Genomic DNA, 56,459 nt, shown 5'->3' with positions numbered 1-56,459 from the left:
ATTTATTTGTAAGTTTTCAACAATATTTTAAGTTTTCAACAATATTTTAAGTTCTCCCCGCTGCGGATCCACGTTAAGCTAATCAGCAATCTATCAAGGAGGCGACCATGGCCAAAACGCTGACCTGGCACGATGTGCTGGCAGAGGAAAAAGAGAAACCCTATTTCATTGAAACGCTGGCTAAAGTGGCTCAGGCACGCGCATCAGGGAAAACGGTCTATCCACCTCAGAAGGATGTATTCAATGCATTTCGCCTGACGGAACTGAGTGACGTCAAGGTGGTGATTTTGGGGCAGGACCCATATCACGGTCCTCATCAGGCGCATGGGCTGGCCTTTTCTGTGTTGCCTGGCGTAGCGGTACCGCCTTCGCTGGTTAATATGTATAAAGAGCTGGTAACAGATATTCCCGGCTTTCAGCGTCCAACACATGGTTTTCTGGAGAGCTGGGCGCGTCAGGGGGTAATGCTGCTGAACACGGTATTAACCGTTGAAGCAGGCAAAGCGCATTCTCATGCCCAGTTTGGTTGGGAGACCTTTACCGACACGGTGATCTCCGCGATTAATGAACATCGCGAAGGGGTGGTATTTTTACTGTGGGGTTCTCACGCACAGAAGAAAGGCAGCATTATTGACCGCCAACGCCACCATGTGTTGCAGGCACCTCACCCCTCTCCTCTCTCCGCTCACCGGGGGTTCTTTGGTAGCGCTCACTTCTCGCAGGCCAATGAATGGCTGGTAAAGCAGGGAGAGAAGCCGATTGACTGGCAGCCGGTTCTGCCTGAATAACGCCATAAAAAAAAGCACCCGAGGGTGCTTTTTTCATTATTGCAGCCGATCAGGCTTTGGCTTTAGCCACGGCAACCATTGCCGGACGAAGCAGACGACCATTGAGCGTGTAGCCACGCTGCATGACCATCAGAACGTGGTTTGGTGCCACATCCTCGGATTCCATCATAGACATTGCCTGATGCAGTTCCGGGTTGAAAGGCACGTTAACGTCGCCAATCACTTCCACACCGAATTTACGCACCGCGCCCAGCAAAGATTTCAGGGTTAACTCGATCCCTTCCACCATTGAGGTAAGGTCCGGGTTGGCTTTATCAGCCACTTCCAGCGCACGTTCCAGGCTGTCGATCACTGGAAGCAGCTCGTTGGCGAATTTTTCCAGTGCAAATTTATGCGCTTTTTCCACGTCCAGTTCGGCGCGACGACGGATGTTTTCAATCTCCGCCTGAGCACGGATTTGCGCTTCACGCACGCCACCCTGAGACTGCGCCAGCTGGACTTCCAGCTCGGCAATGCGGTCATCACGAGGATCCACCGCTTCAGCTGCCTCTGCGTCCTGGGTTTGCGCCTGCTCCATCTCAATCTCGTCTGAGACTTGCTCGTTTGGGGTGTTCTGTTCTTTACTACTCATGAATTTCTCCGCGTTTTTGCACATTCATCTCGCTGGTTCGCTTATTATGGGGATCAGAACTGCGGTTTCAAGGGAACCGATCACATTGTCTGAGGTAGTTTACCTCATGAGGAACGCCAGCATCATGAACAAACATTTCAATTGCATCGGGATTGTGGGGCATCCGCGTCATCCGACAGCGCTGACGACGCACGAGATGCTTTACCGCTGGCTGACGACAAAAGGCTATGAGGTCATCATTGAGGAACAGATCGCCCGTGAGCTGAATCTGAACGATGTGGAAACCGGTACGCTGGCGGAAATTGGTCAGCGGGCTGACCTGGCGGTAGTAGTTGGCGGAGATGGCAATATGCTGGGCGCAGCGCGCGTGCTTGCCCGTTACGACATCAAAGTTATTGGGATAAACCGCGGTAATCTCGGCTTTCTGACCGATCTGGACCCGGATAATGCCCAGCAGCAGTTAGCTGATGTGCTGGAAGGAAAATATATTACAGAGAGCCGCTTTTTGCTGGAAGCGCAGGTCTGCCGCCAGGGGCGCGAACCGCGGATTGGCACGGCCATTAACGAAGTCGTTCTGCATCCCGGCAAAGTTGCCCATATGATTGAGTTTGAGGTCTATATAGATGAGACTTTCGCTTTCTCGCAGCGCTCTGATGGCCTGATTATCTCTACACCAACCGGTTCGACAGCCTATTCTCTCTCCGCTGGCGGCCCTATTTTAACGCCCTCGCTGGATGCCATTGCTATCGTTCCCATGTTCCCACATACGCTCTCGGCCCGTCCGTTAGTGATCAACAGCAGCAGCACTATTCGTCTGCGCTTTTCCCATATGCGCAGCGACCTGGAAGTGAGCTGTGACAGCCAGATCGCCCTGCCTATTCAGGAAGGTGAAGACGTATTGATCCGGCGTAATGACGATCATCTCAATTTAATCCACCCGCAAAATTACAATTACTTTAATACCTTAAGCTCTAAACTTGCATGGTCGAAAAAATTGTTTTAAAAAGCGGTGCCAGCTACTTTACTGGTTATAATTCCAGTATATACTGTATGAAAAACCATATCTGTGTTTTCATACAGGAACGCCAATTATGCTCGCACAACTGACCATCAGTAACTTTGCGATTGTTCGTGAACTTGAAATCGATTTTCAGCGTGGCATGACCGCAATCACCGGCGAAACCGGTGCCGGGAAATCCATTGCTATTGATGCGCTCGGCTTGTGCCTTGGCGGTCGTGCGGAAGCAGATATGGTGCGTCAGGGTGCAGCCCGCGCGGATATTTGCGCCCGTTTTTCGCTTAAAGATACCCCTTCTGCCTTCGCGTGGCTGGTAGAGAATCAGCTGGACGAAGGGAGTGAATGCCTGTTGCGCCGCGTCATCAGCAGCGATGGACGTTCCCGTGGTTTTATTAACGGCACTGCCGTTCCCCTTTCGCAACTGCGCGATCTCGGCCAGCGTCTTATCCAGATCCATGGTCAGCATGCACACCAGCTTCTGCTTAAGCCTGAGCATCAAAAAACGCTGCTCGACGGTTATGCTGGCGAAACAGAGTTGAAGCAGCAAATGGCAGAGAGCTACCGTCAATGGCATCAAAGCTGCCGCATACTGGCTCAGCATCAGCAGGCTTCTCAGGAGCGTGAGGCGCGTCGTGAGCTGCTGCAATATCAGCTGAAAGAACTCAATGAATTTGCCCCGGTGGCAGGTGAATATGAAGCCATCGATGAAGAATACAAACGTCTGGCTAACAGCGGCCAGCTGCTTTCCACCAGCCAGCAGGCACTGATGCTGCTGGCCGACGGTGAAGAGAAGACCCTGCTGAACCAGCTCTATACCGCGCAACAGTTGCTGAACGAATTGCTCTCTATGGATGATAAGCTGAGCGGCGTGTCCACCATGCTGGATGAAGCCTCAATTCAGATCAGTGAAGCGAGTGACGAGCTGCGTCACTACTGTGAACGTCTGGATCTTGATCCTAACCGGTTGTACGAGTTGGAGCAGCGCCTTTCGCGTCAGATTGCTCTCGCCCGCAAACATCATATCTCACCGGAGGAGCTGCCGCTCTTCCACCAGCAGCTGCTGGAAGAGCAAAACCTGTTGGATCAGCAGGAGAGCGATCAGGAGGAGCTTTCTCAGACCGTTGCGCGCCATCATCGTGCAGCCATGATCTGTGCAGAGCAGCTGCATCAGCGCCGGGTTCATTTTGCTGAAGAGCTGAGCCGGTTAATTGGGGAGAGTATGCATACGCTCTCCATGCCGCACGGGCGACTGGGCATCGAAGTCCAGTTCAATGCCGATCATCTTACCGCTGAAGGCGCTGACCGTATTGATTTCCGCGTCACCACTAACCCAGGTCAGCCGCTGCAACCGCTCTCGAAAGTGGCGTCTGGTGGTGAGCTTTCACGTATTGCTCTGGCCATTCAGGTGATTACCGCCCGTAAGATGGATACACCAGCGCTGATCTTCGATGAGGTGGATGTAGGGATCAGCGGACCAACAGCGGCAGTGGTAGGTAAGATGTTGCGTCAGTTAGGCGAGTCCACGCAGGTGATGTGCGTCACCCATCTGCCGCAGGTAGCCGGCTGTGGCCACCAACATTTTTATGTCAGCAAAGAGACCGATGGCGAGATGACGGAAACCCATATGCAGCCGCTGGACAAGCGCGCCCGTCTGCAGGAACTCGCCCGTCTGCTTGGCGGCAGCGAGGTTACCCGCAACACGCTGGCAAACGCAAAGGAGCTTTTAGCAGCCTGATTGCCGCACTTTTTTGGCCTGTTGTGGTCATATCCTTGCTTCGTAGAGGTTTCAAACTGCGGAAAGGTTTATTATCATCGTCTTCTTACGCTGTCATCGTAGCGAGTGTTCGATGCAGCCAGATTGTTGGCCCGAAAAGGAATAAAGATACTTATGCGCTGTAAAACGCTGACTGCTGCGGCGGTGGTTCTTCTGATGATGACCGCTGGATGTTCCACTCTGGAGCGAGTGGTTTACCGGCCAGACATCAACCAGGGCAACTACCTGGTTGCGAATGATGTTTCTAAAATTCATACCGGCATGACGCAACAGCAGGTGGCATACACCCTGGGCACGCCGATGATGCGCGATCCGTTTGGTAGCAACGTCTGGTATTACGTTTTCCGCCAGGAGCCAGGCCATGAGCCGGTGACCCAACAGACGCTAACGCTGACCTTTGACGGCAAGGGTACGCTGACTAACATTGATAACAAGCCAACGCTGACCGGCAAGAAATAGCGGTTTAAGAGGTTTGATGAATTCGTAAGGCGCTGAGGCGCCTTATTTTTTTGCTGCGCGTTCGGCACGCAGGCGGCGAAGCTCTTTTGGGTCAGCCAGCAGCGGCCGGTAAATTTCAATCCGGTCACCACTCTGCACTTCATCCCCCAGCTTTACCGGACGACTAAATATCCCAACCTTGTTTTTAGCGAGATCGATATCGCTACGGAGTTCAAGTAAACCTGAAGCCTTAATCGCCTCTTCAACGGTAGAGCCTTCCTCAACATTCACCGTATAGAGATACTGTTTTTCAGGCAGTGCATAAACCACTTCAACAGCGATATCAGGCACTGTAGACCTCTTTCGCGCGTTTGGTAAACGCCTGCACCATACTGCTTGCCAGCTCTTTAAAGATGCGTCCGAACGCCATCTCAACCAGCATATTGGTAAACTCGAACTCCAGGTTCAGCTCTACTTTGCAGGCATCTTCGCTTAATGGCGTGAACTGCCAGCCCCCCGTCAGCTTACGAAACGGACCATCGACCAGTTGCATATGAATGCTCTGATTATCGGTCAGCGTGTTGCGCGTGACGAAAGTTTTGCTGATTCCGGCTTTTGATACATCAACCGATGCCGTCATCTGTTGATCTGTTGCATCCAGAACACGGCTACCGGTACACCCTGGGAGAAACTCCGGATAGGCATCGACATCGTTTACCAACCGGAACATTTGCTCAGCGCTATAGGGCACCAGCGCAGAACGACTAATCTGAGACATAACGTTTCCTGTTAATCTTCAATTTACCAATAATACCATCGGCGCCAGGTAAACAAAAATCCTCAGCCGCCAGCGTTCTGCTAAAATAGCGCTTTTCCCCGTCTCGTTTGTTACAGGGGATGCCTTCAATCACTGCTTCATGTAAACTAAGTGGCACTATGACTAAGAAAAAAGCACATAAACCCGGTTCCGCTACCATTGCCATGAACAAACGGGCTCGCCATGAATACTTCGTTGAAGAAGAGTTCGAAGCGGGACTGTCGCTCCAGGGATGGGAAGTCAAATCACTCCGCGCCGGCAAGGCCAACATCAGCGAAAGCTATATTATGCTGCGTGATGGCGAAGCTTTCCTGTTCGGAGCTACCTTCCAGCCGCTGATTGGCGCCTCTTCCCATGTAGTCTGCGACCCTACCCGCACCCGCAAGCTGTTGCTGAAGGAGCGTGAGCTGGCGTCGCTGTTTGGCAAAGCTAACCGCGACGGTTACACCATTGTTCCCCTGTCGATGTACTGGAAAAATGCCTGGGCTAAGCTGAAAATCGGCGTGGCTAAAGGTAAGAAAGAGCACGACAAGCGCGATAACATTAAAGATCGCGAGTGGCAGACAGACAAAGCACGTATTATGAAACATGCCAATCGCTAAGCCTTTGGCGTAGACGACATTTTCTGTTATACTGCTTCACAGTACCTGGGGCTGATTCTGGATTCGACAGGATTTGCGAAGCCCAAGGAGCATGCCGAGGGGCGGTTTGCCTCGTTAAAAGCCGCAAAAAAATAGTTGCAAACGACGAAAACTACGCACTAGCAGCTTAATAACCTGCTCAGAGCCCTCTCTCCCTAGCCTCCGCTCTTAGGACGGGGATCAAGAGAGGTCAAACACAAAAGAGATCGTGTGGATGTCCTGCCTGGGGCTGAAGCATTAAATCTAATCAGGCTAGTTTGTCAGTAGCGTGTCCGTTCGCAGCTGACCGGCGAATGTAAAGACTGGACTAAGCATGTAGTGCCGACGGTGTAGTAATTCTGGACGCGGGTTCAACTCCCGCCAGCTCCACCACATTATGTACCGGATACGTCCGGGAAAGTCCTGAAAGCCCGCCTGGAACCAGCCTCGCGGGCTTTTTTACGTCTGTAGTAGTCCGTAGAGATCCAGCCAAATCCGGTGATAATTGGTATACGTATTGGTATACGGTAAGATGTATGCCAATAACGTATACCAATTCACGCAGGAAAGCCCCGTATGGCAAGGACTACGCGCCCCCTCACCAACACAGAAGTTCTTCGATCCAAAGCCATTGATAAAGATTTGACGCTGCATGATGGCGACGGACTTTTTATGGTGGTAAAAACCACCGGAAAGAAGCTCTGGCGCTTTCGCTATCAGCGGCCAGCAACAAAGCAGCGCACTATGATGGGCTTGGGTGCCTTCCCGGCCCTGTCGTTGGCAGATGCCAGACGCGTGCGTGCTGATTACCTCTCCTTACTCGCTAATGGCATTGACCCACAGACGCAGGCCGAACAGCTCACAGAACAGCAGCAGATCGCGTTAGATAGCATTTTCTCAACCGTGGCCGCTAACTGGTTTACTTTGAAGCAAGCCAGCGTTACGCCGGATTACGCTAAGGATATCTGGCGTTCTCTTGAGAAAGATGTTTTCCCTGCCATTGGCGAGATTCCCGTGCAGGAAATTAAAGCCCGTAAGCTGGTTGAAGCCTTGGAGCCGATTAAGGCTAGAGGCGCTCTTGAAACCGTTCGCCGTCTGGTACAGCGCATTAACGAGATTATGATCTATGCGATTAATACCGGGCTGATTGATGCTAATCCTGCTTCTGGGATTGGGATGGCTTTTGAAAAGCCTAAAAAACAGAATATGCCGACGCTACGACCAGAGGAATTGCCGAAGCTCATGCGTTCGCTGGTGATGTCGAATTTATCTGTTCCGACCCGCTGTCTGATTGAATGGCAACTCCTGACTCTTGTGCGTCCTTCTGAAGCATCCGGTGCTCGATGGGCGGAGATCGATCTTGATGCCAAGCTTTGGGCGATTCCAGCCGAACGGATGAAGGCAAAACGAGAGCACACAGTACCTTTATCTCCCCAAGCAATGGAGATTCTAGATGTGATGAAGCCAATCAGCGCTCACCGTGAACATGTTTTTCCCAGCAGAAATAACCCTAAACAGCCAATGAATAGCCAAACTGCTAATGCAGCTTTAAAGCGTATTGGTTTTGGCGGAAAACTAGTTGCTCATGGCCTCCGCTCTATTGCGAGTACAGCTATGAACGAAGCTGGCCTTAATGCCGATGTTATCGAAGCAGCTTTAGCTCATTGCGATAAAAACGAAGTAAGACGTGCCTACAATCGTTCTACCTACTTACTCAAAAGAAAAGAATTAATGGATTGGTGGGGAGATAATATTCATGAGTGCAGTATCGGTAAAAAATCACGGTAATCATTAATCATGCAAACTATAATCAATGACATCGAGTTAGCATTACAGGACGGAATACTTGGCTTCCATAATATTATTGAAGTTACAGAAGTGTTCTCAATATCCCCTAATAAAAAACTTAGTAATATTTTAACATTAATGGTTGCTGAGAATATCAACAAACCAATCATCACAGGAGAATCATTTTTAACAAACAAACCAATCTCCATCAACCATTTTAAGAACTGGAGTTTTGGCATTAAAAGATATTATATTGAAATTGACGAACTCATTCTTAAGCTAGGGAGATTAAACAATGATGGCGTATGGGATAAAAATCAAATTCACATTAACAACTTAAAAAGAGTAGATAAGTATTTTGTCTCTCCTGATTCATATGAATCAGTACCAATAAATAACATACTAAAAAACAACTTTCACAATGGAAGTTATGTTTTTGAATGGTTTGATTTCGATAAAGAAAATCATCAAGAATTGTTATCATCTCCTCAAGGCTTACAAAAGTTATCTGATAAAATATATGAAGCCCTACCTTTATATATTTCAAGTGTTTCAGATAGAATAGGCAATTTCTTACTGCAAATACCTAGTAGCATTTTAATGGCAAACTTTGGGCTAGAAAAAGAAAATGAGACGCACTTTTTAAATTGTAATATAGCCTGGCATGAACACGCTTGTAAAAGGGACTTAATAATAAACTGTCACTTAAGTGAAAATGATAACATCTGCGAAGGTTACTATACAAAAATCCTAAAAAATGGCGAGTCTAAAACTTCATTACCAATAGCAAACAAACGCTCTCACATTGGTACCATTTGGGATCCTGAAAATAATTTCATTCTAGCAAGAACCAGACCATCTGCCTTCATATCACCTGATGCAAGAATTACAACTACAGTTTCCACACTTAATGAAAGGGTGTTAACGTATAATGGACTGTCAAAAGTAGTTAGTGTATTAAAACCAGACAATAACATAGCAAATCCACACAACGCAAAACCGATTATTAATTGGACAAAAAAAAGAATTTATGAAAATAACAGTACAAAATTAAGACAAAGCCGTAATTTTGTTCAATACAATGCAAAAGGCATTAATAAAAAGCAATCAAAAATCAAAGCTCTTGAGGATTTAGTTTACTTAATCAATCAATATGGAGAACATGCTGTCTGGTTATGGGATCCTTATTTAAGTTTTCAAGATTTATTCGACACATTATTGATGAACAAATACTCAAAATCAGTTATGAGAGCCATAGGTTCATTAGAGTTACCACCAGACTCAAATGAAACCCCATCACGCGACATTCATGAATCAAAAGCACTACATACCATAAGAAAATACAAGGAAAGCTTTAATGCTTTACCTTTAGAGACTATTAAGACTTTAAATTTAGAGTTTAGATGTAAAACAGGAAATAATGGATGGGATTTTCATGACAGATTTATTATTTTCCCCTCAACTGATTATCAATCGAATACTTTAGCATGGTCTTTAGGTACATCAATTAACTCATTTGGCACAAGTCATCATATACTACAAAAAGTACAGGACGCACAATTGGTTGCTGATGCTTTTTTAGACCTATGGGACTCTTTATCAGGTAGTGATTGTTTAGTGTGGAGGCATAGCAATGTTTAATAATTGGAACCAATTACTTGATTCAATAAAAAATACTCTTGCTATTATTGACTCCATGAGTCATGAATCCGGATATCGTGATTTCAAAGAAGTGGTAGAAAACTCAGGACTCTATTACTTATTTGAATATCCGAGCAATGATCCCCGTTTACATAGCCACAATCATTATGCCATTGATGCGTTAAAAGAAGTTTTTGAAAAAAAAGAAAACTGGTCATCAATTCTGATTTTAATCAGCCATCTTAAAAATCCTGAATTCATAATATCCAAGATCGTTAATAAAAAATCCCCTTGTGCTGATGTATTGAATCATGCTCGAATTTGCATAATTAACTATCATATACCTAGGGAATTTAGCGAACAATATTTTGAACGTTTCAAAATTACAGAGCTAGATATGTTTAAATTTCATTCCTCTGATTCCCCTGAAATTATTGGTCGACACTTAAGTTACTACAACGAACTGCTACCAGCCATAATACCTAACGATGTCAAAATTTCATTATACATTTTAGCTGAATATGACTGCGAGACGCTTTACAATGTTTTATCCAGTTCAACAAGCATAATCAAAACATACTGCCTTTCATCTTGCATTAGCTTAGAAAAAGCAATCGAATTAATCATTACATCCAGTACCGAACATGTTTCAAAAACCTTAGCATTCTATATTATAAATAACACAAACATCAATAAAAACAATGTAAAAATCAGCAGCAATTATTTACTTGAATTATTTCAAGCTCTTTACAGAAAAGGGGATTTCGACTATTGGATGAAGTATATAAATTCATACCCCTGTAGATTCCCTCGCATACAACCCGATTTAGGCAAAGCTTTAGCCCTCATTAATACTCCAGAGGTTCTAGATTCATACCTTAACTCAATTATCCTCCATAACAATAGTTTAGACTATTCCTACACTAACTCCAGAGAGCCAGTTGCACAATGTTTGACAGTGTTCAAACAATATTCTACTTTGGCTTTACAGTCACTATGCTGGGAAAAAGCATTTACGGCGTGGTGTAAATGGGATTTTGGCTCCAGTAATAATGATTTATTATTTTCTGTTTCCTCATCAGAATTAGATTACCCTGTAACACAATATTTTTTAAACAACATCACTGAAAAAGAAAGGGAACAATTCATTAATAAAACATGGGAGAAATTGTCATCCATAGATATCATATGGCATGCTTCAAAATCAGAGCAAGTTAGTTACTATTACAGATGCGCATCTACTCTACAATTACCTTTCCATGCAAATTTAGCATATGAAAAGAACGATTCAAGAATGGATCTGTCGTTACGATTTAACCTTGAGATTTCAAAATATCACCAGATGCTTTTTGGGGCTTAAAGCTTTTGCGCGCAATGCTACCCCCGCCTCGCCTGCCCGCTTTGTGCATCGTTTTTTATGCAGCTGCATGAACCGGGTAAAGCCGTGCCAGGCACGGGCTGAAGGGGCATCTTTAAGGCCACATTCTGCATGCAAATCCATGCACCCTGTGCATGCTTCGCTCTTTACAAACCGGGCTGGCCAGAAAAAAGGCGTTGAACAGACTAAAAGCGGACACAAAAAAGCCGCTGTTTTCAGCGGCCGTTGTGGTCAATGAAGGGTGCGGAAGGCTGAGCCATAGCGCCCGAGCATCTGGCGTTCTTTTACCGGTTCCGGAGTAATAGCGGGGGCCGGTTCTGGCTGCGGCGGCGCAGTAATCACCTTAGTGATGCTCTCACTGGTTTTGAACGAGCAGGAGCAGTCGAGGTTAGTACACTGGTGATAGCGCTCCTTCACCTGTTCAGACATATAGCGGCTCGATTTGGCATGCGCCGGGCTTTTGCAGTACGGGCAGTGCATCATTTCCTTTTACCTTCCTTTATCCACGGGCGGTGTACATGGATGGCGTCCCACAGCTTGTTGCGCTTCCCCGGACTGGCATACAGCGCCATATCCACCCCGGTGAGTGCCGGGCGCCACAGGCCGATATTCTCCAGCACCGGCGCTTCCGTCAGCGCTTTCTCAGGCAGCGCTGCGGCCGCACGGGTCAGCGCATTACCAATCAGCTCCGCCACGACCTGTACGTCGCTGCGCTCGTCGTCGTCACGGGGATTGACCTTTTCACGCTGAAGGCGCAGGCGGATGGCCCACAACAGGGACGGGCTGACGTTACGCAGCGCCGATTGCCAGGTCGCATCGGCAAACTCGTTAAAAGCCAGCTTGTGCGCATATACATAGTCCTTACCCGTGCCGCATGCATTCAGCATGGAGACCTGCTTATCCATCTCCAGCTCTTCAATCAGGCCGGTGAACTCGTCGGCCAGTTCACGACTGGCAATGCGCTGGCTGTGTTCCGCCTTCAGCTCGTCGGTCAGGTTGCCGCGCAGGCTGCGAAAGCGGGTGCGCCAGTTCGTTTCGGCTTCCTTCCCTGCCTCAATGGCCGCTTCACGCTCTTTCGTACAGCGGGCGATATCGGCACTGATGGCGTTGTACTCTTTCATCTTCTCAAGGTGTGCAGTACGGGCCTGCTCAAAGGCTGCCAGGGTGCCACTTTTTTCCGGGGTGCTCATTGCTTTTCTCTCTGTCTGTAAAGTATGTCGCTATTCTGTCGTTCACCACCGGACAAATCATTCCATTGCTGTCTGCCTGTCGCTCAGCAAACACGGTTACATTCTGACCTGACAACCCCTGCTGAGCTTTTAGTTTTATATAAAACTGTTCACTACTCTTCACCCCAATAAAAAAGATAATAAATACAGCAAGTAAAGTGGTGAACACTTGAGAATGAACTGTTCACCAAGTGTTCACCACTGTTCACCTGCTTTTTAAACAGCCTTTTTCTGGCAAGCTTTTTTGAATGTTATTTCCGGTTAATGCACCGTAATCAATCGTCATTGCAGGTTAACCTTCTCGCTCCGGGGCTTTGCTGCCCCATATTGACCTATATTGCCCGATATTGACCTGATGGCTGATTTACAGGCGCTTTTTGCTCATTCACCACACGACTGGGGCTTGTTTACACGGGCAAAAATATTCTCACAATAGGGGGTTACCAGCACAACACGACCGGAACCGGCCAGCGCCACCCGGATACAAAATGAGGTAACACCATGCTCTCCACCGTCCAACGATCAACCCCGACTACGCCGTCCGTGAACGACCTGCAATACCCTCGCGATCGCTTTATGCGTCTGCCGGAAGTTATCAGTATCTGCGGCCTGTCTCGCTCTACCATTTACGACCTCATTTGCCGTGAGCAGTTTCCGTCACAGATTTCTCTCGGCGGTAAGAACGTTGCCTGGCTGGCGTCAGAGATTGACGGCTGGATGCAGGCCCGTATCGCCCAGCGCGCCGGAGGTGCGGCATGATTAAGCTCAACTTTGGCACCCGCAGCTACCCGCTTAGCCAGGAAGAGGCCGTATACTTGGCCGAAAGCCTGCTTTCCGCCGTCGGTGGCAAAGCCAACACGCTGCCCGCGTTTACCAGTGGCCGTCACGGTCATATTTCCGTGCTCACTGAGCAGCCGAAGCCTGCAAAGGGAAGCAAGAGTGCGCAAAGCGTGAACTTCCGATCAAATCCGCCGCAATCCGATCACGTCCTGACCGATTGCTGAGGAAAAAGGCCCGATGCGTAAAAAAAGCCTTTTTTCTGGCGAGCCGCCGGTATACAGTTTCCCCGCTGCCGCAAAATCGGCAGCCGGGCGTAGGAACCCGAGCAAAACAAAGGCGACACGACACGCGCCATGCGTGTTTTTTTACGTCGTAGCCTCAGTGCACCCATTTATCGGGCAGCGGTTCTTATGCTGTTGTGCCGTCAGAAAAATGGTGGCCCGGGCGGGGCAGCCTTCGGGCTGGCCGGTTTCCTTTGTTGCCGGTATTCCTACCCCCGTCCGGGCTGCCACCCATGAGTGTAGGAACTCCGGTGGTAGCTTTTACAAGCTAACAAAGGAGTCTGCCACTATGGCCGCAACCCTCATTTCTGCACGCATGCAGTTCACCTTTCTTTTTGCTGCCGTGCGCCGTGCCGATACCGCCGCCCGTCCCTGCATGCTGCGCACCACCGCCGAAACCGAATCCGCCGCCCGCCGCCTGCTGGCACGCGATTACGTACTGTCCTTTGCCGGTCGTCTGCCGCTCTGTGAGGTGGCCGCATGAATACCCTTTCCGCCCGACATAACCAACATGCAAGCTATCCCATTCCCCACGCCGATTTTCTGCGCCTTCAGCATGCCCACAGCGTCGGTGTGACCGTGCTCGATATGCTTGAAATTATCGAATGCTCCGGCAACCGCCACGGCGGCCCCGATGGCAATGCGCTGGCGTCCGTGGTGGCGCTGCTCACCGACCAGCTGGGTAAAGTGGTCAACACCTGTGAATCCGTCATGCTCACCGATATGGAGGTCTCCGCCCGTGACAACTAATCATTCCTGCCTGCCCGTTGAGGTTCGCACCGCCGTTTACCGCCGCGCCGTTGCCCAGGGATACCTGAGCGCTTGTGAGCAGTACGGCCTCAACGTTTCCGCCTCGCTTGACGAGGTGCAGATGACCATCGCGCTGGAGCTGGAAGGCTATTACGTGCGTAAGTACGGCCCGGAAAACGGCATGGATATGGCCTGCACCATGCTCAGCGAAATGGTGCAGCCCGACGTGCTGGTCGCTGCGCCACGACTGACGCGCATGGGTGAAACCATGATGGATGAACTGCTGTGTGGCCGCCTGGCCGCGTCCAAAGCCACGCTGCATTAAGGAGGCCGCATGAAACATATCGTCACCGACACCGTGCGCGCTGCTGCCGGTCACTGGCCTCAGCTGCTGCCCGCGCTGGGCATCAGCATTAACGCCGCCGGTCAGCACTCGCCGTGCCCCGTCTGCGGCGGCAAAGACCGCTTTCGCTTTGATAATCAGGCCGGGCGCGGGACGTGGGTCTGCAACCGGTGTGGCGCGGGCGACGGTCTGGCGCTGGTTGAAAAGGCGCTGGACGTCAACACAAAGGAAGCCGCCTGCCGGGTGGCTGACCTGGTTGGCACGCTGCCGGTTAAGCTGGTTCAGACATCCACAGAGAAAACCGACGAAGAAAAGGCGCGTGCGCGCCTTAACGCCGCAAAAGAGGCTGCACGGCTTATTGCCGGTGCGAAAGCACACACAGGTAATGCCTACCTGACAGATAAAGGGCTGGCTGACGTTTCTGTCCTGACGCTGACAACTTCAAAGCATATCAGCGACACCACGTATCAGCCCGGTGACCTGCTGGTGCCGCTGACCGGCATTTCCGGCGAAACGGTTAACGCCCAGCTGATTAACGCTGACGGCACCAAACGCACGCTGGCGGGCGGACAGGTAAAAGAGGCCTTCCACCGCCTGGGCGAGCCGGGAGACGTCCTCTGGATGACCGAAGGGTACGCCACCGGCCTGACGGTGCACCAGCTTACCGGCCAGGCGGTTTACGTCGCCTTAAGTGCCAATAACCTGCCCGCGCTGGCTGAGCGCCTGCATGCCGAATACCCGGAGGCGCTGATAATGATTGCCGCCGACAATGACGAGAATGGCACCGGCCAGCTGCGTGCCGAAGCGGCCGCGAAGCGCTGTAACGGCAAACCGGCCCTGCCGCCCGTGACCGGCGACTGGAACGATATCTATCAGGCACAAGGTGAAATCACCACTCAGGCGATGCTGACCGCTTTCGCCCAGCCGAAAGCGCTCAGCCCGTTTGAGTCGGTGAGCGAGGCCGACCTGAAGGCGATGAGCGCCAGCCAGAAGGCCGAGCTGCTGGCCGCGCACTACCTTAACACGCTGGCCGTGCCGGTTGTGGGTGAAGACCTGTGCCGCTACGAGGGCGGCGCGTGGCAGGTGCTGCCGTACCGCGTGCTGAGCCGGGAAATCGCCGCGCTGTTTCAGAAGGTGCGCGCGCCGTTCTCCGCCACCGGTATCGGCGGCATTGTGGATACGCTCAAGCTGATGGTGCCGCAGATGGGCGCACCGGCCCGGCGGCTGATTGGTTTCCGTAACGGGGTATTCGATACCGCAACCGGCACTTTTGGCCCACACCGTAAGGAGAACTGGCTCCGCACCATTAACAGCGTCGATTACACTACGCCAAAAGCGGGCGAAAATCTGGCCGACGATGCGCCGCACTTCTGGCAGTGGCTGACGCGGGCGGCCGGACGTAATGAGGCAAAGCAGGAGCGTATCCTCGCGGCGCTATTTATGGTGCTGGCAAACCGCTATGACTGGCAGCTGTTCCTTGAGGTGACCGGCCCCGGCGGCAGCGGGAAAAGCGTGATGGCCTCGATTGCCCGCCTGCTGGCAGGCGAAGACAACACCACGGCGGCCACCATCGACACGCTGGAGTCGTCACGGGAACGTGCCAGCGTGGTAGGCTACTCGCTGATTATCCTGCCGGACCAGGAGAAGTGGAGCGGCGACGGCGCGGGCATCAAAGCGATTACCGGCGGTGACGCCGTGGCGATTGACCCGAAGTACCGCGACGCCTATTCAACCCACATCCCGGCGGTAATTCTGGCGGTGAATAACAATCCGATGCGCTTCAGCGACCGCAGCGGCGGCGTGTCGCGTCGGCGGGTTATCCTGCCGTTCCCGGACGTGATACCGGCAAACGAACGTGACCCGCAGCTGCTGGAGAAGATTGCCGGTGAGCTGGCGGTTATCGTGCGCCACCTGATGCAGCGCTTCACACGCCCTGACGATGCCCGCGAACTGTTGCAGGCGCAGCAGTCGTCAGAGGAAGCGCTGGAAATCAAGCGCAGCGCCGACCCGCTGGTCGACTTCTGCGGCTACCTGACGCCGCTCAGCACGCCGACCGGGCTGTTTATCGGCAACGCCAATATCCGGCCGATGAACCCGCGCCGCTACCTCTACCATGCCTATTTATCGTTTATGGAGGCCAGAGGCCATCAGCATCCCATGAGCCTGACGGCGTTCGGCCAGGCGGTGCCGCAGACGCTCAAGGAGTACGAAATAGAGCTGCTGAAGCGCAAGACAAAGAACGGTATCCAGACCAGCCTGGAGCTGAGCGAAGACTGCGAAGCGGACTGGCTGCCGCGCTGCGATGCATAAGCCACATGATAGACAACAAACCGGCTCCGGCCGGTTTGTGCCAAAAGCGGACATTACAAAAACTCTGATTGGTAATCAATGGGGAACGTAGGGAAGAGAGCAAGTAATAATACTTGGAACATCTTATCTTTAGGAATATTGGGACTCCATGAATGGTTGGTTGGTTGGTTTCTTGGAGCATGCTATTTCAACCCAATAATATTATATTTTAACAGTAATTGCGATTGATGAATTATCATTTATTATTAAAAGAGAAAAACTCCCATCGACTTCCATTAAATATAGCTGTGGAAAGCTTTTCTCCATCATAGTTGTAATGCCTAGCTTTAGATATAGGACTGGTTCCTTCGGCATGGTAATAATAATTAACTAAACCTGACCTTGCGGTTGTATCCCAAAAGGAGCCCGTGATGCTGTTTGCCCATGAGAACGTATAAAAAATAAGGCAGACGAAAATAGGTGATGAAAAAACTCTAAAAAACAGAACCCTAGAGTTTAGTAAAACCAGTTCGGATGAAGTAAGCTTTTCAATTCGCTTTCCTGTTCTCATCCTCACTGATAAGTTCGCTAGCTTTTTGAATTTATTTCTTAGGAAATTCTCCTTAATGGGGGTGAATAAAGCCATCAAAGCTATTCCAATGAATTCAGGAATGACGATCACCAATGAAAAAATCCCAACGAGAATTAGATACGCAAGTGGAGTGAAGAAAATGCTAACTACATTAGTAAAGTCACTGAAGAATTTAGGATCGAGATCTGTAGTGATATAGATCCAACGTCGAGATAAATAATTGGTGATGACAAATGACAGTGCTGCTAACAATGTGATTATGGTCTTCCCTAATAATCCTGACCATATTTTCTTAAAGATATAAACAGAGCGATTATATATATCAATTGCAAAAGAAGCACTCATTACTACAAAAGCTAATCCTGTTAGGAAGAAAGAATCGCCACCGAATAAAAATTGGCTGAGGCAAGAAACCATAAATGCCATAGATCCAACATATAAAACAAATCTATTAATTGGCGTGAGGTTATAGTATCTCCTTATTTCCACTACCAAACGCCAACTTTTCATCTTAAAATGTTTGCAAGCCCTTGGATATAAAATTGCAACAGATATTGCTAACGGAACTGACACCCACATAACAGCTAATGTTATGAATACTGGTTGTATTGCGGCCATAAACTTAATGCTTTTAAATGAAATCATGTTTATGAATGTCAGGACCAAACAAAGCAAAATCAATTTAAGGAATATTCTGCTAAGTAGTTTGTTTAGTTTATAAGGCACGGTCGAATTCTCACTTTATCAAAAATTGTCATTAAGATAGCTAATAAAAGGTGATGAAAAAAAGCATAACGAACAACAGGTTGAACTAATATGTCCGATTCCACTCATAACAGACCTGACTGTCGTTTCTGTTCACTATCTGCAAGGAGCGGACATAAATAGCACTGATATACCTTAAGTCGCTTTATAATAAAACCCTTAAAGAGGAGATTAGGCTGTAAAAAAACATAACTGCAAATAATACAATAATGATGAACATCAGCCAGACAGCACACATTACTAAGCTCTGAATTCCGCGTGTCGCTCCCCACGGTTTAGACAATTTGACTACAACCCAGATGAATCCGGCTACCAAACAGCAACCTACAGCTAGTCCAGTAAGAGATAAAATTGTCGCTCCAAAAAAATTTTCTACATTCAACTTGCCAGTCCCAGCGACCAAGGTTAAAACCCCAGCAGTGACCGTTGCTACTGATACGCCCGCAAGGGTTGCTATATCGGCGATAACAGCCAGCCTATCTTTGGCGTTCCCTTTTGCCAGTACTGTTAATATTGTTTTCATCAAATCGAAAAACCTATTATGTATTAATTAAAAATATAACCTACTGTTTATGTTATCTAACTTTACTTCTCTTTTAACTATCATCTTGTCCGCTATTCGCTCATAACTGCCCCAAGTGCCTTTCTGATGGTATTTTAGCGCAGGAACACAAGTAATAATGCTGCATGCTTAACCAGCTTGGGGATCGGTGAGTTGACCACCACAGCTTTAGTGAAGCGCTGTAGCGCGCTAATGAACGGGTGAGCAATATGTTCACATTGATCTGCTTAGCCATTCACTCAACGTGAAAGAATACAGCTGACTGGGTGGTTCATCTTTAACGTCATGAATCTCTCTGATGTATTTCAAACCCGTTTTTTCGAGAACTTTTTGCGATGCCAGGTGGTCTCCTCTAACGACGGCAGAAATCTCCGTCAGTTTGATCTCATCGAACCCATATCTCACTGCGCATACAGAAAATTCTGTCGCCAGGCCTTTTCCCCATGTTTCTGCGGCGAAGCGGTACCCAAGGTTGTTAATAGTGATATCGGCATAGCTGAGAATGCTCAGTCCACCAAAACCGATGATTATTTCAGGGTCAGCGAGAAGCGATATTGCCCAGTTTCCAAATCCATTGTTCTCCCAATGATCAATCCAGCGATCCAGAACCGTTTTTGCATGGTAAATGTCTGGATACGGTCCTGCCGGATTAAAGATGTTGGTGGCCGGATCACCATAGATTTTGAAAAGGTCAGCTGCATCGGAAGCTATTACGGGACGAAGATGAATGCGCTTCGTTTCAACTCGCAAACTTACCTCCAGAGTAGTGATAACGGTTGATCTGCTTTCCATGGGTGGACGCACACTGATTTAAGCACACTTCCGTTTTGGCGTAATTGCTTTTGATAAATTTAGGGGCGACAGTCCGCTTTTCGCTGTGAGTTCAACCGATGGATGCAACACACAGCCAGAAACGGACGCTACGCTCATCAATGGGTAGCAAATCAAAACCTCGTATTTGTCCCGGGCAAACTAGCCAGAGGTGAGCACATTAACCTGCGCTGCCTTCGGGCCCGCAGTGATAGCGCATCCCGGTCGGGTCGTCCCGCGCTGGCGCCACATCCCATTCTGGAAAGTGGCTAGCGTCGACGTCCTCAAACTGCAGGCGCTGGGTCCCTATGGCGCGCACGAAACGGGCTATCTTTCCAGCCTCCGTCTCGCTGGTTGGCAGGGTAACACGGATGCTGTCCGGATCAATCTCCGAGACTTCGGCATCCTCGTCCAGCCACGAAACTGTCTCAAAGATATAGCGGGCGTAAACCAGGCCGTCTGCGGCGGTGACGTTCTCATCGCGCGTGCGCAATCGACCGTTGCGCACGGACAACACCGTTTTGCGCACATAATTTCTGAGCGTCATGCGGTGTATCCCGGCCTGCAGCGAGCCTTCGCCCCGGCAGATCGATACTGTGCCCGGCGGCTGGGCCGTCTCGAACCGTTCCACTTCTTCCGGCGTGGCTGCTCCAACACCGACGGCGTATATCATCAGGGCTGGCAGCAGCCAGCCGGCTTTTCCGTACGTCATCTTACGTTCCTAGCTATTAGGAGTTTTCGATCTGTTATCGGCAAGAGACCGATCAATCGTGAGAACAAATGTGAACTTCCGCTTCTCGCTCAAAGCCGACTTGCAACGTAGGCGATAGGTTCTTTTCAGCCAAGCAGTGAAACCGGCCATCTTCCGGAATGGACGAAAATCCAAACATTGCCATCATACTTTTAGGTCTGAAGGTGAATGGTGTTCACCTCGGGTGAAGAGTGGTGAAGAGTACCAATCTAAGTGATCACCAAGTAACTTTATGATTATTAACAATAAAAATCAAAGGTGAACAGGGTGAACACTTTTTCATAAAAATTTTTTTTTTGAAGATAACCTGAGCATTTAGTTTCATGCAGTCTTAACTTATCAGCTGTCGAAAAGTACAGACAAAACGGTAATGGTATACGCTTAGGTATACCAACCAAAGTTGAATTAGAAAAAATTGAATAAAAACATAAATTTGATGAAAAAATTCAGATTCCGCCAGCCCAAATTCTTGGTCGATGGTTACCAGAGCCACTCGATGAAGTCCTGAAAGCCCACACGGTGAAAGCCTTGAGGGCTTTTTTGTGTCTGTGATCTTCAGAAGTGCTACTGCTTAAGCCGATGATTATTGGTATACATCTGTCATTAAGGCGTTTAGTCCTTCTTCCATGCAGGCATTCAGCGCCATACTCAGCGTATACACCCCTTTACACGCCAATACAGCAATCTACCACTCCAGCATCCGTAACGGCATACCTGACGTTCATACCGTGACGCTCAGCCCAAACTGTAAGAACTACTTTCCTCAAAAGACTTTTTTAAAACAGCACAATTCATTTTGCGATGTAAACGCGACACAAACAATTTTGCTGTTTACACAACGAGCAAATAACCTTACCTTAATTATGGATAAACGTTTTGCTCTACATGGGCAATCATTATCCGGAATGCATTACAGGTGGTTGACCTTCCTCTAAGCTTAAGGATTGAGCATCATGACCATAAACGGAAAATTTATTATCGGTGACGCCGACTACGCCCCCCTCTATATGTATGGCATCGGTACATTCCTCGCCTATTCTGGCAAAGACCATTACCGGAACCGTGCTGGATGTATTGGCGTACCCAGTCTGGGGCCGATCCCGGATGGACGTTATCATATAGTTAAGCGCCCGACTGGCGGTTGGAAAGGCGTAATACGCACCGATCTTCACGATTTTTATTCGTGGCCAACTAAGCAGCCTGTTATCAAATATGAATGGTTTGCCCTTTATCGCGATGACGGAAGAATTGACGATCACACCTGGATCAATGGTGTGGAGCGGGGGAATTTCAGGTTACATCCCCCTGGTCCGCTTGGTATATCGTTAGGTTGCATTACGCTACAGCATCGCACCGACTTCTTATCGATCCGGCAGGCTTTGCTAGCCACTCAGCAGGTAAAACTGGCTAATGGCCTTCTGTCTTACGGTGTGATTGAGGTAATTTTGAATGGAAGCGAGACGTGTTCCGGCGGGCGTTAAACTAACGTCGTGGATTGGTTTGTATATCCTCATATATTTTTTATCTATTCCATCAGTCCCTGTATCTGAGGAAAGCTACGATTTTTGGAACAGAACTGCCGCTTTGTTCGGTGAAAGTGATGTGGAAGGATTTATAGGAATAGCGCTATTATTCAGCAGTGCTATCATTACATCAATAATTCACTTAATGATTATAAATCTGATTGAAAGGAAAATTTTTAACAAAAATAATTAATGCCGGGCTAAACCCGGCTTTTTATCAAACTCTTTCTTCCCAGCTATCTTTAAAAATAATGTTCCCGTCACAATATTTCCATGTAATCTTTTCATACATTAGCGATACAGATTCCATATGGTTAATATGTGACATGCCAGCCATTTTAGCATTAGGCATTCCTGGATTTACTGATACCACTTTTACACCCTCAAGAAGCATATTAAAGTATTCTTCTTCCTGACCTGCATAATTAATACGATACCATTTAAATTCAGCGCTTTTAAGCGTCTGGCCTTTTGATACTGCTTTATAAAGATATGGACTGGATGAATCAAATTTTTTTTCAAAAGAAACAGGGGCATGGGTACGTTTCCCTGTTATTTTCCCTGTGGCAGCGTCTACTGGTAAGTTTACACCATGAGAAAAGGCAATAACTTCTATGCTTCCTTCTCTGTTTTGTACGTCAACGGCGCCATGAATATCAGCGCCCCCATCATCTTTCAGCCATAAATAAGCCGGTATTGGCATAATAAAAACTCCTTTTCCATTAAGTACCAATACTTACTATACCCACATAAGCAGACATTTCATACTTACAATGTAGTCCAGGAACATTGTGACGCAAAAAGCCCGGCATATGCTGGGCACCTTGTGCTAGTCAAACCAAGCTGGAATAGCCATAACTGTAAGAATTATAATTATTATTTTATATACCAGAGTCATCATTAGCCTATGCCATTACGAGACAACATTCGCCCATCCTGACATTCCCCTCTGAAACCATTGATAATGATTTGTTATCAGATGATGGAGACGCTTGCCCTAAACGGATCTTAACCCGGGCAATAACATCGATAAGGATAAAGAGCACCTTGATGAGCCATTCACGTGCACAGAAAGTAAATCAGACTATCTTAATCACGTAGCGACCGCGTTGCGGGCTCGAAAAATTGATATGACCCATCACCTCGTGCTTTCGACTGGTACATCGCTTTATCAGCATTATCAAATAACATTTTGGCCGATGTCATTCCGAATCGCGCGAGACTGATGCCAATGGACGCCCTGATCCTTAATTCCATATCATTAATAGTAAAGGGCTTTTTCAGGCTATCTATAAGGCGCTGGGCGATGGCTGACGCCGCCTCGCGATTGCTGCACTTTGCTGCAACCACAAACTCGTCTCCACCCAGGCGTGCTACCGATTCGCCCGGGCGCATGCAGCGTTGTAAGCGTTTGCTTACATGCTGTAGCAAGAGATCCCCTGCCGCGTGCCCCATTGAATCATTGATCGCCTTGAACCCATTCAGATCGATAAACAGGACGGTCGTGTAGGCAAGCTCTTCGTCCTGCGCGAGCATGCAGCCAATCTGTTCGTTGATCCATGCCCGATTAGGCAATCCGGTCAACGTGTCGTGAGTTGCCAGTTTTTCAAGCTGCCGGATCTTTTCCTTGTCGCGGGTAATGTCTCGCGAAATTAACACTGCTCCGATGTTGTTACCCGTGGAAGGATCGCGGACCCCGCATGCTTTGGTACCAAGCATAATATAATGGCCGTCGCGATGTAGCTTCCGCACCTCAACAACCTCTGGCTGTACGCCACCATTAAAGAGATTTATAAGTGCATCCGTGGCCAATGCGCGGTCGTCGCAATGCAGGAAATCTACCACACGCTGGCCTATCACCTCATCGGCTGACCAACCTATCATCTTGCTATAAGAAGGCGAGATCGAAACATACCTGCCGTCTGCATCGCAATGAGCGATCAGGTCAGTACTGTTTTCAATCAACAGACGATATTCCGCCGCCGTGCGCAGCGCATCCTCAAGAGCTTTACGCTGCCCGGTGATATCAAGAATGAAGCCGCTGTACCGCAAACGAGAAGGATCAGGTGGATAGTCCGGCAGACCTGAAACAAGCACACGCCGCGTCGTTCCGTCCAGACAATGAATCGGCACTTCAATGTGAAAAGGTGTCACAAATTTCAGTGCCGCAGTGAGTTGCAGCGCGATCTTCGCATCGTCATCCGCCTGCGCAAGCCTTAGCCATGCACTCAGCGTGACGCCTTTCAGTGCAGGTATCAGACCAGCAGGGCTTTCCTGGCTGGCAATGCAGATGCCCTGGGCGTCAGTAAACCAAACGGCGGAAAGAGTTGATTCAGTTACAGTGTTCATGATGGTCGGATCCGTTGTTTGCTGACGCTACTGAACAAGCTCGATACCAGGCGTTACAGACCCCATGACCGCCGTCATTACCGTCCCCAAACCTGAGAAGCGGTAAGAGGTGCTTAGTTACGTGAGTGTCGGTCATGAGCGGTGACTGACATTGCGCCATGTTCAGCCACCGTTTCTATGGTGCCATTTTGCCCGCAAAAGTGAGCGAAATATGAGCAATGCTGGGATTCAAGATTAGCAGTATTTGCCTGACTTTATCGGCTGATTAGCCCACAATCTTTAATGAAACCTGCGAACACAGAGGCTGTTTAATCTGTCTTTGCCGCGCGATTACCCGCTGTTGGTATCCTCATAGATTCGCTTATTCAGGAAGGTGCCCTCTGGCGATCCCCTATCCAAAGCTGGTATTACTCTTTCACAGTCTGTAAGAGGCTCGGAACATCAGAGCGCTCATTTTCCTGTAACTGCTCCCTCTCATATTTTACAGGCGAAATACCGCTATAGCGGCTAAACGCAACGCTGAAGGCACTGGCGGAGCGATAGCCAACGCGCTCAGCCACTTCAGCCACCGCCATGCTTTTGCTGAGTAAGAGATTTTTAGCCAACGCCATCCGCCAGGTTAGCAGATAAGCCATCGGCGCTACGCCAACGGTTTCCCGAAAGCGCACAAAGAATGCGGAACGCGAAAGAGCAGCGGCTTTCGCCAGTTCAGCCACCGTCCAGTTATGCGCTGGTCTGGCGTGAATGGCACGGATCGCCGCCGTCAGCCGTTCATCGGCCAATCCTCCCATCACGCCCGGGCATGCATTGCAAATCGTGATCGAGCGGAACGCTTCGATTAATAACAGCTCCAGCAATCGCTCTATTACTACGTGGCGCGCCGGACGCTGAGCACGGCATTCGTCCATCACCAGTTGCACCAACATGGACAGACGCAACTCACCTTGTACATGAATAAACTGCGGCAGTAACGAGACTATTAATCCGGCATCGGGCGCGCCGAACTGGCAATAACCAATCAAAGTTTGCACTTCGGCGGGTTGTTCAGGATCGCCTATCCAGAATTCACCAGGCGCGAGCATTTGCGGTGTAGTTTTCGGTATATCGGTTGCCTGAGGTCCAACGCTGGCCATGTAAAACTCCCACGCCGCAGGGATAAGCACAAAGTCGCCCTGCTCCAGCGTAATCGGTGGGTGCCCTTTCATCTTCAGTTGACTACGCCCTTCCAGTACCAGGCAGTAGAACGGCTGGCCGGTTTCACCGCGCTCTACGCGCCAGCGGCCATTAGCACATACGCGCTTTATGTAGGCTGCTTGCGGTTGCAGCAACGACATTATTTCTGCCAGGGGATCGATCATTTGGACTCCTGCGAATGAATGCTGGACTGAGCATGACAGTCAGTCCAACAGAATCACTATATAGTGTTCGCTTACCTCTCTACAAGGCAGGAGCGAGATATGAAAACGATTCTAATCACCGGTTGTTCTACAGGCTTTGGTCATGAAACTGCACTGTACTTTCTTGAGCGCGGCTGGAAAGTCATTGCTACCATGCGCCATCCAGTTGCCGAACTGTTTCCAGATTCAGAAAATCTGCGTCTGCTGCCGCTGGATGTCACTGATACCGACAGCATCAGGCAGGCTGTCGCTGAAGCAGGAGAGATTGATGTGCTGGTGAATAACGCCGGAATTGGTGTGCTGGCATCGCTTGAAGGTACGCTTATGTCGACGGTACGAGACGTGTTTGAAACTAACACGCTGGGCACTATCGCACTGACGCAGGCTGTACTGCCGCAGTTCCGCGCCAAACAAAGCGGCACGGTAATCAATGTCACTTCTACGGTGACGCTAAAATCTCTGCCATTGCTGGCTGTATATACGGCAAGCAAAGCGGCTGTGAATGCTTTTACGGAATCGCTGGCGCTGGAACTGGAGCCGTTCAACATCAACGTGCGTCTGGTTCTGCCGGGGCTGGCACCGACCACTGATTTCGGCAAAAACGCCCTGCCGCGCATGGAAAACACCCAGCTTGAGGCTTATCAACCGCTGTTGGATAACGTGTTTACAAATATGCAGCAACCGCAACCCACCACCAAAGCCATCGATGTGGCGGAAGCAGTATGGCGTGCCGCCACCGATCCCAATGCGCCAATGCGTATTCCTGCGGGAGAAGATGCGGTGGCGTTAGCGAACGAGGACTATTAACTCTGGAGCCCGGCGGCTGCTCTGGTAAATATCAGCGACACTTTGCCAGAGGGTCGTTTCATCTGGGTGCTCGTGTTAATAATGCTGATATTAGTCACCCCCTGCGTCCGTTACTGACATGAAGCAAACCCACCACAGGCGGCATTAGAGGTACCAGCCCCATTCAACGAAATCCTGAAAGCCCACAAGGTGAAAGCCTTGTGGGCTTTTCTGTGTCTGGTATCCTCTATCTCACTCCCTCCGGCTATGTTATTGATACGAAAAAAGGATGAAATAAGGTATAAAGCCGTATGAAAATCCCAAACAGAATCCAACCTCTGGTCGATGATGGCTTAGTCGACGATGTGCTTCAACGGCTGAAAAGCGGTAAAGAAGCAGATGTTTACACCGTTTTATGCGGCGACAAGATCCAGTGTGCCAAAGTGTACAAAGATGCCGCTCAGCGCAGCTTCAAGCAGGCCGTGCAGTACCAGGAAGGCCGCAAAGTCCGTAATTCCCGTAATACCCGCGCCATGCAAAAAGGGTCGAAATTCGGCCGCAAGCAGCAGGAAGAGTCCTGGCATAATGCTGAGGTGGACGCTCTGTTCCGCCTGGCTAACGCCGGGGTGCGCGTGCCACAACCTTACATCTGCATAGATGGTGTGTTGCTGATGGAGCTGGTTACCGATGCAGAGGGTGCCGTTGCTCCACGCCTCAGCGATGTGAGCCTGTCGGAAGAAGAAGCGCTTACCGATTTCAATACCATGATCCGCAACATCGTGCGTATGCTCTGTGCCGGCATTGTGCATGGCGATTTGTCGGAGTTTAACGTGTTGCTGGATGCGGAAGGGCCGGTCATTATCGACCTTCCCCAGGCTGTAGACGCCGCCGCAAACAATCATGCCGAATCGATGTTTGAGCGTGATGTAAATAATATTACCGGTTACTACGGGCAGTTCGCCCCGCAGCTTTTGAAAACGCGTTATGCGAAGGAAATCTGGCTGCTGTACGAAGACGGCAAACTCACGCCAGAAACGCCGCTGACAGGACTCTTTGTAGAAGAAGAGCATGAAGTGGATATGGACTCGCTGATGGATGAAATCATCACGGCTGAAGATGAGTATTATGAACGTCAGCGCGCAAACAGAGAGCGTGATGAGGATTAAGGCTGGCGTGCCTTTTTCAGCTTCTTCTCTGTTATGAAGCGGAAAGGTATTTACCCGGTTTGACGCAGGCTGAACCTGTTCTTTCAACGAGCTGCTAAAATTGTTTTTTCAGCTGAAGGAGCCTGTATGAAAATTTTTCCACTACTTATCGTCACAATGGCCGTAACAGCCTGCTCGTCCAGGCAACCCGCTAAGCCTGAAACGGGTATGGCCAATCCCGCTTCCGTCTACTGTCAGAAACAGGGTGGCAAACTGGACAGCGTGCAAACTAAAGTGGGTACCAGCAGCTACTGCACGTTGCCGAATGGCGAGCGGATAGAGGAATGGGCGTTGTACCGCAAGGCAGTTAAATAACCTCTCCCGGCAGTACTTCCCTGCCGGGCAGGCAATCCTTTTCATTCAATGCCCCCCTGCCTGCTCAAAGCGTAGTAATTCGCTCTTCTGAATGTCGTTTTCAGCCGTTTATTCATAAGATTTACTTATTGCTGAATAGCTTTAAATTATCCTCTCTGCCCGCAGAATTTTGCCATCCTGGCTCCCGCCCCATCCATTTATGACAAGCAAACGTTTTCCTGACAGTGAAAAGCCCTGCTGCTACCCTTTCGCTCTGTGCAGCCATACGGCTAAAGATTTTGTGATTCATATCACACTTTAATTAAAGTGAAATGAAACAAGGTTTGACAAGTGTGAGCTAACTCTATTTCCTTAAGCGCGGATAGCGGCACACTGCCGCAGCATTCGGCGTGGGTGTTTTATGCTGTGTAAACAGTCACCCTTCTCTCTCCTGTTGACGACTTAACAAGACCATCGCAGTGGCTGCAGAAAATGGTCATTAAGCATGTGGTAATATAATGAAATATAAAATTCTGATGGCTGGCGCCCTGGCTGCGCTCTCTTATAGTGCCTCTTCAACTGCCGCGACCGCATCGCCGGAATACGTTTCCGACTGGTGGCATCAGAGCGTCAACGTGGTGGGAAGCTATCACACCCGCTTCGGACCGCAGTTCAATAACGACGTTTATCTGGAATATGAAGCCTTTGCCAAAAAGGACTGGTTCGACTTTTACGGCTACGTAGATGCCACCAACTTTTTTGGCGTGGGCAACTCCAATGCTAACGGTATTTTCGACCACGGCTCCCCGCTGTTTATGGAGATTGAACCGCGCTTCTCCATTGATAAGCTGACGAATACCGATCTGAGCTTCGGGCCGTTTAAAGAGTGGTATTTTGCTAACAACTATATCTACGATATGGGCCGTAACAGCGATAACCGCCAGAACACCTGGTATATGGGCCTTGGCACGGATATCGATACTCATTCCGATATCGGCCTGTCGCTGAACGTTTATGCCAAGTACCAGTGGGAAAACTACGGTGCAGCAAACGAGAACAGCTGGGACGGCTACCGCTTTAAGGTGAAATATTTCGTTCCAATCACCCAGCTCTGGGGCGGTAACCTGGGCTATGTCGGCTTCACTAACTTCGACTGGGGTTCCGATCTGCGTGATGAAGGCGGCTCTTCCCGTACCAGCAACTCTATTGCTTCCAGCCATATTCTCTCGCTGGGTTACGACCACTGGCACTACTCGCTGGTGGCACGTTACTTCCACAACGGTGGACAGTGGGCTGACGGCCAGGAGCTGAACTTCGGCAACGGTCAGTTTGAAGTGAAATCTACCGGCTGGGGTTACTATCTGGTGGTGGGATACAACTTCTGACAGGTTAAACGCTTCATCAACGCCAGCGGCTTTTACGCGCTGGCGTTGTGCTTTCTCCCTTTCCATCGTGCCATTCCCTCTCCTGCAAAGTATAATTCCCGTGGCGATCCTGCCCTGCCAAAGGAATTTTTATGTCTGCAATGCCAGCCGGAGACGGCCTGAAACTTCGTCCACTTGAACGCGAAGATTTACGTTTTGTCCACCAGCTTGATAATAATGCCAGCGTGATGCGCTACTGGTTTGAAGAACCGTACGAAGCCTTTGTCGAGCTTTCAGATCTGTATGACAAGCATATTCACGATCAGAGTGAACGCCGGTTTGTGGTGGAGCATGAGGGAGCCAATGCGGGTCTGGTGGAACTGGTTGAGATCAACCATATTCACCGGCGAGCGGAATTTCAGATTATCATCGCCCCCAGCCATCAGGGTAAAGGGCTGGCAAGCAAGGCGGCGAAGCTGGCGATGGAATATGGCTTCTCGGTGCTCAATCTCTACAAGCTCTATCTGATTGTCGATAAAGAAAATGCGAAGGCGATCCACATTTACACCAAACTGGGATTCGACATTGAAGGGGAGCTGATCCACGAGTTCTTTATCAATGGCGAATACCGCAACACCATCCGCATGTGTATTTTCCAGCATCAATTCCTGGCCATGAACAAACCGGCCCATACGATGGTGAAACCTACCGCACAATAGCTTGCTGTAACAATACCAGCCGCCAGAAGCAAAAGAATGAATACAAAAGGCGAACTCGTGAAGAGAGAACCACAGCCGTCCTGTAAAGGGAATGCAACTGTAGTCTGGTGAAGGGAAAATACAGCAGCCGACCAGGGTGCAAAACTACAGCGGAGAAACATCCTCTTTCTCCGCTTTAAGTGGCCTGGATACAGTGAACCACGCTCTCACTCTTTGCCACAGGCTGACCTTTTTGCATCTTCAGAATGCGCTTGCCCGTCAAGGCCAGCATGACAACCTTTAGCCGGTCTGTTCTGGAGCGAAGCGTCTCGCTTGCCTGCCTGAAATCTGCTTCTGCAATAGCGTCGTTTTCACCCTTATGCAGTGAAACTGGCTCTTTCCGTACCGTCGGGAGCACTCGTTTCCGCCAGCAGGATTAACCGCGCGCGCCGACCGGGTTCATAATAGTCTGCACTTTTTCCGGATGGATGTTGTACATGCCGCCGTTAAACGGATCGACAATCAGCCAGCCGGGAATTCCCCCCAGCGGAATATTGCCGAGGATATACCAGAGGTTGGCTCTCTCTTCCAGGGGGATGGTCTGAGGGACATAACCAGCGCGTTCCAGCTGCAATGTGTACTTCTTTTTACCCAGATAAGTGCCGTCAGACTTCAACAGCGAAACCGTTTTTGGCGTAAAACCTTCCGCCACGGCTCGTCCCGTCTCATCCTGAACCACAAACCTGACACCCTGAGGCCAGGTCTGAATCGAGATATCCTGCGACTGATCGCCTACGATTGTCGCGCAACCACTCAATAACCACGCTGAAGCCAGCGCCAGTAACAGCTTTTTCATTAGCCTTCCTGCTTCATCAAATATTCAGAATAGTCTAAGCGGAGTGTGACGGGTTTTCATCTGTTACGCCCGAAAAATACGGGCGTAATAAGACAAATTGTCAGCAGGTTATTGTGAATGGCAGCGTTGCGCGATGGCAGCTATATCCGCAGGCGTTGTCCGGCAGCAGCCGCCTATCAGTTTTGCACCGGCAGCCTGCCAGGCAGCGAGATTATCGCTCAGCTTGCAGGTGGAGGCGTCGCTATGCCAGCTCTTGCTGACCGCATCATACTGCTCACCAGAATTAGGATAAACCACCAGCGGTTTAGCGGTCAGCCGTGAAAGCGTTTGCAGAGAAGCAGTGACCTGGTCCAGTGCGATGCAGTTCAACCCCAGCGCCACTGCCTGCGGGCAACTCTCCAGCAGGGCGACGACTTCTTGTAAAGGGGTGCCGTCGCTGAGGTGTTCACTGTCACGCAGCGTGAAGGAGAACCAGGCTGGCGTTTCAGGGAACTCAGCCAGCAGGGCCACCAGCGCCTGAATCTCCTGGAAAGAAGGCAGCGTCTCGCAGGCAAGGATATCCGCTCCGGCGTCAATAAGAGTGCGAACGCGCGGGCGGTGGAAATCGATCATCTCCGCCTGCGGTAACGAGTAGTCGCCGCGGTATTCAGAACCGTCGGCAAGGAAGGCGCCATAAGGCCCTACCGAGCCTGCAACCAGCAGATTGCCTGGCTGCGGCGCAACAGAGAGATAGTCACTCCTTGCGCGGCTTGCCAGCTCTACGCTTCTGGCAATCAGCGCCAGCGACTCTGCTTCTGTCAGCCCACGTTTTGCAAAGCCCTGCGGCGTGGCCTGATAGCTGGCGGTGATAGCTACCTGCGCCCCGGCGTTGTAGTAGTCATAGTGCACCTGATAAATAAGCTCAGGATTTTCAATCAGTACTTTTGCCGACCAGAGTGAATCGGTCAGATCGCAGCCGCGCGCTTCCAGTTCGGTTGCCATGGCACCATCCAGGACCAGACCCGCAGCCACCAGCTGCTTTACGGTGTGATTATTCAGGGGCATGTACGCTCTCCTTTGCCAGCTCACGTTTTTTCACGTTCTGAGTCAGATAATAGGCCGCGTAGCATAAGGCTACAAAAGGCAGGCCGCAGTATAACGCAATGCGCTGCTCTGCATCGAAAGCCAGGCCGACGCAGGCCAACAGGCAGAGCAGGAAGCCCAGTACCGGCGTTACCGGATACCAGGGAGCGCGATATTTCAGGTCAGACAGCGCTCTTCCCGCCTTCAGGTGAGCACGACGGAAAAAGAAGTGGGAAGCACAGATGCTCAGCCAGACAGCCACTACCGCAAAACCGGAGATGGCAGAGAGCGCCACAAAAACGGTATCAGGCGCGATTACACTGGAAAACAACGCCAGCAGGCCACCCAGCATACTCACTGAAATTGCCGTTAACGGGATGCCTCGCGGCGTTAATCTGGCAAAACAGCGGGGCAGAGTCTGCTCATTGGACAACGACCAGAGCATCCTTCCTGAGGCATAGAGGCCGGAATTGGCCGCTGAAAGGATCGCCGTAAGGATTACGAAATTGAAAATGTCCGCAGCGTAAGGAATACCGATCTTCTCAAAAACCAGCACAAACGGGCTTTTGACGATCCCGGCCTGATCCATCGGGATCAGACAGGCCAGGATCAGCACGGTGCCGATAAAGAAGATGATCAGCCGGGCAACGGTGGTGCGGATCGCCAGCGGCAGAACTTTATGGGGATTTTCTGTTTCCCCCGCTGCGATGCCAATCAGCTCGGTGCCGGAAAAGGCAAAGTTGACCGCAACCATGGTCATCAGGATCGGCAGACCACCGTGCGGTAACCAGCCGGATGCGGTCAGGTTATGAAAGAACGGCGCGCTGCTGCCATCTTTCAGGGGAATAAATCCGAAGACCGCGCCGCCGCCCAGGATAATAAAGGCCAGGATGGTGACCACTTTGATCACCGAAAACCAAAACTCCCCCTCCGCAAAGAAGCGCGATGAAACCACGTTCAGCATAAAGATCAGCGCGCAGAACAGCAGGCACCAGAGCCAGACGGGCGAGTCCGGGAACCAGTACTGCATACAAAATCCTGCCGCCGTCAGGCTGGAGCCGAGCGCCACGGTCCAGGTCAGCCAGTAAAGCCAGGCTACGGTATAACCGGTAGCCGGACTGAGATAACGTGCAGCATAGACGTGGAAGGCACCTGTTTCAGGCATGGCCACCGACAGTTCGCCAAGGCTTAGCATCACCAGATAAACCACCAGCGCGCCAATCAGATAGGCCAGCAGCGTCCCCGCCGCACCGGTGGTAGAGATGATATAGCCGGTATTGAAAAACAGGCCGGTGCCAATCACGCCGCCTAATGAAAGCATCACCAGATGGCGGGCCTTCATGCTGCGCTTAAACTGCTGCTTTGTATCGGAGGTCTCTTGCTGCATCGCTGATTTATCCGTATAGACGTCTAAACTTCCACATGGGGTCAGCGTTATACCGATTCTGCAGGACGAAAGCAACGGTACTCTGTGTGGGGAGAATGCGTGGGGATGCGTTTTTTCAGCGCGGCCTGCGCTGAAAATTCATCAAACATGCGGGATCAGTCAAACATATGCTCAATATAACGCTCAAGCGCGACGCGGGAACTGAAGCCATGGGGAATACCATAGTGATCCTGACTCTCTCCTGCCAGGTACATAGGGAACTGTACGTAATGCTCGCAGGTTTTCATGTCAGACGCCGGATGCGCGTAAGTGTGGCTTTTCTCTTTCAGCGTGGGATGGATAATTAGCGCCGTGCGTCCCATTCGCGCTTCGCGGTTAACGTAAACATAGTTCTCGCCGCGGCGGTAGCCATAGGCCTTGGGCGTGACCGCATCCATCTCAAATCCCGCTCTCTCCAGTACGCGAGCGACCTCATCAGGGCGTAAATACATGCTAATTCCTCTAAAACGTGACAACCCTGCAACCTTACAACAGCGTGAATGCAGAGCGCTTTCGGATTAATCCATAAACGCCCCGCTTTTCGGTCCGGGTCACTTAAAAAGTTACAGATAGTCTATAGTTAATAGTACGTTTCATTTCTTAGGGAGAGAAAAATGTTTAACAGAACCAAAAAAAATGACGATATCGACATTAACCAGGATGTCTCTCAGTTGGCCGATACTTTAGACGATCTGCTGAAATCTTACGGTAGCAAAACCAAAGATGAAGTGGACGGTGCACGCTCCCGTGCCGAGGCCTTGCTAAAAGAAACGCGCGCAAAACTTAATGGTGGTCAGAGTCGGGTCACCCAGGTTGCTAAAGATGCTGGCGATCAGGTTGACACCTTTGTCCGGGACAATCCATGGCATGGCGTAGGTATTGGTGCCGCTGTGGGTATTGTCATAGGTGCGTTAATCGCCACGACCACCGCATCCCGTCACTGATCCCCCAGTCGTCCGTCCGATCCTCATGCCTTAAGGTGTGGGGATTTTTTTTGCCTGCGTAAATTTCTGCTATCCCCCGCCTGGCAAGGTCTCCTCATGCATACGCTTCCAGAAACGAAAAAACCTTTCTCTTGTGTGGTTGCATTATCAAACCACTATATCTAGTATTTACCTCAACAGCATAACCACTACATATAGTTTTCAGTCGGCACGATTCATCAGCAAAAAGTGTGCCAGATGAGGCCAAAAAGGGCCATAAAGAGGAATACGAATCATGCGCATTATTATTTACACTAAGAACAACTGTGTCCAGTGCAATGCGACAAAAAATGCGATGGATAAGCAGGGCCTGGCATATCAGCTGATTAACCTTGACCAGGAGCCGGGTGAAACAGAGACGCTGAAATCTCTGGGCTATCGCCAGCTGCCGGTAGTGATGGCAGCAGAAGATCACTGGAGCGGCTTCCGCCCGGATAAAATTTCTGCGCTCCGCCAGCTTGCCGCATCAGAGAGCTAAGCCGATGTCCACACTGGTCTATTTTTCCAGCCAGTCTGAAAACACGCATCGCTTTGTCAGCCGTACCGGCCTGCCCGCTCGTCGCATCCCTCTTGATATCGGTCAGCGTTTGCAACTGGCTGAGCCTTATATCCTGGTGGTGCCAAGCTACGGCGGCGGTAGCAGTCGGGGCGCGGTGCCTAAGCAGGTGATTCAATTTTTAAATGATGTCAGTAATCGCCAGCTTATCCGGGGCGTGATTGCCGCCGGAAACCGCAATTTTGGCGAGGCTTACTGTCTGGCTGGCAGCATCATCGCGCAAAAATGCCAGGTGCCCTGCCTCTACCGCTTTGAGCTGCTGGGCACCGCCGACGACATCAATAACGTCTACCAGGGAGTAACCCAATTTTGGCAGCAACAGACAGCACGCTTATAACCCCCAATCCAGCCGCGCTGGATTATCACTCGCTGAACGCGATGCTCAATTTGTACGATGCCGACGGCAACATTCAGTTTGAGAAAGATAAAGAGGCGATACGCCACTATTTTCTTCAGCATGTGCTGCCAAATACCGTGCAGTTCGACTCAGTAAGCGAGCGCCTGCAATACCTGGTATCTGAAGGCTACTACGAAGCAGAGGTGCTAAACGCCTGGCCGTTTGAATTTGTGAACACGCTCTTTGAACAGGCTTACCAACGCCGCTTTCGCTTTAAAACCTTTCTGGGGGCGTGGAAGTTTTATACCAGCTATACCCTGAAGACCTTTGATGGCAAACGCTATCTGGAGGGCTTCACCGAGCGGGTCTGCATGGTGGCGCTGACGCTGGCAAAAGGCGACCAGTCGCTGGCGATTTCCCTGATGGAGGAGATGCTGGCGGGTCGTTTCCAGCCTGCAACGCCTACTTTCCTGAACTGTGGAAAACAGCAGCGCGGCGAGCTTGTCTCCTGCTTCCTGCTGAGAATCGAAGACAATATGGAGTCAATTGGCCGTTCGGTGAACTCAGCTCTTCAGCTTTCCAAACGGGGCGGCGGCGTGGCTTTTCTGCTCTCCAACCTGCGTGAAGCGGGCGCGCCCATCAAGCGTATCGAAAATCAGTCATCGGGCGTGATCCCGGTAATGAAAATGCTGGAGGATGCGTTCTCCTATGCCAATCAGCTGGGCGCGCGCCAGGGTGCCGGAGCGGTTTATCTGCACGCGCATCACCCCGATATTCTCCGCTTTCTGGACACTAAGCGTGAAAACGCCGACGAAAAAATCCGCATCAAAACGCTCTCATTAGGCGTGGTGATCCCGGACGTGACCTTTGAGCTGGCCAAACGCAACCAGCCTATGGCGCTGTTTTCGCCCTATGACGTTGAACGACTCTATGGCCTGCCTTTTGCCGATATCAGCATCAGTGAAAAATATCAGGAGATGCTGGCAGATGAACGCATCGCCCGCACCTTTATCAATCCACGCGAGTTTTTCCAGACGCTGGCGGAGATCCAGTTTGAATCAGGTTATCCCTACATCATGTTTGAAGACACGGTAAATCGTGCAAACCCGATTCAGGGGCGGATCAACATGAGTAACCTCTGTTCGGAGATCCTGCAGGTGAACTCCCCTACCGAATATAATGACGACCTGAGCTACCGCCGCATCGGCAAGGATATCTCCTGCAATCTCGGCTCGCTGAATATTGCACACACTATGGACTCGCCTGATTTTTCCCGCACGGTAGAGGTGGCAGTACGTGGCCTGACTGCGGTTTCCGATCAAAGCCATATCCATTCGGTGCCCTCCATTGAGTGGGGAAATGCTCAGTCACATGCGATTGGCCTGGGACAGATGAACCTGCATGGCTATCTGGCACGTGAGGGAATTCAGTATGGCTCTGAGGTGGCGCTGGATTTCACTAATCTCTATTTCTACACCGTTACTTATCATGCGCTGCGTACTTCCAACCTGATTGCCCGCGAGCGCGGCGAGCGCTTTGCCGGATTTGAAAATTCACGCTATGCCAGCGGCGACTATTTTGCACAATATGTCGAGCAGCGCTGGGAACCCCGCACGCCAGAAGCCGCTGCGCTGTTTGCCCGCGCCGGAATTACGCTGCCGGACCAGCAGGACTGGCTGCAGCTGCGTGACGCGGTGATGAAGTACGGGATTTATAACCAGAACCTGCAGGCCATTCCGCCAACAGGTTCCATCTCCTATATCAATCACGCGACTTCCAGCATCCACCCTATCGTCTCACCTGTTGAGATCCGCAAAGAGGGCAAAACGGGCCGCGTCTACTACCCTGCGCCGTTTATGACTAACGACAATAAGGCGTTCTACCGGGATGCCTATGAAATCGGGCCGGAGGCGATTATCGACACCTATGCTGAGGCTACCCGTCATGTCGATCAAGGATTATCGCTCACGCTGTTCTTCCGTGATACCGCCACCACGCGGGATATTAATAAGGCGCAAATCTACGCCTGGAAGAAAGGCATCAAAACGCTTTACTACATTCGCCTGCGCCAGATGGCGCTAACGGGGACCGAAGTTGAAGGCTGCGTTTCCTGCTCGCTGTAAGCTCACTACCAGGGGCGAGCTGCGCCCCGAAAGAGAAGATATGAAATTAAAACGTGTGCACGCCATTAACTGGAACCAGATTGAGGATGATAAAGATCTGGAAGTCTGGAACCGCCTTACCGCTAATTTCTGGCTGCCGGAAAAAGTCCCGCTCTCTAATGACATTCCTGCCTGGAACGGCCTGAGTGCTGAAGAGCAGCAGTTGACGATCCGGGTATTCACCGGCCTGACGCTGCTGGACACTATTCAGAACAGTGTGGGTGCGCCCGCGCTGATGGCGGATGCGGTAACGCCCCATGAAGAAGCCGTGATGTCCAATATCAGCTTTATGGAAGCCGTTCACGCGCGCTCCTACAGCTCGATTTTTTCTACGCTGTGTCACACCAGCGATGTGGATGCCGCCTATCTCTGGAGTGAGGAGAACCAGCCACTTCAGCGCAAAGCGGAGATCGTCCTTAAGCACTACCATCATGACGATCCGCTGAAGAAAAAAATCGCCAGCGTGTTTCTGGAATCTTTCCTGTTCTATTCCGGCTTTTACCTGCCGATGTACTGGTCCAGCCGCGGCAAGCTGACCAACACCGCTGACCTGATCCGTCTGATTATCAAAGATGAAGCGGTTCACGGCTACTATATTGGCTATAAGTTCCAGAAATCGCTGGAGAAACAGAGTGCGGCGCGTAAAGCAGAACTCCAACAGTTTGCGGTTGATTTACTGCTGGAACTCTATGAAAACGAACTGGACTACACCGAGGCGCTCTATGAGGGCGTAGGCTGGAGTGAAGAGGTGAAAAAATTCCTCCATTACAATGCCAATAAAGCGTTAATGAATCTCGGCTATGAGGCCCTGTTCCCGGCTGAAATGATCGACGTCAACCCTGCGATTCTTGCCGCTCTTTCGCCAAATGCGGATGAAAACCATGATTTCTTCTCGGGTTCAGGATCGTCCTATGTAATGGGAAAAGCGGTCGAAACCGAAGATGAAGACTGGAACTTTTAGTCCCCTGCTGAGTGGCTACTGACCACAGCCGCTTTTTCTCCTGCCCGCTGCAATTAATTTATTATTAATCAGTCGTTCAACTAAAAAAAGTGACAGCCTGATAACGATTAAAGGCACTTTATTTGACGCTAAACCGCCCTCTTGCAGAGCAATATATGGCCCCCGGCAGGCGCATTGAGGGCGAAATATTTACTTTTTTTTCACCTGCCTCAATTCCCTGCAATCCCTTACCCCTACTGGAATTTTTAGAGATGATGGTCTACTTGTTATTTCCTGTTGCGCCCGCCCAGGGTTGTCTCAGGGTGCCAAATGTGCGAGGGTATAGGCCGCTAATATTCCACCAGGACAAATAAGAAATATAAGAAAATTAACCGCAAACAAGGAATTTAAATATTGCATGGCAATTAAACTTGAAGTTAAAAATTTATATAAGGTATTTGGGGAAAATCCCGATCGTGCTTTTAAGCTGATCGATAAAGGGATAAGTAAAGAGGCATTACTTGAGAAAACAGGGCTTTCTCTTGGCGTAAAAGATGCCAGTCTGGCCATTGAAGAAGGCGAGATATTTGTGATCATGGGGCTATCCGGTTCAGGGAAATCCACTATGGTTCGCCTTCTCAATCGTCTGATAGAACCTACCAGAGGTCAGGTCATTATTGACGGTGTCGATATTGCAAAAATATCTGACAGCGAGCTTCGTGAAGTGCGCAGAAATAAGATCAGTATGGTATTCCAGTCCTTTGCCTTAATGCCGCATATGACCGTATTAAATAATGCCGCTTTCGGGATGGAATTAGCTGGCATTCCGCTACAGGAACGTCAGGAAAAAGCGCTGGATGCCCTACGTCAGGTTGGTCTGGATAATTATGCCCATGCTTATCCCGATGAATTATCTGGCGGCATGCGTCAGCGCGTTGGCTTAGCCCGTGCGCTGGCGATAAATCCGGATATATTATTGATGGATGAAGCTTTCTCAGCACTTGATCCTTTGATCCGCACCGAAATGCAGGATGAACTGGTTAAGCTGCAATCTCGCCACCAGCGCACTATCGTCTTTATTTCCCACGATCTGGATGAGGCGATGCGTATTGGCGATCGTATTGCCATTATGCAGGGCGGTGAAGTGGTGCAGGTGGGCACGCCTGATGAAATCCTGAATAACCCGGCCAATGATTATGTGCGCACCTTCTTCCGCGGCGTGGATATCAGTCACGTTTTCAGCGCAAAAGATATTGCCCGTCGTGGTGCTGGCTCGCTGATGCGCAAAACGCCAGGTTTTGGCCCCCGTTCCGCCCTGAAATTATTGCAGGATGATGACCGCGAGTATGGCTATATCCTGGAGAAGCAGCGTTTTGTCGGCATTGTTTCCACTGATTCACTGAAAGCCGCGCTGGTTTCAGGTGAAGGTCTTGATGGCGCTATCCTTCCCGCGCCCGTAGCGATGCCCGGCGATACCTCGCTGAACGATCTGCTCTCTCACGTGGCGCAGGCGCCCTGCGCCGTTCCCATCGTTGGTGAAGAGAACCAGTACATCGGGATTATCTCTAAAGGCACGTTACTACAGGCATTAGACCGCGAAGGAGGCCAGCAATGAGTGAACAAACTACCGCAACCGATCCATGGGCGGCAGCCAGCCAGCCTTCTGCCGCACCGGCTACCGATGCCGCTCAGGCTGCTGCGCCAGCGACTGACAGCGCTCCGTCTGCGGCAGGCAGCAGCGATCCCTGGTCTACAGCCGCGCCCAGCGATGGCGGCGCCTCTTCCGCACCGGCTGATGCCGCGCCATCCGGCGGAGATGCCTGGGGTGGAGCTTCAGGGGGGCATGATGCGGCCGCTGCCAGCGGCAGCGACTGGTTAAACAGCGCACCGACACCGCAAGTTGAACACTTCAATATTCTTGATCCGTTCCATAAAACCCTGATCCCGCTGGACAGCTGGGTGACGACGGGCATCGACTGGGTCGTCACCCATTTTCGTCCGCTGTTTCAGGGCATTCGTGTTCCGGTTGACTATATTCTCAGCGCTTTCCAGCAGTTGCTGTTGGGTATGCCCGCGCCGGTGGCGATTATCGTTTTTGCGCTGATCGCCTGGCAGATGTCCAGCCTTGGCATGGGCATCGCCACGCTGGTGTCGCTGATTGCTATTGGCGCGATTGGTGCCTGGTCGCAGGCGATGGTGACGCTGGCGCTGGTTCTGACCGCGCTGCTGTTCTGCATTATTATCGGCTTGCCGCTGGGGATCTGGCTGGCGAGATCTGAGCGGGCAGCAAAGATTATACGCCCGCTACTGGATGCGATGCAGACTACCCCGGCCTTCGTCTATCTGGTGCCGATCGTCATGCTGTTCGGCATTGGTAACGTGCCGGGGGTGGTGGTCACCATCATCTTTGCCCTGCCGCCCATTGTTCGTCTGACCATTCTGGGCATCAAGCAAGTACCGGCCGATTTGATTGAGGCCAGCGAGTCTTTCGGTGCCAGTCCGCGTCAGATGCTCTTCAAGGTTCAGCTACCGCTGGCGATGCCAACCATTATGGCCGGTGTCAACCAGACGCTGATGCTGGCGCTGTCGATGGTGGTGATTGCTTCGATGATCGCCGTAGGCGGTCTCGGTCAGATGGTGCTGCGCGGGATTGGCCGTCTGGATATGGGACTGGCTACCGTAGGCGGCGTCGGCATTGTTATCCTGGCCATTATTCTTGACCGCCTGACACAATCCGTTGGCCGTGACAGCCGTAGCCGTGGGCCACGCCGCTGGTACGCTACAGGACCACTGGGTCTGTTTACCCGTCCGTTTATTAAGTAAAACCTTTCTGTAGCGAATGGCCTGCCCTGCAGGCTGTTCGCTGCCTACGCCAAGAATCACTTAAAATAAGGATACCCCATGCGTAAAGCATTATTAGCCGCCGCATTGACGACTCTGGTTGCCACTCAGGTTTCCGCCGCTGACCTGCCCGGTAAAGGCATTACCGTTAAGCCATTGCAAAGCACCATTTCGGAAGAGACCTTCCAGACCCTGCTGGTCAGCCGTGGCCTGGAGAAGCTGGGTTATACCGTTGAAGAGCCGGGTGAAGTGGATTACAACGTTGCCTATACTTCGATTGCTTCCGGTGATGCCACCTTTATCGCCACCAACTGGCAACCGCTGCACGATGATATGTATGAAGCCGCCGGTGGTGACAAGAAGTTCTACCGTCAAGGCACCTACGTTCAGGGCGCAGCCCAGGGTTATCTGATCGACAAAAAAACCGCTGAAAAATACCATATTACCCGCATCGATCAGTTGAAAGATCCCAAAATCGCCAAACTGTTTGACACTAATAATGATGGCAAGGCCGATCTGACCGGCTGTACGCCGGGCTGGGGCTGCGAAGCGGTCATCAATCACCAAATCAAAGCTTTTGATTTGAGCAATACCGTTGAGCACAATCAGGGGAACTACGCCGCCCTGATCGCCGATACCATTACCCGCTTTAAACAAGGTAAGCCGATCCTCTATTACACCTGGACGCCTTACTGGGTCAGCGATGTGTTAGTGCCTGGTCGCGATACCGTCTGGTTGCAGGTGCCGTTCTCCTCAATGCCTGGCGAACAAAAAGATATTGATACCAAATTGCCAAACGGTGCGAACTATGGTTTCCCGGTAAACACCATGCATATCGTGGCGAACAAGGCCTGGGCTGAGAAAAACCCTGCTGCGGCAAAACTCTTTTCCGAAATGAAGCTGCCTATTGCTGATATCAATGCGCAAAACTCACGCATGCATCAGGGCCAGTCTTCCGAAGCGGATATCAACGCCCATGTTGATGGCTGGATCAAAGCCCACCAGGCGCAGTTTGACGGCTGGATAAAAGATGCCACAGCTGCAACTCAGTAAGCCTGAGCTGAGTTGATGCTCACTGCTGTATAAGCGGTGAAAGTAATTGAATAAGGGGAGACGCTGGCGTCCCCCTTTTTTTATTCTGCACATTGGCTGCAATTAACCTGTGAGCAAAATAGTCATTTCAGTTACTATTACGTTAAAATTATTACTACTTTACTGAGCGCCATGAAATCCCCGCAAGCCAGTCTTACCCCTTCCCTTGTTCTTCTGATGTCCGTGGCAACGGGCTTATCTGTGGCCTGCAACTATTATGTACAGCCTTTGCTGGAAACGGTTGCCCGCACTTTTCATCTCTCCGTTAACCAGGCTGGCTTTATTGTCACTACGGCTCAGCTAGGCTATGCCGCCGGGCTGCTGCTGCTGGTCCCGCTGGGCGATATGCTGGAACGGCGGGGACTGATTGTCGGCATGAGCCTGCTGGCTGCAGGGGGAATGGTGATAACCGCCCTTTCCCCCACGCTGCCCATCATGCTGCTGGGCACGGTTCTGACCGGGCTTTTCTCGGTGGTGGCGCAAATCCTGGTACCTTTAGCCGCCACGCTGGCAGCGCCGGAGAAGAGAGGTAAGGTTGTGGGTACGGTAATGAGCGGCCTGCTGTTGGGGATCCTGCTGGCGCGAACCGTTGCCGGCGGGCTGGCACAAATAGGGGGCTGGCGCACCGTCTACTGGGTGGCCAGCGGACTGATGGTCCTGATGGCGCTGGCGCTGTGGCGCGTTCTGCCGCGCTACCAGCAATCCGTCTCCCTCAGTTATGGTCAACTGCTGAAGTCGATATTCAGCCTCTATGCCACAACGCCCCTTTTACGCACCCGCGCCATGGTCGGCTGCCTTGCCTTTGCCAACTTCAGCGTACTCTGGACCTCTATGGCATTTTTGCTCGCCTCTCCACCTTATGGCTATTCAGAGGGGATGATTGGCTTACTGGGTCTGGTGGGTGCCGCTGGGGCGCTTGCGGCGCGCCAGGCTGGATCGCTGGCCGATAAAGGTAAGGCCCGCCTCACCACTACCGCTGGTTTATTGATTATGCTGTTCTCATGGGCCATTACCGCGTTGGGGAGTCATTCGCTGGTCGCATTAATCATTGGTATCATCCTGCTGGATCTGGCTGTCCAGGGCGTTCATATTACAAATCAGAGCGTTATCTATCGCCAGATGCCGGAAGCGCGTAATCGCCTAACTGCAGGTTATATGACCAGCTACTTTATCGGCGGAGCAATAGGCTCACTGGTTTCAGCCACGGCTTATCAACATGCAGGCTGGCTGGGCGTTTGCGCAGCCGGGGCACTCTTAACCATACTTAATCTGTTGTGCTGGTGGCGAGGCTCACATAATGAGCTGGCTACTCCTTAGCCTGCAAATAGTAAATAGCGTAAATTTCCGGCTTACTGCCCTGTTAAGCGGTTACACACTCTGGTATGGTTAGCTTGCACTTATTCAGATCGGTTATTTTTTCGTATGAAACTATTAAGTCACAGGCAGGAAGACGTTCAAAATGGCTGAGTACATTGATGAACGGGGCAACAGTGATGAAGGTCAGATCTTTGTGGTGAAAAGCCAGACAGGTTTTCTGCCTGTCAACCATGTTTACCACCTGATTAAGACCATCTCTGGCTTAACTTCGCCGGGCTTGAGTTATCTTAGTACCACCGTCCGCCGTTTGTCACGCCTCTCACCGGCTCTGCTCTGTTTTCCCACTCTGCCGCTTCGTCAGCAGAGCGCGCTGTGTGCTTTTCAGCATGGGCTGGTGACGTATGCAAACTTGTTACAGGGTGTGCCGGAAAGCGGCGTAAAGGCTCTCTTTCGCGCCTGGTTTTTCCCACGGACATCCCACTATAAACACTCCGCCTTTTTGCAGAGTGACAGCGCATGAGAAGTAAGCCAGACGAGTCAGCCTTCTCACTGAAGATCAAAAACAGTGGGAAACAGCGACTGAATGGTTTAGCGCGCCTTTGGCCCTCCCGCAGGGATTTTGGCCGGTCCGGTATGACCCTTTATCACACCCGCAGTCTTCTTTCACGGACTGCTGAGCGCCCTGGGTTATGGAGTGACCTGGAAATTACTGATGGTGCCCGTCGGCTTGCGAGTAGGCCTTGCCGCCAGGAATGCGTTATTGACCCTTCACCATCGTTACGATACCAGTTGCAACTTATGAGGTTCCCAGATGGAAAGTTCGTTTACCCCCATTGAACAGATGCTAAATTTCCGTGCTAACCGTCAGAAAGATTTCCCTTTACAGGAAATTATGCTGACCCGTCTCTGTATGCATATGCAGAGCAAATTGCTGGAAAACCGCAACAAGATGCTCAAGGCTCAGGGGATTAACGAGACGTTGTTTATGGCTCTGATTACCCTGGATGCCCAGGAAGATCACAGCATTCAGCCCTCCGAACTCAGCGCAGCGCTGGGTTCTTCCCGGACTAACGCCACCCGTATCGCGGATGAGCTGGAAAAACGCGGCTGGATTGAGCGCCGCGAGAGCGACAACGACCGTCGTTGTCTGCATCTGCACCTGACTGAAAAAGGCCATGAATTCCTGCGCCAGTTGCTGCCTCCTCAGCACAAATCGCTGCAGTTATTGTGGTCTTCTCTGAATGCTTCCGAGAAATCACAGCTGGAAGGCATTACCCGCAAATTACTGAACCGCCTCGATCAGATGGATGAAGAAGAAGTGGTAACGGCCCTTTCCCGGTAACCTTTTCGGCAATAGCATATTGTGCGACGACCCGCCTGCCAGTAACCGCTATGTTAAACCGCGAATTTTTGACTTATGCCAGCGCTAACGCGCTGGCATTTTAGAATCCGGGAATGACCAGAGTTATTACCCGATGGCATGGATAAGTGGAGAAGAAAATGAGTGCAAACGCGGAGAACGTCAGCCCGCAACCGCCAGCCAATAAAAAGAAAAAACGTAAAATAGCGTTAATTTTTCTGGCTGCGCTGTTCATTCTTATCGGGGTGGCGTATCTGGTGTACTGGTTTATGGTGCTGCGCCATTACCAGGAAACCGATGATGCTTATGTCGCAGGTAACCAGGCGCAGGTCATGGCGCAGGTTGCTGGCAGCGTAAATAAGGTGTGGTTTGATAATACCGATTACGTCAAAAAAGGGGATGTGCTGGTTTCGCTGGATAAAACGGATGCGGAGCAGGCCTTTGAAAAAGCGCAGACGGCGCTGGCCACTACCGTTCGCCAGACGCATCAGCTGATCATCAATGGCCGCCAGTATCAGGCCAGTATCGATCTGCAAAAAACCGCTCTTGAGCAGGCGCAGTCAGATCTTAAACGGCGTGAGCCATTAGGTGCCGCTAATCTGATAGGCCGTGAAGACCTGCAGCATGCGCGTGATGCCGTGGCTACCGCCAAAGCGCAGCTTGATGTTGCTATGCAGCAGTTCAATGCTAACCAGGCGATGGTCCTTAACACTTCGCTGGAAAATCAGCCTGCGGTTAAACAGAGTGCGGCAGAGTTACGTGATGCCTGGCTGGCGTTACAGCGCACCGACGTAGTCAGCCCGATTGATGGCTATGTCTCCCGCCGCAGCGTGCAGGTTGGCTCGCAAATTACCTCTACCACGCCACTGCTGGCCGTTGTCCCGGCCCACAATCTGTGGGTGGATGCCAACTTCAAAGAGACCCAGTTGGCAGGCGTGCGAATCGGGCAGCCAGCCACGGTGGTCAGTGATATTTATGGCGACGATGTGGAATACCACGGCAAAGTGGTTGGCCTGGATATGGGAACAGGCAGCGCCTTCTCACTGCTGCCAGCGCAGAACGCTACGGGCAACTGGATTAAAGTCGTTCAGCGTCTGCCGGTCCGTATTGAGCTGGATGCTGAAGAAGTGGCTAAACATCCGTTGCGTATCGGACTGTCGACGCTGGTGAACATCGATACCGCCAGTACCGAAGGTGGAGTGCTGGCCACCAGCGTGCGTTCAGCGCCGGCCTATGAAACCAACGCGCTGGCACTGGATTTAGCGCCAGCTAATCAGATGATTGCCGATATCATCCGCGCCAATGCAGGCTGAAAAAGCGGGAGGCTGTTGTGGCACAAAAACCGCTTGAGGGAACTCAGCTTGTTCTGATGACCATCGCGTTGTCGCTGGCCACGTTTATGCAGGTGCTGGACTCCACCATCGCTAACGTGGCTATTCCGACTATCGCCGGGAACCTGGGGGCATCAAACTCGCAGGGTACCTGGGTCATTACTTCGTTTGGGGTGGCTAACGCCATTTCGATCCCCATTACCGGCTGGCTGGCGAAACGTGTAGGTGAAGTAAAGCTGTTTCTGTGGTCCACGGCAGCCTTTGCCGTGGCCTCCTGGCTGTGCGGCATGTCCGACAGCCTGACAATGCTGATCTTCTTCCGTGTGGTCCAGGGCGTGGTGGCTGGTCCGCTGATCCCGCTCTCACAGAGTTTACTGCTCAATAATTACCCCCCAGCCAAGCGAAGTATCGCCCTGTCATTATGGGCGATGACGGTGATCGTTGCGCCTATCTGCGGTCCGATTCTGGGCGGCTGGATCAGCGATAACTATCACTGGGGTTGGATCTTCTTTATCAACGTGCCGATAGGCGTTGTGGTGGTGATGCTGACGCTGCAAACCCTGCGAAACCGGGAGACGGCAACGGTGGTCCGGCCTATTGATACTGTGGGTCTGGTTCTGTTGGTGGTGGGTATTGGTTCGCTGCAGATCATGCTGGACCGGGGTAAAGAGCTGGACTGGTTCAGCTCGCCAGAAATAGTAGTATTGACGGTGCTGGCGGTCATCGCGCTCCTTGTGCTGTTGGTCTGGGAGCTGACGGACGATCATCCGATAGTGGATCTCTCGCTATTCAAATCGCGAAACTTCACCATTGGCTGCGTGTCGATAAGCCTCGCCTATATGCTCTACTTCGGCTCAATAGTGCTGTTACCGCAATTGTTGCAGGAGGTCTATGGCTACACGGCAACCTGGGCGGGTCTGGCATCGGCGCCGGTGGGAATAATACCGGTGATCCTGTCGCCCATTATTGGCCGGTTCGCACATAAGCTGGATATGCGAAAGCTGGTCACCTTCAGCTTCATTATGTATGCCGTATGTTTCTACTGGCGAGCCTATACGTTTGAGCCGGGGATGAACTTTGGGGCCTCTGCGTGGCCGCAGTTTATTCAGGGATTTGCCGTGGCCTGCTTCTTTATGCCGCTGACCACTATCACCCTGTCCGGGCTGCCGCCTGAACGGATGGCGGCGGCTTCCAGTCTGTCCAACTTTACGCGAACGCTGGCAGGTTCTATCGGAACATCGATAACCACCACGCTGTGGACGGACAGAGAATCGATGCACCACAGCTATCTCAGCGAGTCTGTAAACCCTTACAACGTTAACTCGCAGGAGATGTACAGCAAGCTGGAACAGCTGGGTATGACGCACGACCAGGCCTCCTCCTGGATAGCGCAGCAGATCACTAACCAGGGTCTGATTATCTCCGCAAACGAGATTTTCTGGGTCTCTGCAGGCATATTCCTGGTGCTGCTGGTGGTGATCTGGTTTGCCCGTCCACCGTTCAGTTCTGGCGGCGGCGGCGGCGGAGCGCACTGATAATAAGCCAAAAAAAACGGGCCCTTGCGGGGCCCGTTTTTCATATCAGCAACAGCTTAAGCGTTCTGACGCCACCACTCTGCAAGCAGAATGCCGGTTGCCACAGAAACGTTCAGACTTTCCACGTTGCCTGTTCCACCGATGGAGACGCTCAGATCGCCCTGTTGCCAGGTACTGTCTGACAAACCATCGCTTTCCTGGCCCAGCACCAGCACCATCTTAGCGGGCAGTTCTGCCTGCGCTAACGGCGTGCCTTTGTGGCTGGATGTGGTGACAATGGTGTAGCCCGCTTTACGGAAAGCGTTCAGACCCGCCACAAAGCTTTCGCCACTGATCGCCTGAACATGCTCGGCCCCGCCTTCTGCCGTGCGCACTGCTGCACCGGACTCCAGTAAGGAAGCATCATCCACCAGCACACCTTTCGCGCCGAAGTGCGCACAGCTGCGCATCATGCCGCCCAGGTTGTGCGGATTGCCAATTTGCTCCAGCGCCAATACGCAATCTTTCTCACCCGCGTTTGCCAGCCACTCACTCACTGGCATACCGGAGCGTTTCTTGATCAGGAAGCAGACGCCACCGTGGTGCTCAGTGCCGGACGCTTTAGCCAGTTCGGCCTCATCCACCACATGATACGCTTTACGGTTAGCCGCCATCCATTTCAGCGCCTCGCGAAAACGCGGGGTCACTTCCTGGACAAACCAGGCACGCACGATACAGTCCGGGCGGCTCTGGAATAGCGCCTGGCAGGCGTTTTCGCCATACACGCGCGTCTCTTCCTGACGCTGACGACGGATCTGCTCCGGGTCAACATAGCTTTTCCCGCTGATACCACCGTGATCCGGTTTATCATCATTGGGTGCTGACGGCGCGCGTGAAACCGTGCGCCATGGTGATTCACCCGGTGCTACGTCGCGATCGCGCCCGCCACGCGGCTTGCTTTCTGTATTGCGTGAAGGACGACGACTGCCATCCTGACGAGGTCCACCTTTACCGGTACGGGGATTTGCCCCGCCTTTGTTACTCTCGTCTTCACTGCGGACATACATCACTTTGACTTTACCGCTTTTACCTTTAAATTCGTCGTTCATTTTCCCTCCACCTGGCTGAGCGCGAAGCGCGCAGAGTACCTGATGTGACGCCGCTTAGCTATTAACTTCCACTAAAAGCGTCTGTTGTGCAGCATCCGGGCAGGATGCCACCAATTGGTAAGGCTGTCAGTCACCGCCTATTATACCCATCGAACAAATCTCTTTGTTGCCAGCAAGCCGGACACGCATAATTATCAGCTATGACTCAGGAATGCGGTAAGTGAATGCTTACCCTTAATCATCACCGAGGTGAAACAATGAATACGGTTTGTAGTTCATGCCAGGCGACGAATCGCGTTCCGCCAGAGCGCGTGGCTGAAGGCGCAAAATGCGGTCGCTGCGGCACTCCTCTTTTTGCCGGCGAAGTGATCAATGCCACTACGGCAACCCTGGATAAATATCTGCAGGACGACCTGCCTGTTGTTGTCGACTTCTGGGCACCCTGGTGTGGTCCTTGCGTTAACTTCGCACCGGTTTATAAAAATGTGGCGGAAGAGCGCAGCGGTAAGATCCGCTTTTTAAAGGTGAATACTGAAGCGGAACCAGAACTCAGCGCCCGTTTTCGTATCCGCAGCATCCCTACAATTATGGTCTTTAAACAGGGCCAGATGGTAGATATGCTTAACGGCGCGATGCCGAAAGCCCCGTTTGAGTCGTGGCTTGACGAAAACCTTTGATACGCTGCTTAGTGGTCAGGCCTGCCTGACCACTACTGCTCCCGCCCCGTTTCCGCTAGAATAGCGTTTTCCCTGAATTCGCTCCCATGACTGATAACGCTGTCCTGCGCCTGCGCGCTGAACGTCTTGCCCGCGCCACCCGTCCTTTTCTTGCCCGCGGCAACCGCACCGTTCGCTGCCAGCGCTGCCTGCTTCCGCAGCGAAATTGCCTGTGCGCCACGCTGCAACCTCAACAGGCCCGCAGCCGTTTCTGCCTGGTGATGTTTGATACCGAGCCGATGAAGCCCAGTAATACAGGACGGCTGATTGCGGATATTCTTCCTGATACACAGGCGTTTGGCTGGTCACGTACCGAGCCCGATCCAGCGATGCTGGCAGCGGTAGAGAATGCGGACGTGCAGCCTCTGGTGGTTTTTCCTGAGTCCTACGCCGATGCCGGGCGACCGGTGATAAATCACCCGCCGATGAGCGGCAAGCCGCCTCTTTTCATTATGCTGGATGGCACCTGGACCGAGGCGCGAAAGATGTTCCGCAAAAGTCCATGGCTGGACAGATTACCGGTTATGTCACTGACGCTTAACCGCCCCTCAAATTACCAGCTTCGCGAGGTACACGCGGAAGGTCAGCACTGTACTGCTGAAGTTGCCGCTGAATTACTGCTGCAGGCTGGTGATACCGCCGCCGGGGAGGCGCTGTTCAGCCATTTCGATCTGTTCCGCCAGCGCTATCTGGCTGGTAAACCGCATCATCCGGTTCATCAAAATGCGGCCCAGCACCCGGAATCCTGCCCGTGATCGTTTTATTCTGACTGATGACAACGGGCAGAGTGGGCAGAACAGGTTAGAATCAGGGAATCTTTTCAAGGGAGTCAAGAATGAGCCAGCGCGGATTAGAAGCCCTGTTACGACCTAAATCGATAGCGGTAATTGGTGCCTCCTCCCGCCCGGAACGTGCGGGTTATCTGATGATGCGTAATCTGCTGGCGGGAGGATTTAATGGACCTGTACTGCCAGTTAATCCCAGATATAAAGCCGTTTGCGGCGTGCTTACCTGGCCGGATATCGCCAGCCTGCCGCTCTCCCCTGATCTGGCTATTCTCTGTACTCATGCCAGCCGCAACCTTGAATTGCTCCGCCAACTGGGCGAACGGGGCTGCAAGGCCTGCATTATTCTTTCCGCCCCGGCAAGCCAGTTGGAGGCGCTGAAACGGTGCGCCAGCGAATGGCAAATCCGTCTGCTTGGCCCCAACAGTCTGGGTCTGCTGGCCCCGTGGCAGGGACTTAACGCCAGTTTTTCACCCGTGCCGATCCAGAAAGGCAAGCTGGCGTTTATCTCCCAGTCTGCCGCCGTTTCTAATACCATTCTGGACTGGGCGCAACAGCGGCAACTGGGCTTCTCCTGGTTTATTGCGCTGGGCGACAGCCTGGATATTGATGCGGACGATCTGCTGGACTTCCTGGCAAGAGACGGCAAAACCAGCGCTATTTTGCTCTACCTTGAGCATTTAAGCGATGCCCGCCGGTTTGTCTCAGCCGCCCGCAGTGCTTCCCGTAATAAACCTATTCTGGTGATCAAAAGCGGCCGCAGCCAGCAGGCACAGCAATTACTGAAAACCCATGCAGGGCTTGATGCCGCCTGGGATGCAGCGATCCAGCGCGCCGGTTTGCTGCGCGTGCAGGACACCCACGAGCTATTTTCCGCCGTAGAGACCTTGAGCCACATGCGTCCCTTACGCGGTGAAAGGCTGATGATTATCAGTAACGGTGCGGCTCCTGCGGCACTGGCCCTCGACGCCTTAGAAGCGAGAAACGGCAGGCTGGCGAAGTTAAGTGAGGAACTACTAACCGATCTGCAAAATCTGTTATCTGATGAGATAAACGCAGGGAATCCGCTGGATTTAAAAGATGATGCCACGCCTGAACGTTATATTCAGGTTGTCTCGCGGCTGCTGGAGAGCACCGATATTGATGCGCTGATGATTATCCACGCCCCAAGCGCCGTGGCGCCCGCCACGTTAACGGCGCAGCGGCTGATTGAAACGATCCTGAAGCATCCCCGCGCAAAGCAACTTACGCTGCTGACCAACTGGTGCGGGGAGTTCTCTTCTCCCGAGGCACGCAGATTGTTTAGTGATGCCGGTATTCCAACCTATCGAACGCCCGAGGGCACGGTCACCGCCTTTATGCATATGGTGGAATATCGCCGTAACCAGAAGCAGCTTCGCGAGACCCCCGCTTTGCCCGCTAATCTTACGGCCAATACCACCGAGGCGCATCAGTTGATCCGTGCCGCGCTGGACGAAGGGGCTTCCACGCTGGATACGCATGAAGTTCAGGCTATTTTGCAAGCCTATGGCCTCAATACGCTGCCGACCTGGATAGCCAGCGACAGTGTGGAAGCGGTGCATATTGCCGGTCAGATTGGCTACCCTGTGGCGCTGAAACTTCGCTCCCCGGATATTCCCCATAAGTCAGAAGTTCAGGGTGTGATGCTCTACCTGCGCACCGCCAGCGAAGTGCAGCAGGCTGCGGAAGCCATTATCGACAGGGTAAAACTCGCCTGGCCGCAAGCCAGCATCCACGGGCTGCTGGTTCAGAGCATGGCTAATCGCGCCGGTGCTCAGGAGTTACGGATTGTTGTCGAGCAGGACCCGGTTTTCGGCCCGATGATTATGTTAGGCGAAGGTGGAATCGAGTGGCAGGCCGACAAACAGGCCGTCGTGGCCCTGCCTCCTCTTAATATGACGCTGGCACGCTATCTGGTGATTCAGGCGATTAAAAGCGGCAAAATCCGCAGCCGTAGCGCGCTTCAGCCGCTTGATATTGCCGGGATCAGTCAGGTGCTGGTACAGGTTTCTAACCTTATTGTTGATTGCCCGGAAATTGTCCGGCTGGATATTCATCCGCTGCTTGCCGCAGGCAGTGAGTTTTCACTGCTCGATGTGACAATGCAGCTGGCTGATTTTAAGGGTGACCCGGAAGCACGGCTGGCCATTCGCCCCTACCCTCATGCGCTGGAAGAGCAGGTAGCCTTAAAGAATGGCGACTCCTGCCTGTTTCGCCCTATCCTGCCGGAAGATGAGCCTTTGCTCAGAGAGTTTATCGATCGGGTAACCAAAGAAGATCTCTATTATCGCTACTTCAGTGAGATCAACGAGTTCACTCATGACGATTTGGCTAACATGACGCAAATCGACTACGATCGGGAGATGGCAATTGTTGCGGTGCGTAAATATCACGGCCGAGACGAGATTATCGGCGTGACGCGCGCAATTTCAGATGCTGATAATATTGATGCCGAGTTTTCCGTGCTGGTGCGCTCGGATCTTAAAGGTCTGGGCCTTGGCCGACGGTTATTAGAGAAAATGATTGTTTATACCCGGCAGCATGGTTTGCAGCAGTTAAACGGCATTACTATGCCGGGAAATCAGGGAATGATAGCCTTAGCGCGTAAACTTGGCTTTGCCGTAGATGTGCAAATTGAAGACGGTATTGTGGGCCTTTCGCTCACACTTTGCGCATCCTGATAATGTCTGGAAACGTAAAACTAAAACCATCGCGGCCAACTAATGGTAATATTCGCGGTTATAGTGATGATTTTATGGCAAAAGGCCATTCTATGAACAGAGAAGATACGCACTGTGATGTTGTCTAAATTTAAACGTAATAAACACCAACAGCACCTTGCGGACCTGCCAAAACTGGCTCAGTCGGAGGCTGATTTCAGCACGTTGTATTCAGCGGCTGATTTTCGCCAGACTCTGCTGGAAAAAATCGCTGGTGCCACCAGGCGCATCTGTATTGTGGCGCTTTATCTTGAGAACGATGATGGCGGGCGCAGCGTCCTCGAAGCGCTGTATGAAGCTAAGCGCCTTCGGCCTGAACTGGATGTCCGCGTGCTGGTTGACTGGCATCGTGCACAGCGTGGCCGCATTGGCGCCGCACGTACCGCTACCAATGCAGACTGGTACTGCGAGCTGGCCGACAATCATCCCGATATTAAAATTTCTGTTTATGGCGTGCCGGTCAACACACGTGAAGCGCTGGGTGTTCTGCACCTCAAAGGTTCGATCATTGATGATCTGCTTTTTTACACCGGTGCCAGCCTGAACGATGTCTATCTGCATCAGCACGATAAATACCGTTACGATCGCTATCATCTCATTACCAACCCTGCGCTCGCAGATACCATGTTCAACTGGATAGAGACCAATCTGATCCAGGCTGAAGCCGTTCACCGGCTCGATCAGCATGAACGTCCCAAGAGTCCTGAAATCAAATATGAAACGCGCCAGTTCCGTCAGGATCTGCGCGGGTTTGATTATCAGTTTAAGGGCAACGCCAGTAACGAGCAGTTGGCGGTCACGCCGCTGGTGGGATTGGGTAAACGTAGCCTGCTGAATAAGACTATCTTCCATCTGATGCCCTGTGCCGAGCAGAAGCTGACGCTATGCACGCCCTATTTCAATATGCCGGCCATTCTGGTGCGTAACATAATCTGGCTGCTGCGGCAGGGAAGAGAAGTTGAGATTATCGTCGGTGATAAAACCGCTAATGATTTTTATATTCCTGAAGATCAGCCGTTTAAAATTATCGGCGCGCTGCCTTATCTGTATGAAATTAATCTTCGCCGTTTCCTGAGCCGCCTGCAGTACTACGTTACCAATGGTCAGCTGACCGTGCGCCTGTGGAAAGAGGGTGAAAACAGTTACCATCTCAAAGGCATGTGGGTTGACGATGAATGGATGTTGATTACCGGCAATAACCTCAATCCGCGCGCCTGGCGGCTGGATCTGGAAAATGCCATTTTAATCCACGATCCCCTGCATCAGCTTACTGCACAAAGCAGCCGCGAGCTGGAGTTGATCCGCCAGAATACCACGGTCGTGCAACATTACCGCGATCTGGAAAGCATTGCCGATTATCCGCTGAAAGTGCGCAAGCTGATCCGCCGCCTGCGCAGGATCCGCATAGACAGGTTGATCAGCCGGATCCTTTAAGTTCGCCTCTTTCAGGCCCTGTCAGTGACGGGGCCTTTTTACAGGAAGCTTTATGCGCAAACTACTGCTGCTGTTAGTTCTCTGCTGTACCGGCTGTTCGCATATGGCTCAGGACAGCTGGAGTGGCAAAGATAAAGCGCAGCACTTCTTCTCTTCCGCTTTTCTCACCGCAGCCGGAAACGCTTACGGTGAAAAGCAGCACTGGAGCCAGGGCCGAAGCGCCAGTTTTGGCCTGATGTTTGCCATCAGCCTGGGCGCAGCGAAAGAACTTTATGACAGTCGTCAGGGCGGAACGGGATGGAGCTGGAAGGATTTTAGCTGGGATATAGCCGGTGCAGCCACCGGCTATACGCTATGGAACATCACCCGCTGAGAGTGATGCCGTTTTCTTTTGCATGTTCTGCTCATCAGTCACTACGTGGTGCCGCTTCCTTTCTTTTGCAGTAACAGACGCTGTCTGATGAGCATCAGCCGCTGCTTATAACCTGATGCCCTTTCCTCTCCTGTGCAGCAGCAGTGAGACCAGGAAAGCAACCGCGCCCATAGCAGAGACATACCAGAAAAAGGTGGTTTCACTGCCCGCCGCCTTCAGCGACAGTGCCACGTACTCCGCCGATCCGCCAAATACTGCATTAGCCACCGCATAAGATAATCCCACTCCCAGCGCACGCACTTCAGGCGGGAACATTTCAGCCTTCAGGATCCCACTGATTGAGGTATAGAAACTGGTGATCAGCAGGGAAATCATCACCAGCATAAAGGCAAGCCAGGGACTGTTAACGCTTTGCAGCATCGTCAGCACTGGCACGGTACAGATCGCTGCCAGTCCGCCAAAGATCAGCATTGAGCTTCGACGACCAATCTTATCGGACAAGGCGCCAATAAAAGGCTGTATCAACATGAAGATGAACAGTGCAGCGGTCATTATGGCGCTTGCTGTTCTGGTATCCATGCCCGAGGTATTCACCAGATATTTCTGCATATAGGTAGTAAAGGTGTAGAAACTCAGCGAACCGCCTGCGGTGAATCCCAGAACCATGATAAAAGCACGGCGATTTTTCCACAGGCCTCTCAGAGAACCAGCATCTTTATGTTTACGCGTTTTGCTGTCTGAAGTTTCATTCAGTGAACGACGCAGATAAAGTGCCACAACTGCCAGCACGGCGCCCAGCGCAAATGGAATGCGCCAGCCCCAGCTACGAAGCTCTTCATCACTGAGAATTTGCTGCAGCACGACGACAGTCAGAAGAGCCAGCAGTTGCCCTCCGATCAAGGTAACGTACTGGAAGGAAGCGTAAAATCCTTTTTTGCCCTCAACCGCGACTTCACTCATATAGGTTGCGCTGGTGCCATACTCCCCACCGACTGAAAGTCCCTGGAAAAGGCGGGCCAGCAGTAAAAGCGCGGGTGCCCAGACCCCAATTGTTCCGTAACCCGGCAGGCAGGCAATGACCAGCGATCCAAAGCACATCATGCAAACCGATATCAGCATCGATTTCTTACGGCCGTGCTTATCGCCGATGTAGCCAAACAGCCAGCCGCCAATCGGTCGCATCAGAAAGCCTGCAGCAAAGACGCCAGCCGTTTGCAGCAGTTGCGTTGTAGGATTACCGCTGGGGAAAAAGACGTGGGCAAAATAGAGTGAGCAAAAAGAATAGACATAAAAATCAAACCATTCCACCAGGTTCCCTGATGAAGCGCCAACAATTGCCCAGATCCTTTGACGCGTGCTGAGAGCATCCTTCACTACGTCAGGCTGCTGTTGTGATGTGGCATCTGCCATATAATTAACCTCTTTTTTATCCCTTGCTAATAATTAGCGACAGAAGTGAAACAACAACCTGCAGTAAACCTTACTGGCAGGCGGTTAACGACTTGTTTTTCGTGTTGTTGTTACAAAACTGTGAAGTAGAGTGGATTACAGAGGAAGAATTTACAGAAACAAAAAAGGCCCCGTGCGTCAGCGCGGGGCCCTTTTCTTTCTTCTTCCGCGCCGGTGGGCATCACGCCGCGCCTGCGGACGCTCTCCGGCTTTACCTGCGGGTAACGCCGCTGCCCCGCACCGCTTTTTCACGGCGCCCGGACGCAAAAAACCCCGGCCTTGCGGCCGGGGTTATCGCTTTATTTAATGCCTGGCAGTTCCCTACTCTCGCATGGGGAGACCCCACACTACCATCGGCGCTACGGCGTTTCACTTCTGAGTTCGGCATGGGGTCAGGTGGGACCACCGCGCTAA

General features: G+C 51.4%; 56 protein-coding genes, 1 rRNA gene and 1 other RNA gene. 39 read left to right on the top strand and 19 right to left on the bottom strand.

The features are described 5' to 3' along the window. The first annotated feature begins 107 nt into the window (after positions 1 to 107). Positions 108 to 788 carry a uracil-DNA glycosylase gene (ung, locus tag SD961_RS14280; protein WP_318791011.1) on the top strand — a complete coding sequence of 227 codons (681 nt, stop codon included), beginning with the start codon at positions 108 to 110 and terminating at the stop codon, positions 786 to 788. Positions 789 to 837: 49 nt separating this feature from the next. Here the strand turns inward: ung and grpE are convergent, their stop codons facing one another. Continuing rightward, positions 838 to 1,419: a nucleotide exchange factor GrpE gene (gene grpE / locus SD961_RS14275; RefSeq protein WP_318791010.1), complete on the bottom strand. Its 582-nt coding sequence runs from the start codon at positions 1,417 to 1,419 to the stop codon at positions 838 to 840. A 124-nt stretch (positions 1,420 to 1,543) separates the two neighbouring features. Between grpE and nadK the strand changes: the two genes are divergently transcribed. The 3 genes from nadK to bamE all read left to right on the top strand — a co-directional run bounded on the left by nadK (position 1,544) and on the right by bamE (position 4,670). Further along, positions 1,544 to 2,422 carry an NAD(+) kinase gene (nadK, locus tag SD961_RS14270; RefSeq protein WP_318791009.1) on the top strand — a complete coding sequence of 293 codons (879 nt, stop codon included), beginning with the start codon at positions 1,544 to 1,546 and terminating at the stop codon, positions 2,420 to 2,422. Between the two features lie 88 nt (positions 2,423 to 2,510). Next, positions 2,511 to 4,172: a DNA repair protein RecN gene (recN, locus tag SD961_RS14265; RefSeq protein WP_318791008.1), complete on the top strand. Its 1,662-nt coding sequence runs from the start codon at positions 2,511 to 2,513 to the stop codon at positions 4,170 to 4,172. A 153-nt stretch (positions 4,173 to 4,325) separates the two neighbouring features. Continuing rightward, positions 4,326 to 4,670 carry an outer membrane protein assembly factor BamE gene (gene bamE / locus SD961_RS14260; RefSeq protein ID WP_318791007.1) on the top strand — a complete coding sequence of 115 codons (345 nt, stop codon included), beginning with the start codon at positions 4,326 to 4,328 and terminating at the stop codon, positions 4,668 to 4,670. 42 nt (positions 4,671 to 4,712) lie between these two features. On the opposite strand, the gene SD961_RS14255 is transcribed toward bamE, so the two are convergent. Together SD961_RS14255 and SD961_RS14250 are read right to left on the bottom strand one after the other, a co-directional pair. Further along, a complete protein-coding gene (locus SD961_RS14255) occupies positions 4,713 to 5,000 on the bottom strand; it encodes an RnfH family protein (protein WP_318791006.1) in 288 nt (95 codons plus the stop codon). Continuing rightward, positions 4,993 to 5,427 carry a type II toxin-antitoxin system RatA family toxin gene (locus SD961_RS14250; protein WP_318791005.1) on the bottom strand — a complete coding sequence of 145 codons (435 nt, stop codon included), beginning with the start codon at positions 5,425 to 5,427 and terminating at the stop codon, positions 4,993 to 4,995. Before SD961_RS14250 ends, SD961_RS14255 begins: the two co-directional genes overlap by 8 nt. Before the next feature lie 158 nt (positions 5,428 to 5,585). Here SD961_RS14250 and smpB point away from each other — a divergent pair, with 158 nt between their 5' ends. From smpB to SD961_RS14225, 5 genes are all read left to right on the top strand, one after another. Beyond that, positions 5,586 to 6,068 (top strand): SsrA-binding protein SmpB, encoded by a 483-nt coding sequence (gene smpB, locus SD961_RS14245; protein ID WP_318791004.1) that lies wholly within the window; start codon positions 5,586 to 5,588, stop codon positions 6,066 to 6,068. Positions 6,069 to 6,115: 47 nt separating this feature from the next. Beyond that, positions 6,116 to 6,479: a transfer-messenger RNA gene (gene ssrA / locus SD961_RS14240) on the top strand. Between the two features lie 183 nt (positions 6,480 to 6,662). Beyond that, positions 6,663 to 7,874: an integrase domain-containing protein gene (locus SD961_RS14235; protein ID WP_318791003.1), complete on the top strand. Its 1,212-nt coding sequence runs from the start codon at positions 6,663 to 6,665 to the stop codon at positions 7,872 to 7,874. A 9-nt stretch (positions 7,875 to 7,883) separates the two neighbouring features. After that, complete coding sequence (locus SD961_RS14230) at positions 7,884 to 9,515, top strand: VPA1262 family N-terminal domain-containing protein (RefSeq protein WP_318791002.1); 1,632 nt, start codon at positions 7,884 to 7,886, stop codon at positions 9,513 to 9,515. Further along, positions 9,508 to 10,875 carry a hypothetical protein gene (locus SD961_RS14225; RefSeq protein ID WP_318791001.1) on the top strand — a complete coding sequence of 456 codons (1,368 nt, stop codon included), beginning with the start codon at positions 9,508 to 9,510 and terminating at the stop codon, positions 10,873 to 10,875. The genes SD961_RS14230 and SD961_RS14225 overlap by 8 nt, the downstream gene beginning before the upstream one ends. 249 nt (positions 10,876 to 11,124) lie before the next feature. On the opposite strand, the gene SD961_RS14220 is transcribed toward SD961_RS14225, so the two are convergent. Together SD961_RS14220 and SD961_RS14215 are read right to left on the bottom strand one after the other, a co-directional pair. Then, on the bottom strand, positions 11,125 to 11,376 hold the full coding sequence (locus SD961_RS14220) for an ogr/Delta-like zinc finger family protein (protein ID WP_318791000.1): 252 nt from the start codon (positions 11,374 to 11,376) through the stop codon (positions 11,125 to 11,127). Continuing rightward, positions 11,373 to 12,083, bottom strand: coding sequence for a hypothetical protein (locus SD961_RS14215; protein ID WP_318790999.1), 711 nt, complete (start codon positions 12,081 to 12,083; stop codon positions 11,373 to 11,375). The genes SD961_RS14220 and SD961_RS14215 overlap by 4 nt, the downstream gene beginning before the upstream one ends. A 540-nt stretch (positions 12,084 to 12,623) precedes the next feature. On the opposite strand from SD961_RS14215, the gene SD961_RS14210 reads away from it, so the two are divergent. The 6 genes from SD961_RS14210 to SD961_RS14185 are packed head-to-tail and all read left to right on the top strand — an operon-like array spanning position 12,624 to position 16,586. Continuing rightward, positions 12,624 to 12,881, top strand: a complete 258-nt coding sequence (locus tag SD961_RS14210) for an AlpA family transcriptional regulator (protein WP_318790998.1) — start codon at positions 12,624 to 12,626, stop codon at positions 12,879 to 12,881. Further along, positions 12,878 to 13,126 (top strand): hypothetical protein, encoded by a 249-nt coding sequence (locus SD961_RS14205; protein ID WP_318790997.1) that lies wholly within the window; start codon positions 12,878 to 12,880, stop codon positions 13,124 to 13,126. Before SD961_RS14210 ends, SD961_RS14205 begins: the two co-directional genes overlap by 4 nt. Positions 13,127 to 13,139: 13 nt before the next feature. Continuing rightward, positions 13,140 to 13,667: a host cell division inhibitor Icd-like protein gene (locus SD961_RS14200; RefSeq protein WP_318790996.1), complete on the top strand. Its 528-nt coding sequence runs from the start codon at positions 13,140 to 13,142 to the stop codon at positions 13,665 to 13,667. After that, positions 13,664 to 13,933, top strand: a complete 270-nt coding sequence (locus SD961_RS14195; RefSeq protein WP_067709579.1) for a hypothetical protein — start codon at positions 13,664 to 13,666, stop codon at positions 13,931 to 13,933. The genes SD961_RS14200 and SD961_RS14195 overlap by 4 nt, the downstream gene beginning before the upstream one ends. Further along, a complete protein-coding gene (locus SD961_RS14190) occupies positions 13,923 to 14,258 on the top strand; it encodes a DUF5375 family protein (protein WP_318790995.1) in 336 nt (111 codons plus the stop codon). The genes SD961_RS14195 and SD961_RS14190 overlap by 11 nt, the downstream gene beginning before the upstream one ends. Before the next feature lie 9 nt (positions 14,259 to 14,267). Further along, positions 14,268 to 16,586 (top strand): primase-helicase zinc-binding domain-containing protein, encoded by a 2,319-nt coding sequence (locus SD961_RS14185; protein ID WP_318790994.1) that lies wholly within the window; start codon positions 14,268 to 14,270, stop codon positions 16,584 to 16,586. A 235-nt stretch (positions 16,587 to 16,821) separates the two neighbouring features. On the opposite strand, the gene SD961_RS14180 is transcribed toward SD961_RS14185, so the two are convergent. The 4 genes from SD961_RS14180 to SD961_RS14165 form a co-directional block, all read right to left on the bottom strand. Further along, positions 16,822 to 17,775, bottom strand: a complete 954-nt coding sequence (locus SD961_RS14180) for a hypothetical protein (protein ID WP_318790993.1) — start codon at positions 17,773 to 17,775, stop codon at positions 16,822 to 16,824. 292 nt (positions 17,776 to 18,067) lie between these two features. Beyond that, a complete protein-coding gene (locus tag SD961_RS14175; RefSeq protein WP_318790992.1) occupies positions 18,068 to 18,445 on the bottom strand; it encodes a hypothetical protein in 378 nt (125 codons plus the stop codon). Between the two features lie 252 nt (positions 18,446 to 18,697). Beyond that, a complete protein-coding gene (locus SD961_RS14170) occupies positions 18,698 to 19,234 on the bottom strand; it encodes a GNAT family N-acetyltransferase (RefSeq protein WP_318790991.1) in 537 nt (178 codons plus the stop codon). 241 nt (positions 19,235 to 19,475) lie between these two features. Further along, on the bottom strand, positions 19,476 to 20,006 hold the full coding sequence (locus tag SD961_RS14165) for a hypothetical protein (RefSeq protein ID WP_318790990.1): 531 nt from the start codon (positions 20,004 to 20,006) through the stop codon (positions 19,476 to 19,478). 992 nt (positions 20,007 to 20,998) lie between these two features. On the opposite strand from SD961_RS14165, the gene SD961_RS14160 reads away from it, so the two are divergent. Further along, positions 20,999 to 21,526, top strand: a complete 528-nt coding sequence (locus SD961_RS14160) for a DUF2778 domain-containing protein (RefSeq protein ID WP_318790989.1) — start codon at positions 20,999 to 21,001, stop codon at positions 21,524 to 21,526. Between the two features lie 259 nt (positions 21,527 to 21,785). On the opposite strand, the gene SD961_RS14155 is transcribed toward SD961_RS14160, so the two are convergent. The 3 genes from SD961_RS14155 to SD961_RS14145 form a co-directional block, all read right to left on the bottom strand. Continuing rightward, a complete protein-coding gene (locus SD961_RS14155) occupies positions 21,786 to 22,271 on the bottom strand; it encodes an Hcp family type VI secretion system effector (RefSeq protein ID WP_318790988.1) in 486 nt (161 codons plus the stop codon). 386 nt (positions 22,272 to 22,657) lie between these two features. Beyond that, complete coding sequence (locus SD961_RS14150) at positions 22,658 to 23,917, bottom strand: diguanylate cyclase domain-containing protein (RefSeq protein ID WP_318790987.1); 1,260 nt, start codon at positions 23,915 to 23,917, stop codon at positions 22,658 to 22,660. A gap of 407 nt (positions 23,918 to 24,324) precedes the next feature. After that, positions 24,325 to 25,275, bottom strand: a complete 951-nt coding sequence (locus tag SD961_RS14145; protein WP_318790986.1) for an AraC family transcriptional regulator — start codon at positions 25,273 to 25,275, stop codon at positions 24,325 to 24,327. Positions 25,276 to 25,374: 99 nt separating this feature from the next. On the opposite strand from SD961_RS14145, the gene SD961_RS14140 reads away from it, so the two are divergent. The 5 genes from SD961_RS14140 to speG all read left to right on the top strand — a co-directional run bounded on the left by SD961_RS14140 (position 25,375) and on the right by speG (position 29,682). After that, entirely contained in the window at positions 25,375 to 26,121 is a 747-nt protein-coding gene (locus SD961_RS14140) for an SDR family oxidoreductase (protein WP_318790985.1), read from the top strand. Between the two features lie 290 nt (positions 26,122 to 26,411). After that, complete coding sequence (locus SD961_RS14135; RefSeq protein WP_318790984.1) at positions 26,412 to 27,266, top strand: PA4780 family RIO1-like protein kinase; 855 nt, start codon at positions 26,412 to 26,414, stop codon at positions 27,264 to 27,266. A gap of 126 nt (positions 27,267 to 27,392) precedes the next feature. Continuing rightward, the gene (locus tag SD961_RS14130; RefSeq protein ID WP_412916684.1) at positions 27,393 to 27,620 is read left to right on the top strand and encodes a DUF333 domain-containing protein; all 228 of its coding nucleotides are present in this window, start codon (positions 27,393 to 27,395) and stop codon (positions 27,618 to 27,620) included. Positions 27,621 to 28,117: 497 nt separating this feature from the next. Next, positions 28,118 to 28,984 (top strand): nucleoside-specific channel-forming protein Tsx, encoded by an 867-nt coding sequence (locus tag SD961_RS14125; protein WP_318790983.1) that lies wholly within the window; start codon positions 28,118 to 28,120, stop codon positions 28,982 to 28,984. 140 nt (positions 28,985 to 29,124) lie between these two features. Beyond that, complete coding sequence (speG, locus tag SD961_RS14120) at positions 29,125 to 29,682, top strand: spermidine N1-acetyltransferase (protein WP_318791143.1); 558 nt, start codon at positions 29,125 to 29,127, stop codon at positions 29,680 to 29,682. Positions 29,683 to 30,097: 415 nt separating this feature from the next. Here the strand turns inward: speG and SD961_RS14115 are convergent, their stop codons facing one another. The 4 genes from SD961_RS14115 to SD961_RS14100 all read right to left on the bottom strand — a co-directional run bounded on the left by SD961_RS14115 (position 30,098) and on the right by SD961_RS14100 (position 33,457). Continuing rightward, positions 30,098 to 30,517: a hypothetical protein gene (locus SD961_RS14115; RefSeq protein ID WP_306211194.1), complete on the bottom strand. Its 420-nt coding sequence runs from the start codon at positions 30,515 to 30,517 to the stop codon at positions 30,098 to 30,100. A 108-nt stretch (positions 30,518 to 30,625) separates the two neighbouring features. Continuing rightward, the gene (gene mmuM / locus SD961_RS14110) at positions 30,626 to 31,561 is read right to left on the bottom strand and encodes a homocysteine S-methyltransferase (protein ID WP_318790981.1); all 936 of its coding nucleotides are present in this window, start codon (positions 31,559 to 31,561) and stop codon (positions 30,626 to 30,628) included. Beyond that, the gene (mmuP, locus tag SD961_RS14105; RefSeq protein ID WP_318790980.1) at positions 31,548 to 32,966 is read right to left on the bottom strand and encodes an S-methylmethionine permease; all 1,419 of its coding nucleotides are present in this window, start codon (positions 32,964 to 32,966) and stop codon (positions 31,548 to 31,550) included. Before mmuP ends, mmuM begins: the two co-directional genes overlap by 14 nt. A gap of 155 nt (positions 32,967 to 33,121) precedes the next feature. Beyond that, the gene (locus tag SD961_RS14100) at positions 33,122 to 33,457 is read right to left on the bottom strand and encodes a DUF2002 family protein (protein WP_318790979.1); all 336 of its coding nucleotides are present in this window, start codon (positions 33,455 to 33,457) and stop codon (positions 33,122 to 33,124) included. A 162-nt stretch (positions 33,458 to 33,619) separates the two neighbouring features. Between SD961_RS14100 and SD961_RS14095 the strand changes: the two genes are divergently transcribed. The 13 genes from SD961_RS14095 to emrB all read left to right on the top strand — a co-directional run bounded on the left by SD961_RS14095 (position 33,620) and on the right by emrB (position 47,459). Then, positions 33,620 to 33,949 (top strand): DUF883 family protein, encoded by a 330-nt coding sequence (locus SD961_RS14095; protein WP_318790978.1) that lies wholly within the window; start codon positions 33,620 to 33,622, stop codon positions 33,947 to 33,949. 274 nt (positions 33,950 to 34,223) lie between these two features. After that, entirely contained in the window at positions 34,224 to 34,466 is a 243-nt protein-coding gene (nrdH, locus tag SD961_RS14090; protein WP_318790977.1) for a glutaredoxin-like protein NrdH, read from the top strand. 4 nt (positions 34,467 to 34,470) lie between these two features. Beyond that, on the top strand, positions 34,471 to 34,881 hold the full coding sequence (gene nrdI, locus SD961_RS14085) for a class Ib ribonucleoside-diphosphate reductase assembly flavoprotein NrdI (RefSeq protein ID WP_318790976.1): 411 nt from the start codon (positions 34,471 to 34,473) through the stop codon (positions 34,879 to 34,881). A 17-nt stretch (positions 34,882 to 34,898) separates the two neighbouring features. Beyond that, the gene (nrdE, locus tag SD961_RS14080) at positions 34,899 to 37,004 is read left to right on the top strand and encodes a class 1b ribonucleoside-diphosphate reductase subunit alpha (RefSeq protein ID WP_318791142.1); all 2,106 of its coding nucleotides are present in this window, start codon (positions 34,899 to 34,901) and stop codon (positions 37,002 to 37,004) included. 40 nt (positions 37,005 to 37,044) lie between these two features. Beyond that, positions 37,045 to 38,004 carry a class 1b ribonucleoside-diphosphate reductase subunit beta gene (gene nrdF / locus SD961_RS14075; protein ID WP_318790975.1) on the top strand — a complete coding sequence of 320 codons (960 nt, stop codon included), beginning with the start codon at positions 37,045 to 37,047 and terminating at the stop codon, positions 38,002 to 38,004. A 397-nt stretch (positions 38,005 to 38,401) separates the two neighbouring features. Continuing rightward, positions 38,402 to 39,598 carry a glycine betaine/L-proline ABC transporter ATP-binding protein ProV gene (gene proV, locus SD961_RS14070; RefSeq protein ID WP_318790974.1) on the top strand — a complete coding sequence of 399 codons (1,197 nt, stop codon included), beginning with the start codon at positions 38,402 to 38,404 and terminating at the stop codon, positions 39,596 to 39,598. Further along, the gene (gene proW / locus SD961_RS14065; RefSeq protein ID WP_318790973.1) at positions 39,595 to 40,806 is read left to right on the top strand and encodes a glycine betaine/L-proline ABC transporter permease ProW; all 1,212 of its coding nucleotides are present in this window, start codon (positions 39,595 to 39,597) and stop codon (positions 40,804 to 40,806) included. Before proV ends, proW begins: the two co-directional genes overlap by 4 nt. A gap of 78 nt (positions 40,807 to 40,884) precedes the next feature. Continuing rightward, positions 40,885 to 41,877 (top strand): glycine betaine/L-proline ABC transporter substrate-binding protein ProX, encoded by a 993-nt coding sequence (proX, locus tag SD961_RS14060; RefSeq protein WP_318790971.1) that lies wholly within the window; start codon positions 40,885 to 40,887, stop codon positions 41,875 to 41,877. A 171-nt stretch (positions 41,878 to 42,048) separates the two neighbouring features. Then, positions 42,049 to 43,233 carry an MFS transporter gene (locus SD961_RS14055; RefSeq protein ID WP_318790970.1) on the top strand — a complete coding sequence of 395 codons (1,185 nt, stop codon included), beginning with the start codon at positions 42,049 to 42,051 and terminating at the stop codon, positions 43,231 to 43,233. A 142-nt stretch (positions 43,234 to 43,375) separates the two neighbouring features. Then, positions 43,376 to 43,753 (top strand): hypothetical protein, encoded by a 378-nt coding sequence (locus tag SD961_RS14050; protein ID WP_318790969.1) that lies wholly within the window; start codon positions 43,376 to 43,378, stop codon positions 43,751 to 43,753. 291 nt (positions 43,754 to 44,044) lie between these two features. Further along, positions 44,045 to 44,575, top strand: a complete 531-nt coding sequence (gene mprA / locus SD961_RS14045) for a transcriptional repressor MprA (protein ID WP_318790968.1) — start codon at positions 44,045 to 44,047, stop codon at positions 44,573 to 44,575. A 158-nt stretch (positions 44,576 to 44,733) separates the two neighbouring features. Next, positions 44,734 to 45,906, top strand: coding sequence for a multidrug efflux MFS transporter periplasmic adaptor subunit EmrA (gene emrA / locus SD961_RS14040; RefSeq protein WP_318790967.1), 1,173 nt, complete (start codon positions 44,734 to 44,736; stop codon positions 45,904 to 45,906). A gap of 17 nt (positions 45,907 to 45,923) precedes the next feature. Further along, a complete protein-coding gene (gene emrB / locus SD961_RS14035) occupies positions 45,924 to 47,459 on the top strand; it encodes a multidrug efflux MFS transporter permease subunit EmrB (protein WP_412916683.1) in 1,536 nt (511 codons plus the stop codon). Between the two features lie 56 nt (positions 47,460 to 47,515). On the opposite strand, the gene SD961_RS14030 is transcribed toward emrB, so the two are convergent. After that, positions 47,516 to 48,547: a tRNA/rRNA methyltransferase gene (locus SD961_RS14030; RefSeq protein WP_318790966.1), complete on the bottom strand. Its 1,032-nt coding sequence runs from the start codon at positions 48,545 to 48,547 to the stop codon at positions 47,516 to 47,518. Positions 48,548 to 48,804: 257 nt separating this feature from the next. Between SD961_RS14030 and trxC the strand changes: the two genes are divergently transcribed. The 5 genes from trxC to SD961_RS14005 all read left to right on the top strand — a co-directional run bounded on the left by trxC (position 48,805) and on the right by SD961_RS14005 (position 54,596). Continuing rightward, positions 48,805 to 49,224: a thioredoxin TrxC gene (gene trxC / locus SD961_RS14025; protein ID WP_318790965.1), complete on the top strand. Its 420-nt coding sequence runs from the start codon at positions 48,805 to 48,807 to the stop codon at positions 49,222 to 49,224. Between the two features lie 86 nt (positions 49,225 to 49,310). Continuing rightward, positions 49,311 to 50,018 carry a tRNA-uridine aminocarboxypropyltransferase gene (locus SD961_RS14020; RefSeq protein WP_318790964.1) on the top strand — a complete coding sequence of 236 codons (708 nt, stop codon included), beginning with the start codon at positions 49,311 to 49,313 and terminating at the stop codon, positions 50,016 to 50,018. 80 nt (positions 50,019 to 50,098) lie between these two features. Beyond that, positions 50,099 to 52,750 (top strand): bifunctional acetate--CoA ligase family protein/GNAT family N-acetyltransferase, encoded by a 2,652-nt coding sequence (locus SD961_RS14015; RefSeq protein WP_318790963.1) that lies wholly within the window; start codon positions 50,099 to 50,101, stop codon positions 52,748 to 52,750. A gap of 117 nt (positions 52,751 to 52,867) precedes the next feature. Beyond that, positions 52,868 to 54,223 carry a CDP-diacylglycerol--serine O-phosphatidyltransferase gene (gene pssA, locus SD961_RS14010; RefSeq protein ID WP_318790961.1) on the top strand — a complete coding sequence of 452 codons (1,356 nt, stop codon included), beginning with the start codon at positions 52,868 to 52,870 and terminating at the stop codon, positions 54,221 to 54,223. A gap of 52 nt (positions 54,224 to 54,275) precedes the next feature. Continuing rightward, a complete protein-coding gene (locus SD961_RS14005; RefSeq protein WP_318790960.1) occupies positions 54,276 to 54,596 on the top strand; it encodes a YfiM family lipoprotein in 321 nt (106 codons plus the stop codon). Positions 54,597 to 54,701: 105 nt separating this feature from the next. Here the strand turns inward: SD961_RS14005 and SD961_RS14000 are convergent, their stop codons facing one another. Together SD961_RS14000 and rrf are read right to left on the bottom strand one after the other, a co-directional pair. Beyond that, entirely contained in the window at positions 54,702 to 56,006 is a 1,305-nt protein-coding gene (locus SD961_RS14000) for an MFS transporter (protein WP_318790959.1), read from the bottom strand. A gap of 347 nt (positions 56,007 to 56,353) precedes the next feature. Further along, positions 56,354 to 56,459: ribosomal RNA gene (gene rrf, locus SD961_RS13995) — 5S ribosomal RNA — on the bottom strand; the annotation flags it as partial.

It is taken from the genome of Erwinia sp. MMLR14_017, assembly GCF_033657285.1.
Lineage (GTDB): Bacteria > Pseudomonadota > Gammaproteobacteria > Enterobacterales > Enterobacteriaceae > Erwinia.
This window is presented reverse-complemented; position numbering and strand designations above follow the sequence as displayed.

Excerpts from the sequence above, each read along its gene's own strand:
- ung (WP_318791011.1), top strand. The coding sequence starts at position 108 with ATGGCCAAAACGCTGACCTGGCACGATGTGCTGGCAGAGGAAAAAGAG.
- grpE (WP_318791010.1), bottom strand. The coding sequence starts at position 1,419 with ATGAGTAGTAAAGAACAGAACACCCCAAACGAGCAAGTCTCAGACGAG.
- nadK (WP_318791009.1), top strand. The coding sequence starts at position 1,544 with ATGAACAAACATTTCAATTGCATCGGGATTGTGGGGCATCCGCGTCAT.
- recN (WP_318791008.1), top strand. The coding sequence starts at position 2,511 with ATGCTCGCACAACTGACCATCAGTAACTTTGCGATTGTTCGTGAACTT.
- bamE (WP_318791007.1), top strand. The coding sequence starts at position 4,326 with ATGCGCTGTAAAACGCTGACTGCTGCGGCGGTGGTTCTTCTGATGATG.
- SD961_RS14250 (WP_318791005.1), bottom strand. The coding sequence starts at position 5,427 with ATGTCTCAGATTAGTCGTTCTGCGCTGGTGCCCTATAGCGCTGAGCAA.
- smpB (WP_318791004.1), top strand. The coding sequence starts at position 5,586 with ATGACTAAGAAAAAAGCACATAAACCCGGTTCCGCTACCATTGCCATG.
- SD961_RS14235 (WP_318791003.1), top strand. The coding sequence starts at position 6,663 with ATGGCAAGGACTACGCGCCCCCTCACCAACACAGAAGTTCTTCGATCC.
- SD961_RS14230 (WP_318791002.1), top strand. The coding sequence starts at position 7,884 with ATGCAAACTATAATCAATGACATCGAGTTAGCATTACAGGACGGAATA.
- SD961_RS14225 (WP_318791001.1), top strand. The coding sequence starts at position 9,508 with ATGTTTAATAATTGGAACCAATTACTTGATTCAATAAAAAATACTCTT.
- SD961_RS14220 (WP_318791000.1), bottom strand. The coding sequence starts at position 11,376 with ATGATGCACTGCCCGTACTGCAAAAGCCCGGCGCATGCCAAATCGAGC.
- SD961_RS14215 (WP_318790999.1), bottom strand. The coding sequence starts at position 12,083 with ATGAGCACCCCGGAAAAAAGTGGCACCCTGGCAGCCTTTGAGCAGGCC.
- SD961_RS14210 (WP_318790998.1), top strand. The coding sequence starts at position 12,624 with ATGCTCTCCACCGTCCAACGATCAACCCCGACTACGCCGTCCGTGAAC.
- SD961_RS14205 (WP_318790997.1), top strand. The coding sequence starts at position 12,878 with ATGATTAAGCTCAACTTTGGCACCCGCAGCTACCCGCTTAGCCAGGAA.
- SD961_RS14200 (WP_318790996.1), top strand. The coding sequence starts at position 13,140 with ATGCGTAAAAAAAGCCTTTTTTCTGGCGAGCCGCCGGTATACAGTTTC.
- SD961_RS14195 (WP_067709579.1), top strand. The coding sequence starts at position 13,664 with ATGAATACCCTTTCCGCCCGACATAACCAACATGCAAGCTATCCCATT.
- SD961_RS14185 (WP_318790994.1), top strand. The coding sequence starts at position 14,268 with ATGAAACATATCGTCACCGACACCGTGCGCGCTGCTGCCGGTCACTGG.
- SD961_RS14180 (WP_318790993.1), bottom strand. The coding sequence starts at position 17,775 with ATGGCCGCAATACAACCAGTATTCATAACATTAGCTGTTATGTGGGTG.
- SD961_RS14175 (WP_318790992.1), bottom strand. The coding sequence starts at position 18,445 with ATGAAAACAATATTAACAGTACTGGCAAAAGGGAACGCCAAAGATAGG.
- SD961_RS14165 (WP_318790990.1), bottom strand. The coding sequence starts at position 20,006 with ATGACGTACGGAAAAGCCGGCTGGCTGCTGCCAGCCCTGATGATATAC.
- SD961_RS14160 (WP_318790989.1), top strand. The coding sequence starts at position 20,999 with ATGACCATAAACGGAAAATTTATTATCGGTGACGCCGACTACGCCCCC.
- SD961_RS14155 (WP_318790988.1), bottom strand. The coding sequence starts at position 22,271 with ATGCCAATACCGGCTTATTTATGGCTGAAAGATGATGGGGGCGCTGAT.
- SD961_RS14150 (WP_318790987.1), bottom strand. The coding sequence starts at position 23,917 with ATGAACACTGTAACTGAATCAACTCTTTCCGCCGTTTGGTTTACTGAC.
- SD961_RS14145 (WP_318790986.1), bottom strand. The coding sequence starts at position 25,275 with ATGATCGATCCCCTGGCAGAAATAATGTCGTTGCTGCAACCGCAAGCA.
- SD961_RS14140 (WP_318790985.1), top strand. The coding sequence starts at position 25,375 with ATGAAAACGATTCTAATCACCGGTTGTTCTACAGGCTTTGGTCATGAA.
- SD961_RS14135 (WP_318790984.1), top strand. The coding sequence starts at position 26,412 with ATGAAAATCCCAAACAGAATCCAACCTCTGGTCGATGATGGCTTAGTC.
- SD961_RS14130 (WP_412916684.1), top strand. The coding sequence starts at position 27,393 with ATGAAAATTTTTCCACTACTTATCGTCACAATGGCCGTAACAGCCTGC.
- SD961_RS14125 (WP_318790983.1), top strand. The coding sequence starts at position 28,118 with ATGAAATATAAAATTCTGATGGCTGGCGCCCTGGCTGCGCTCTCTTAT.
- speG (WP_318791143.1), top strand. The coding sequence starts at position 29,125 with ATGCCAGCCGGAGACGGCCTGAAACTTCGTCCACTTGAACGCGAAGAT.
- SD961_RS14115 (WP_306211194.1), bottom strand. The coding sequence starts at position 30,517 with ATGAAAAAGCTGTTACTGGCGCTGGCTTCAGCGTGGTTATTGAGTGGT.
- mmuM (WP_318790981.1), bottom strand. The coding sequence starts at position 31,561 with ATGCCCCTGAATAATCACACCGTAAAGCAGCTGGTGGCTGCGGGTCTG.
- mmuP (WP_318790980.1), bottom strand. The coding sequence starts at position 32,966 with ATGCAGCAAGAGACCTCCGATACAAAGCAGCAGTTTAAGCGCAGCATG.
- SD961_RS14100 (WP_318790979.1), bottom strand. The coding sequence starts at position 33,457 with ATGTATTTACGCCCTGATGAGGTCGCTCGCGTACTGGAGAGAGCGGGA.
- SD961_RS14095 (WP_318790978.1), top strand. The coding sequence starts at position 33,620 with ATGTTTAACAGAACCAAAAAAAATGACGATATCGACATTAACCAGGAT.
- nrdH (WP_318790977.1), top strand. The coding sequence starts at position 34,224 with ATGCGCATTATTATTTACACTAAGAACAACTGTGTCCAGTGCAATGCG.
- nrdI (WP_318790976.1), top strand. The coding sequence starts at position 34,471 with ATGTCCACACTGGTCTATTTTTCCAGCCAGTCTGAAAACACGCATCGC.
- nrdF (WP_318790975.1), top strand. The coding sequence starts at position 37,045 with ATGAAATTAAAACGTGTGCACGCCATTAACTGGAACCAGATTGAGGAT.
- proV (WP_318790974.1), top strand. The coding sequence starts at position 38,402 with ATGGCAATTAAACTTGAAGTTAAAAATTTATATAAGGTATTTGGGGAA.
- proW (WP_318790973.1), top strand. The coding sequence starts at position 39,595 with ATGAGTGAACAAACTACCGCAACCGATCCATGGGCGGCAGCCAGCCAG.
- proX (WP_318790971.1), top strand. The coding sequence starts at position 40,885 with ATGCGTAAAGCATTATTAGCCGCCGCATTGACGACTCTGGTTGCCACT.
- SD961_RS14055 (WP_318790970.1), top strand. The coding sequence starts at position 42,049 with ATGAAATCCCCGCAAGCCAGTCTTACCCCTTCCCTTGTTCTTCTGATG.
- SD961_RS14050 (WP_318790969.1), top strand. The coding sequence starts at position 43,376 with ATGGCTGAGTACATTGATGAACGGGGCAACAGTGATGAAGGTCAGATC.
- mprA (WP_318790968.1), top strand. The coding sequence starts at position 44,045 with ATGGAAAGTTCGTTTACCCCCATTGAACAGATGCTAAATTTCCGTGCT.
- emrA (WP_318790967.1), top strand. The coding sequence starts at position 44,734 with ATGAGTGCAAACGCGGAGAACGTCAGCCCGCAACCGCCAGCCAATAAA.
- SD961_RS14030 (WP_318790966.1), bottom strand. The coding sequence starts at position 48,547 with ATGAACGACGAATTTAAAGGTAAAAGCGGTAAAGTCAAAGTGATGTAT.
- trxC (WP_318790965.1), top strand. The coding sequence starts at position 48,805 with ATGAATACGGTTTGTAGTTCATGCCAGGCGACGAATCGCGTTCCGCCA.
- SD961_RS14020 (WP_318790964.1), top strand. The coding sequence starts at position 49,311 with ATGACTGATAACGCTGTCCTGCGCCTGCGCGCTGAACGTCTTGCCCGC.
- SD961_RS14015 (WP_318790963.1), top strand. The coding sequence starts at position 50,099 with ATGAGCCAGCGCGGATTAGAAGCCCTGTTACGACCTAAATCGATAGCG.
- pssA (WP_318790961.1), top strand. The coding sequence starts at position 52,868 with ATGTTGTCTAAATTTAAACGTAATAAACACCAACAGCACCTTGCGGAC.
- SD961_RS14005 (WP_318790960.1), top strand. The coding sequence starts at position 54,276 with ATGCGCAAACTACTGCTGCTGTTAGTTCTCTGCTGTACCGGCTGTTCG.
- SD961_RS14000 (WP_318790959.1), bottom strand. The coding sequence starts at position 56,006 with ATGGCAGATGCCACATCACAACAGCAGCCTGACGTAGTGAAGGATGCT.